This window comes from Streptomyces sp. NPDC005263 (assembly GCF_042872365.1).
In the GTDB taxonomy this organism is placed as follows: domain Bacteria; phylum Actinomycetota; class Actinomycetes; order Streptomycetales; family Streptomycetaceae; genus Streptomyces.
This window is the reverse complement of sequence record NZ_JBIAKJ010000006.1, coordinates 57,672-115,342: the sequence shown is the minus strand read 5'-3', so window position 1 is coordinate 115,342 and position 57,671 is coordinate 57,672. Positions and strand designations below refer to the sequence as shown.

Genomic DNA, 57,671 nt, shown 5'->3' with positions numbered 1-57,671 from the left:
GTCGCGAGGTCGCGTACGGGGATCCGCGGGGCTATGTCGATGATGCGGTCAGCGAGGTGTCCCAACGCCGCCTTGGCGCGGCTGCCGCTCTTGCGGACGCCTTCCCGGGCCTTGTCCCGGATCTCCGCGGCCCGCCGCCGTGCGACGGGCGCGGGAATCTCCACCGGCGCCGGGAAGTCGGGCCGGTCGGTTGTCGGTTCGAGCGAGGCCGATCCCCTTTCGGATGAGCCCCGCTCGTCGTCACGCGCGCCGTGCCGTCCATCGGACGGCACCGAGTCCGCTCCCCACGGGAGGAAGCGGCGCTTCCGGGGAGGGGTCGAGCCAGTCACGGCCGACCCGTCCTCAGTCGCAGTCGCGGCAGATCGGCTGACCGTTCTTCTCCCGGGCCAACTGGCTGCGGTGGTGGACCAGGAAGCAGCTCATGCAGGTGAACTCGTCCTGCTGCTTCGGCAGCACCCGGACTGCCAGCTCCTCGTTGGAAAGGTCCGCGCCGGGCAGTTCAAGTCCCTCGGCGGCCTCGAATTCGTCGACGTCCACGGCCGAGGTCGACTTGTCGTTCCGGCGGGCCTTCAGTTCTTCAAGGCTGTCCGAGTCGACGTCGTCGTCGGTCTTGCGTGGGGTGTCGTAGTCGGTTGCCATGTCGCTCTCCCCCTCTGGGTGTCTGCGGTGTCTCCAGCGCACGTAACGCGTGAGAGGCCGGACTTGTGCCCGACCTGAGGCGGAGATTTTGCCTCACATCAAGGTCTGTTACTCAATCGACACCCAACCGGACTCCTGTTGAGTGATCGGGTTGGATGGCGATCGGGACCGTACACGGTCCGAATCCCGCACTACAAAGGCGTCTCACCGTGTACTTCCCGTGATCAAGGCCCCAGAAAACCCGGATTTTCCCGACTTTCCGCCCGTATTCGTGATCACGGAGAGTAGATAGCCAGAAAATCGCCTTTGTGATCGATCACACACTGGAGTACTCGATCAGCGCCGTGAAAATTCCGCGCAAAGCGAACATCCCCGTCTCTCGGTCCAGGTGCGGGGGTCATGATCTCAGACGGGAAGGGTCACCCGCATCACGAGCCCACCTCCTTCGCGTGGCCGAGCCGAGATGTGCCCGCCATGCGCCCGGGCCACCGACCGGACGATGGACAGTCCCAGGCCCACACCCTTGTCGCTGCCCGTTCGTTCCGTACGCAATCGCCGGAAGGGCTCGAAGAGATTGTCGATCTCGTACGCCGGCACCACCGGGCCCGTGTTGGACACCACCAGCAGCGCCTGACCGTGCTGCACCTCTGTGGTCACCTCGACCCAGCCGCCCTCGGGCACGTTGTACCGCACGGCGTTCTGCACCAGGTTCAGGGCGATCCGCTCCAGCAGTACGCCGTTGCCCTGGACGACCGCGGTCTTCTGCTCCCCACGGATCACCACGCCCTTGGCCTCGGCCTCGCCGTGCACCTGGTCGACGGCCTGCTCGGCGACCTCCGCGAGGTCCACCGGCTTGCGCTCGACGATCTGGTTGTCGCTGCGGGCCAGCAGCAGCAGGCCCTCGACGAGCTGCTCGCTGCGCTCGTTGGTGGCCAGCAGCGTCTTGCCGAGCTGCTGGAGCTCGACCGGTGCGCCCGGATCGGACAGGTGCACCTCGAGGAGGGTGCGGTTGATCGCGAGCGGGGTCCTCAGCTCGTGCGAGGCGTTGCCGACGAAGCGCTGCTGGGCCGTGAACGCCCGTTGCAGTCGCTCCAGCATGTCGTCGAAGGTGTCGGCGAGCTCCTTGAGCTCGTCGTCCGGGCCGTCCAGCTCGATACGGCGGGACAGGTCCGAGCCCGCCACCGCGCGCGCGGTGCGGGTGATCCGGCCCAGCGGCGACAGGACCCGGCCGGCCATCGCGTAACCGAAGGCGAAGGCGATGATCGCGAGGCCGAGCAGGGCCAGGAGCGAGCGGCTGAGCAGGTTGTCCAGGGCGACCTGGCGCTGGTGGTCGATGCACTCGCTGATCGCGTCGTTGAACGTGTCGAGGGGGACCTTGTTCACACCGTTGACCGCGGGGCAGTCCGCACTGGTGACGCCGATGTTCGAACCGTCGACGATCTTGAACAGCGGCGCGTTGCCCGTGTTCACGGCCTGCGCCGCCAGCAGGTAGATGATCGACAGCAGCAGGATGCCGGCGATCAGGAACATCCCGCCGTACAGCAGCGTGAGCCTTATGCGGATGGTCGGGCGCAGCCACGGGAAGGGCGGCTCCGGCCTGCGGGGGTCCCAGGTGGGCTTCGGGGGCGCCTGGGGAGGCGCCGGGGTCGCGGCCACGGGCGATCAGATCCGGTAGCCGGAGCCGGGGACGGTCACGATGACGGGAGGTTCGCCCAGCTTGCGGCGCAGGGTCATGACGGTGACGCGCACGACGTTGGTGAAGGGGTCCGTGTTCTCGTCCCAGGCCTTCTCCAGGAGCTGCTCCGCGGAGACCACCGCGCCCTCGCTGCGCATCAGCACCTCCAGCACGGCGAACTCCTTGGGCGCGAGCTGCACCTCCTTGCCGTCCCGGAAGACCTCCCGGCGGTTCGGGTCGAGCTTGATGCCGGAGCGCTCCAGGACCGGTGGCAGCGGCACACTGGTGCGCCGGCCGAGGGCTCGCACGCGTGCCGTCAGCTCGCTGAAGGCGAAGGGCTTGGGGAGGTAGTCGTCGGCGCCGATCTCCAGCCCCTCGACGCGGTCGCTGACATCGCCGGACGCCGTGAGCATCAGCACGCGGGTGGGCATGCCGAGTTCGACGATCTTGCGGCAGACGTCGTCGCCGTGCACGAGCGGCAGGTCCCGGTCGAGAACCACCACGTCGTAGTCGTTGACGCCGATGCGCTCCAGGGCGGCCGCCCCGTCGTACACGACGTCGACGGCCATGGCCTCCCGGCGCAGTCCGGTGGCCACGGCATCGGCGAGCAGCTGCTCGTCCTCGACGACGAGTACGCGCACGTCGCTTGTCCTTCCTGTGTCCACCCGCGTAGCTTCTCGGCCCGCGCGGGCAGGGGTTTCGGTTGAGTGTGTTGGCCTCCATCCTGCCCTTTTCGGCCATAAGTCGGCTGTAAGACGGGTGAGAGCCGCCTGAAGAACGGGTGCGAGGCTCGGGAATGGGAGATTTTCTCGCCGGGTTGAGGTTTCCGTGGAGGGGAGCGGGGGGAGGACGGCTTTACACCCCGCGATCACGCTCTGTTTGTGCCGTACCACCATGCGGCACCCCGCGTTCCATTTGCGCAGAGTGGGCGTGGGTGTCCGGCACCGTCGCCGCCCGGCAGGGCATGGCGCTGGGCATCTACTGGAGACGTGATCGCCCCTTCCCAACGGCACACCCCCGTGCCACCGACCCACGACCCTGGACGAGGGGGCGCAGCATGGACGCATTCACCGCAGGACTTCTGCAGCGCATAAAGGCGACCGAGTCCGACCTGACGCGGGCTCGCGACGAGGGCGACGACTTCCTCGTCGAGGTTGAGCAGGCCGAGCTCGACGACCTGCGCCGCCTCGCCGCCGACCACGGTGTGGAGGTCGGCGCGTCGCGCGTCTGATCAGCTCGCACAGCACGACAGCGGGGCCCCGGCGAATCCAGCGCCGGGGCCCCGCTTCACTGCCGGCCCCTTCAGTCGTGCCAGGCGCCGAAGTCCTCCAGGAGCCGCTGGAGGGGCTCGAAGACGCCTGGGGTGCCCGCGACCGTGAGGGCGTGTGCGGGGCGCTCTCCTGGGCGTCCACCGGTCAGGGCGCCCGCCTCACGGGCGATGAGGTCTCCCGCCGCGAGGTCCCAGGGGTGCAGGCCGCGTTCGTAGTAGCCGTCGAGGCGCCCCGCGGCGAGATCGCACAGGTCGACCGCCGCCGAGCCACCGCGCCGGATGTCGCGCAGCAACGGGATCAGCTTCCGGGCGACCTCGGCCTGGTGGACGCGGACCTCGGTGACGTAGTTGAAGCCGGTCGACACCAGGGCCTGCTCCAGGGGCGGGGCCGGGCGGCAGGCCAGTTCCCGCTCGCCGTCCCAGCCGCCGGTGGCCCAGGCTCCCGAGCCCCGTACCGCGTGGAACGTCTCGCCGCGCATCGGTGCCGCGACGACGCCGACGACGGTCTCGCCGTCCTGTTCTGCGGCGATGGAGACGGACCAGGTCGGCAGCCCGTACAGGTAGTTGACCGTGCCGTCGAGCGGGTCGATCACCCAGCGGATCCCACTGGTGCCCTCGGTGGAGGCCCCTTCCTCACCGAGGAACCCGTCGTCAGGGCGGTGCCGGCTGATCAGGTCGGTGATCAGCTTCTCCGCCGCGATGTCCATCTCGGTGACCACGTCGATCGGACTCGACTTGGTCGCGGCGACCGCGAGGTCGGCCGGGCGGCCGTCCCGCAGCAGGGCGCCGGCGCGGCTTGCGGCCTCCTGGGCGAGGGCGAGCAGTTCCGAGTGCAGGGGGTCGGTCACGGGGCTCCTCACGCGTAGGGGCTGTCGGCGCCCGCGGCAGCGGGACGGGGGGCGCGGGCCGGGCAGCAGCCGATGGGGCACAGGTTGTGGTCGGCGCCGAGCGTCCCCAGCGCGCACGGCGTGACCTCCTGCCCGCGCTCGACGGCGGCGCGCTCCAGGACGAGGTCGCGGATCGCTGCGGCGAACCGGGGGTCGGCGCCGACGGTGGCCGAGCGGCGGACCGGCAGGCCCAGCTCCTCGGCCTTGGCCGTCGCCTCCGTGTCGAGGTCGTACATGACCTCCATGTGGTCGGAGACGAAACCGATGGGCGCCATGACGACCGCCGGTACCCCGGCCGCGTGCCGCTCCTGAAGGTGGTCGCAGATGTCGGGCTCCAGCCACGGGATGTGCGGGGCGCCGGAGCGGGACTGGTAGACGAGCTGCCAGGGGTGGTCGACGCCGGTGCGCTCACGGACGGCGTCGGCGACGAGCTGGGCCACGTCCAGGTGCTGCTTGACGTACGCGCCGCCGTCGCCGTGTCCTTCGACCGGGCCCGAGGTGTCCGCGGAGGCGATCGGGATCGAATGGGTCGTGAAGGCGATGTGCGCGCCGTCACGGACGTCCTCGGGAAGGTCGGCGAGGGAGTCGAGCACGCCGTCGATCATGGGCTCCAGGAAGCCCGGGTGATTGAAGTAGTGCCGCAGCTTGTCGACCTTCGGCGGCTCCAGACCCTCGGCCCGAAGGGCGGCCAGCGACTCGGCGAGGTTCTCCCGGTACTGGCGGCATCCCGAGTAGGAGGCGTAGGCACTGGTGGCGAGGACCAGGACGCGGCGGCGGCCGTCGCCGGCCATCTCGCGCAGGGCGTCCGTCAGATAGGGAGCCCAGTTGCGGTTGCCCCAGTAGACCGGCAGGTCCAGGCCGTGGCCGGCGAAGTCCTTGCGCAGGGCGTCCAGCAGGGCGCGGTTCTGGTCGTTGATGGGGCTGACCCCGCCGAACAGGAAGTAGTGCTGCCCGACTTCCTTGAGGCGTTCCTTGGGGATTCCGCGCCCGCGCGTCACGTTCTCCAGGAACGGGACGACGTCCTCCGGCCCCTCCGGGCCGCCGAACGAGAGCAGGAGCAGGGCGTCGTAGGGGGTGGCTTCGAGCGCGTCTGGCATGGGATCGATCCTGTCATCAGGTACTGACAGCCGGGAAACGGCGGGGTGACCACCCTGGTTCCCACCACGTCCATCCACGTCCATCCACGTGCGTCAGGCGCGCCTGACTCGTAAGCTGTATCAGCGGTTTCGCGCCTTACCGAGCCCGCCTCGCCGAGCCCCTCACCGAGCCGCCCCGCTCCCGCCCGTCCGGAGACCCCGTGCCCAGTCCCTACCGCGCCCTGTTCGCCGCCCCCGGCTCCAGGCGTTTCTCCGCCGCGGGACTTCTCGGCCGGATGCCGCTGTCGATGATGGGCATCGGCGTGGTCACGATGATCTCCCAGCTCACCGGCCGCTACGGTCTGGCCGGCGCGCTGTCGGCGACCATCGCGCTGGCCGCCGCCGTGGCGGGCCCGCAGGTCTCACGGCTGGTTGACCGCCACGGCCAGCGTCGGGTGCTGCGCCCGGCGACCCTGATCTCGCTCGTCTCGGCCACCGGGCTGCTGATCGCCGCTCACTACCGGTGGCCGGACTGGACGCTGTTCGTGTTCGGCGCCGGCGTCGGCTGTGTGCCGAGCGTCGGCGCGATGATCCGGGCCCGCTGGGCGGCGCTCTACCGGGGCACCCCGCAGTTGCACACCGCGTACTCCTTCGAATCGGTGATCGACGAGGTCTGCTTCATCTTCGGGCCGATCATCTCCATCGGACTGTCCACGGCCTGGTTCCCGGAGGCCGGCCCGCTGCTCGCCGCGGCTTTCCTCGCGGTCGGCGTCTTCTGGCTGACCGCCCAGCGGGCCACCGAGCCCGCCCCGCATCCGCGCACGCAGCAGGAGACCGGTACGGCCCTGCGCTCCCCCGGTCTCCAGGTCCTGGTGGCGACCTTCGTGGCGACCGGCGCGATCTTCGGGGCGGTGGACGTGGTCACCGTCGCCTTCGCCGAGGAGCAGGGGCACAAGAGCGCCGCGAGCCTGGTCCTCGCGCTCTACGCGGCGGGCTCGTGCACGGCGGGAATCGTGTTCGGGCTGCTGCACGTCAAGGGGACGGCCGAACCCCGCTGGCTGATGGGCGTGTGTGCGATGGCCGTGAGTATGATCCCCCTCCTACTGGTCGGAAACTTGCCGTTTCTGGCCGTGGCGCTGTTCGTTGCGGGTCTGTCCATCGCTCCCACGATGATCACGACGATGTCCCTGATCGAGCAGCACGTACCACGCGCGCAACTGACCGAGGGCATGACCTGGGTGAGCACCGGCCTGGCGGTCGGGGTCGCGCTCGGCTCCTCCGTGTCCGGCTGGGTGATCGACGCCGCCGGCGCGCGGGCCGGGTACGGGGTTCCGGCGGTGTCCGGAGCCGTCGCGGTCGCGGTCGGTTTCCTCGGGTACCGCCGGCTCAGCAGGCCGGCTCCGCGTCGGGGAGGCACCGTTGAGCAGCACAGCGAGCGGGAAGAACGGCACGTGGCGTAACTGGGGCGGCAACGTCACAGCCCGTCCCGCGCGGGAGGTCACTCCCGCCTCGGTCGACGAGCTGGCGGACGCCGTACGGAAGGCCGCCGAGGACGGGCTGAAGGTGAAGGCCGTCGGAACCGGGCACTCCTTCACGTCCATCGCCGCCACCGACGGTGTGTTGATACGCCCGCACCTGTTGACCGGCATCCGCACCATCGACCGTGCCGCCGGCGAGGTCACGGTCGAGGCGGGCACCCCGCTCAAGCGGCTCAACGTGGCCCTGGCCCGCGAAGGTCTGTCGCTGACCAACATGGGCGACATCATGGAGCAGACCGTCTCCGGGGCCACCAGCACCGGCACCCACGGCACGGGCCGCGAGTCGGGCTCGATCGCCGCGCAGATCACCGGCCTGGAACTGGTCACGGCCGACGGCTCGCTCCTCACCTGCTCGCAGAAGGAGAACCCGGAGGTGTTCGCGGCCGCCCGAACAGGTCTGGGCGCCCTCGGCATCGTCACCGCGATCACCTTCGCCGTGGAGCCGATCTTCCTGCTCACGGCCCGTGAGGAACCGATGCCCTTCGACCGTGTCCTTGCCGAGTTCGACCAACTGTGGGCCGAGAACGAGCACTTCGAGTTCTACTGGTTCCCGCACACCGGCAGCACCAACACCAAGCGCAACAACCGCAGCGCGGGTCCGGAACAGCCGGTGGGGCAGCTGGCGGGCTGGTTCGAGGACGAGTTCCTCTCCAACGGCGTCTTCCAGGTGGCGCAGTGGGTGGGACGTGCGGCGCCCGCCACGATCCCCACGATCGCCCGGGTCTCCAGCAAGGCCCTGTCCGCCCGGACCTACACCGACATCCCGTTCAAGGTCTTCACCTCACCGCGCCGGGTGCGCTTCGTGGAGATGGAGTACGCCGTTCCGCGCGCCGCGGTGACCGAGGCGCTGCGCGAGCTGCGGACGATGGTCGAGCGCTCCGGCCTGCGGATCAGCTTCCCGGTCGAGGTGCGGACTGCCCCGGCCGACGACATCACGTTGTCCACGGCGTCCGGCCGGGACAGCGCGTACATCGCCGTCCACTTGGTCAAGGGGGCGCCCTACCACGCGTACTTCACCGCCGCCGAGCGCATCTTCACGGCGTACGAGGGCCGGCCGCACTGGGGCAAGGTGCACACGCGCGACGCCGAGTACCTGGACGGGGTCTACCCGCGGTTCGGCGAGTTCACGGCGCTGCGGGACCGGCTCGACCCGGACCGCCGTTTCCAGAACGCCTATCTGCGGCGGGTGTTGGGGGCGTAGGCACGCGAAGTCGTTGGTTCCGTTTCCGGTGATCGCGTGAAGGACGCCACCTCCGAGGTCCCGGAATCCGCTGCGGGGCACCCAGACGCCGTCCGACCGGAGAAGTCGGGCGGCGCGCCCATCCACGCAGGTGGCTCGAATGGAGTACTGTTGCGAGCCCTGGGTTCGGTCTCCCGCCAGGGCGTCCGCGACCTTCAAGGACCGCCGGGAGGGGGCTAGTTGCACAGGGTGACGGACTATGTCACTTAGCGTTGCGAATAGGTAACCGTGCCATAACGGCGATCCAGGGCCCGTGCCCGACACGCCGGGCAACTCGGCAAGGTTGTGACAGGCTGCACCCGGGCAGGTCACACTCGACTAGCGGAAGCAGCGACGCACGTGACGTCGGCAGGCACCACCCGGGAGGTCCCCATGCCCGAACTGCGTGTCGTGGCCGTCTCCAATGACGGCACACGGCTGGTGCTGAAGGCTGCCGACGCAACGGAGTACACGCTTCCGATCGACGAACGCCTGCGCGCTGCCGTGCGCGGCGACCGTCCCCGCCTCGGCCAGATCGAGATCGAGGTGGAGAGCCATCTCCGCCCCCGTGACATCCAGGCGCGTATACGCGCCGGCGCGACCGCGGAAGAGGTCGCGCAGATGGCCGGGATCCCCGTGGACCGGGTACGCCGCTTCGAGGGTCCGGTGCTGGCCGAACGCGCCTTCATGGCCGAGCGGGCCCGGAAGACCCCGGTGCGCCGCCCCGGCGAGAACACGGGACCGCAGCTGGGCGAGGCCGTCCAGGAGCGGCTGACCCTGCGCGGCGCCGAGAAGGACACCGTGCAGTGGGACTCGTGGCGCCGCGACGACGGCACCTGGGAGGTCCTGCTGGTCTATCTGGTCGCGGGCGAACCCCACTCGGCGAGCTGGACGTACGACCCGCCCCGGCGGCTCGTGCAGGCCGTCGACGCGGAGGCACGCTCGCTGATCGGTGAGTCCGAGGACCTCGCGGCCGCGCCGGAGCCCAGCTTTCCCTTCGTACCGCGCATCGCACGACTGCCGCGTGACCGTCCGCTGGACCGCACCCTTGACCGGCCGAGCCTGCCCGCGCCGGCTCTCGAACCGGCCGACGAGACCGCGAGCGCGAGTGCGGGCGAACGGGACTCGCTGACCAGCCTGCTGGAGGCGGTGCCGAGCTTCCGGGGCGACCTGGTGGTTCCGGAGAGTCCGTCCGAGGAGGCCCCCGAGGAGGAGGAACCCGCCTTGGAGTCCGAGGCCGAGGAGCCCCCCGCTCCCGCGGCCTCGGCCGGTTCGGCCTACGCGGACGTCCTCATGCCGCGTTCCGTCGGCGGCCATCGCGACCGCCTCGTCGGCTCCACCGACCGCCAGGCCGAGGCGGACGGCGTCCGTCCGGGACGTCGGGCGGCGGTCCCGAGCTGGGACGAGATCGTGTTCGGCACGAGACGGAAGAAACAGGAGTAGCCCTCGTACAGCACACGCCGCACGAGGGCGGTACGCAACGACCGAAGGGCCCGCGCCGGTCGGCGCGGGCCCTTCGGTCGTCCCTCTACTGGGGGTCGGGCCCGACGGCGACCGGACGCGACGGGTCCGAGGACCACTCCGACCAGGAACCGACGTACAGCGCGGCCGGGACGCCCGCCACCGCCAGGGCCAGCACCTCGTGAGCGCCGGAGACGCCGGAACCGCAGTAGACACCGACCGCCGAGTCGCCGGACACGCCCAGCTCCTTGAAGCGGGCGGCCAGTTCCTCCGCCGGGAGGAAGCGGCCGTCCACCGCCACGTTCTCGGTGGTGGGTGCGGAGACGGCGCCCGGGATGTGGCCGCCGACCCGGTCGATCGGCTCCACCTCGCCCCGGTAGCGCTCCCCCGCCCGGGCGTCCAGCAGCACCCCGGAGCGGGCCAGCGCCGCGGCCGCGTCCGCGTCGAGGAAGCCCGCCGCGTCCGGCCTCGGCCGGAAATCGCCCACTGCCGGTTGGGGCGTGTCCGTCGACAGTGCGCCCCGCCAGGACGGCAACCCGCCGTCGAGGACTCGCACGTTCGGGTGACCCGTCCAGCGCAGCAGCCACCAGGCGCGGGCGGCCGCCCAGCCCTGCCCGCCGTCGTACACGACCACCGGCGTGCCTGAGGAGACACCCTCGGCGCGCATGGCGGCGCCGAACTCCGTGAGGTCGGGCAGTGGGTGCCGGCCGCCGGTGCCGGGGGGCCCGGCGAGCTCCCGGTCCAGGTCCACGAAGACGGCCCCCGGGATGTGCCCGGCGGCGTACTCGGCCCGCCCGTCGAAGGGCGGCTCCCCGGCGGCCTTGGCCACGCTCAGCTGCCAGCGGACGTCGAGCAGGACCGGCGGGTTGTCGCCCGTCAGGCCGTCGGCGAGTTCGGATGCGGAGATGATGGCGTTCATGGCCACCATCCTCGCGCACCGGGTGGCCGCGTCGTCCAGGTCCGGGGCCACCTGCTCGGCCTAGCGTTGCTCGATCGCCGTTCGTACGGGATCGGGCACATGCTGTACAGCCGATCGCCACCCGGCGGACATCGCACGGTAACGGCCCGGGCGGCGTACGACGGACATTCTGCGGCCACGGGGCACCGCACGGCGGCGCGCCCGGGGCGCGCGTACGCGCGGGTGGTGCGAGCATCGGCAGGGGTCCCCGCGCAAGGGAACCGCGGCCGCGGGCTCCGGACCGCTCGGACCGCGCACGCACGGCTCCGCCGACGCGGGGCAGGTCCGGACGGACCGCGTCGGCACGGGGCACGTACGCACCGGTCCCGGCAGAGCGGAAGTGAAGCGACACGGCCGCCGCGAGAGGCCGAGAAGAGAGTGACGATGACCGAACCGAGGCGGTCGGCCGGCCCGCACGACAGGAAGCACAAACGGCCGGTGCCCGGCACACCCTGCTGGGTGAGCCTGATGGTGCACGGGATGGCGACGACCCAGGACTTCTACGGTTCGCTGTTCGGCTGGGAGTTCCGACCGGGGCCGCAGCAGCTCGGTCCCTACGTCCGGGCCCTGCTCGACGGGCACGAGGTGGCCGGCATAGGCCAGCTGCCGCCCGACCGCCACCTTCCCCTGGCCTGGACGCCCTACCTCGCCTCGGACGACGTGGACCTGACCGCTGAAACGGTACGGCTGTGCGGTGGCACGGTCGGGGTGGGGCCGCTCGACGCGGACGACGCCGGGCGGCTGGTGATCGGCTCGGACCCCTCGGGTGCGGTCTTCGGCGTGTGGCAGGCGGCGGGGCACCTCGGTACGTCCCTGGACGGGGCGCCCGGCGCACCCGCCTGGCACGAACTGCTCACCTTCGAGACCGCGAGCGTCGCCAAGTTCTACGAGACGGTGTTCGGTTACGAGGAGGAGCCGGCGGGCGCCGCCGACACCGACCATGTGACCCTGCGCCTCGGCGACCGCCCCGTGGCCGGCCTCCACGGCGTGGGCCAGGCCCAGCTCCGCGACCTGGGGCCGCACTGGATGACGTACTTCGAAGTCCTGGACACGGACGAGGCGGCCGCCCGCCTCGTCGCCCTCGGCGGCCGCCTCCTGAAGCCGCCGCACGACACCCCGCACGGCCGCGCGGCGACGGTCGCGGATCCCGAGGGTGCCCGGTTCTCGCTCATCCGCAGCGCACGTTGACGGAGCCCTCGTGGCGCCAGGTCCCTGACCGAGGAGTCAAGTCTGTCAGCCGGAGGCGACCGGCAGGACGTCGGGCGAGAGCGCGCCGGCGTGGGCGGAGGCGCTGGTCACCCGGCGGCGGTGGTGACGTCGGCACAGCACCTCGTAACCGACCTCCGCGGCGGAGCCGTTCACGTCGCCGACGACGACCTGCTCGCCCTCGACGACCATCTCGCCGTCCACGGTGCGGGCGTTGTGCGTGGCACGCGCCCCGCACCAGCACATCGCCTCGACCTGGAGGGTCTCGATCCGGTCCGCCAGCTCGATCAGCCGTTGCGAGCCGGGGAACAGCTTCGTCCGGAAGTCGGTGGTGATACCGAAGGCGAAGACGTCCAGACCCAGGTCGTCCACGACGCGTGCCAACTGGTCGATCTGCTGCGGGGCGAGGAACTGCGCCTCGTCCACGATCACGTAGTCGACCCTGCCGCCCTTCGACAACTGGTCCACCAGGTAGGCGTGCAGATCCATGTCCGGAGCCGCCTCGACCGCTTCCGTCACCAGGCCCAGCCGGGAGGAGAGCTTCCCCTCCCCCGCCCGGTCGTCCCGCGTGAAGATCACGCCCTGAAGCCCCCTGGCTGAGCGGTTGTGTCCGATCTGGAGCGCCAGAGTGCTCTTCCCGCAGTCCATCGTTCCGGAGAAGAACACCAGCTCGGGCATGGCGGGTCGAACACCTTTCGGTCGCGGAGGGAGGTGGGCCTGAAGACTTCAGCAGGGTCCTGAAGACCTCAGGAGCGTACTTCGAGCAACGGGACCAGTTGCTCGGCAGGGGTCATCGAACCGTGGTTGCCGACCATCGCTGACTCCTTGGGCTCCCGCTCCGAGGCGATGATCAGGACGTCGTCACGGGCGGCGGCCACCACGTCGCCGAGACGGTCGTGGACACGTCGCTCGATCTGCTCCGGCGGCCCGAACCAGCCCGCGGCGATCGCCTCGTCCCGTGAGGCCACCCAGAACTGTTCGCCGAGCACCTCGCGCCAGCAGGTCAGGACGTCGTTCTCGGCGCCCCGGACCGCGTAGACATGGCGGGCGCGGCCCTCGCCGCCCAGCAGGGCGACCCCGGCGCGCAGTTCCCAGTCCTCGTCGAAGTCGATGCGGTGCTGCTCGTCGAAGGGGACGTCGATCATGCCGTGGTCGGCGGTGACGTACAGCGCGGTACGCGGCGGCAGTTGCTCGGCCAGTCGCTGGACCAGCCGGTCGACGTACATCAGCCGGCCGCGCCAGGTGTCGGAGTCGACGCCGAAACGGTGGCCGGCGCCGTCGACCTCGGCGTAGTACGTGTAGACCAGGGAGCGGTCACCCGCGGCCAGTTGCTCGGCCGCGAGGTCCATCCGCTCCTCGCCCGTCACCCGGCCGTGGAACGTACCGCCGCTGAGCGCGACCTTGGTCAGCGGGGTGCTCTCGAAGGTGGGGGACGAGACCTGGGCCGCGTGCACCCCTGCCCGCTCGGCCAGTTGGAAGACCGTGGGGTGCGGCTGCCAGACCGCCGGCGCCGTCCACGGCTGCCAGCGCAGCTGGTTCATCAGCTCACCGGTGGCCGGATTGCGCACCGTGTAGCCGGGCAGGCCGTGCGCGCCGGGCGGCAGTCCGGTGCCGACGGAGGCGAGGGAGGTGGCGGTGGTCGCCGGGAAGCCGGTGGTGAGCGGCCGGCCGGTGCCGCCGCGCGAGCTGCCGAGGAGCGAGGTCATGAAGGGCGCCTCGTCCGGATGCGCCCTCAACTGCTCCCAGCCGAGCCCGTCGATCAGGAACACGCAGTTCCGGTCGGCGGGGGCAAGCTCGGAGAGGGTCGCGGTCGTCCCCGGTACGGCCATACCCGCGGCCAGGGTGGGCAGCAGGTCGGCGAGGGATCCGCTGCCGTACGCGGGGACGGGCGCCGAGTCGAGGGCGAGTGGTTCCGGATGGTGGTCCCAGGCGGAGGCGGGATGCGCCATCAGCGGGTGGCGTCCGCGGTCGCCTCGGAGATGGCCTGAGCGAAGACGAGCGCCTGGCGCACCGTCTCCGGACCGTCCCCGGCCTCGCTGACCCGCAGGCTCAGGTCGTCCGCCGTGGAACTTCCGGTGTAGCCGTGGTCGGCCTCGCAGTTGGGGTCGCCGCAGGCGGCGGGCTCCAGGTCGATACGGGAGACCGCGCCCCAGCCGATGGTCAGGACCACCTCACGGGGCAGAGTGCCGGGCTGGTACTGCTCAGGGTTGGCGACCACCCGGCTGACCACGACCGACGAGACCCGGTCGATCTTCACGGACTCGGTGGAGGTGGTGGCGTACGGCGTCGGGGAGGTGCCGTCGGCGGCCTGCTCGTCGGTGTGGCTGACGATGAAGCGGTTGCCGGTGAGGACCAGCACCGTCACGTGCCGCCGCACCTCGTTCTGGTCGAACGTCGTCTCCTGGTGGACCAGGTACGACCGGATGGGATCGCCGCCCACCGCGGCCTCCACCGCCTCGGCCACGAGGGCCGGGTAGTAGCCGCTGCGCTCGATCGCCGTTCGCAGCCCCTGGGTCGTCGTACTGGTCTTGGCCATGACGTCCATCCTACGGTGGCCCGCTGACTGCCCGGCACGCTCCGGGCGGTCTCAGTACGCGGGGAGTGTACGCGGGCCGAGGTCGTCCCGGGCGGGCGGTGGCGCCAGTCGTACGGACGCGCCGAGAACGCTCAGGCCACGCTGGGCGACGACGACCGGTTCCAGGGTGATCGCGACGACCTCGGGGTGGTCGTCGACCAGCCGCGACACCCGCAGCAGCAACTCCTCCAGCGCGGGGGTGTCGACGGGCGTGGAGCCGCGCCAGCCGAACAGGAGGGGCGCCGTCCGGATGGACCGGACCAGTGAGGCGGCCTCCCGGTCGGTGACCGGGACGAGCCGGTGCGCCATGTCTCCGAGCAGCTGGGAGGCGGCGCCGGCGAGTCCGAACGACAGCACGGCGCCCGCCGCCGGGTCGATCACGGCCCTGATGACGGTGTCGACGCCCCGCGGTGCCATGCCCTGCACCACCGGCCGCAGCTCCTGTGGCGTCCCGAACATCTCGGTCAGCTCGGCGTACGCGCGCCGCAGTTGGTCCTCGTCGGCGAGATCGAGCCGTACGCCGCCCAGGTCGGCGCGGTGCCTGAGGTGCGGGGCGGTCGCCTTGAGGGCCACCGGGTAGCCGAGGGTGCCGGCGGCCCGGACGGCGTCGTCGGGGGTGGGGGCGTTCAGGGCCCGGTGCACCCGCACGCCGTACTTCCCGAGCAGGTCGCAGGTCTCCTCGGTGCCGAGGGTGAGCCCCTGGCCGTCGGCGAGGAGTCCGCCGATCAGCGTGGCGGCCCCCTTCTCGTCGATGTCCTCGTACTCGGGAACCCTGCCGGGCTCGGCGGTGTCCCGCCGCCACTGCGCGTACCGGACCACCTCGGAGAGCGCCCGGACGGCACGTTCGGCGGCCGGGTAGGCGGGGATGAGGCGGGCGCCGGTCCGGGGCGCGGGCACCTCGCTCGTCGCCGGCACGGCCAGTCGGTCCAGCGGACGGAACGGGTGGGCGCGCAGGACGCCTCCCGGTGTCGCCGAACCCGCCTGCGGTGCGGTGCTCGCCGCGGCCGACAACGCTTCCGCGAGTCCGCCGAGTTCCACGTGGACCACCAGCACCGGCTTGCCGGGGACGCGCTCCGCGGCGGACCTCAGGGCCTCGGCCAGCGCGGCGTCCCCGACCGTCCCCTCCCCCAGTGCCGGTATCGCCGTGACCACGACCGCGTCGCAGGCGTCGTCAGCCAACGCCCGGGACAACGCCTCGTGGAAGTCCCCCGGCGACGCGCCGGTCGTCAGGTCCAGAGGCGGCAGCGGCCGCAGTCCCTCGGAGAGGCACGCGTCGTACGTCAGCAGCCCCAGCGACTCGGAGTTGCCGAGGATCGCCACCCGGGCACCGGTCGGCAGCGGCTGCCGCGCGAGCAGCAGTCCCGTGTCCACCAGTTCCGTGATCGTCTCCACCCGGATCACCCCGGCCTGGCGCAGCAGCGCGGACACCGTGGCATGCGGCAGCCGCGTCGCCCGTACCGCGTGGCCCTGCGGCGCGGAACCCGCGCCCTGGACCACGACCAGGGGCTTCGCCGCCGCCGTCCGGCGCGCGAGCCGGGTGAACTTGCGCGGGTTGCCGATGGACTCCAGGTACATCAGCGCCACGTCGGTGTCCGGGTCGTCGTACCAGTACTGAAGGACGTCGTTGCCGGACACGTCCGCGCGGTTGCCGGACGACACGAAGGTCGAGACGCCGCTCACCCCGGTGACCCCGCCGCCGCGCCGGTGCAGGCGGGAGAGCAGGGCGATGCCGATGGCGCCGGACTGGGCGAACAGTCCGATCCGTCCCGGCCGGGGCATCTGCGGGGCGAGGGAGGCGTTCAGCCGCACGTCCGGCGAGGTGTTGATGATCCCGAACGCGTTCGGCCCGATGATCCGCATGCCGTACGCGCGCGCGTGCCGGACCAGTTCCCGCTGCCGTTCGCGCCCCTCGGGCCCGCTCTCGGCGTAACCGGCGGAGAGCACGACGAGCCCCTGCACGCCGTGCCGGCCGCACTCCTCGACGGCTTCGGGGACCTGCTCGGCGGGCACCGCGACGATCGCCAGGTCGACCGGCCCGTCGATGTCCCGCACCGACCGGTGCGCGGGCACCCCGTCGACGTCCTTCTGTCCCTCGGGAAGGGCCTTGTTCACGGCGTGCAGCCGACCGGTGAACCCGGCGTCCCTGATGTTGTGGAGGACGCTGCGGCCCACCCCGCCGGGTGCACGGCCGGTCCCGATGACGGCGACGGAGCCGGGGGTGAGCAGCCGCTGCACGGAGCGTCCTTCGGCGCGCTGTTCGCGCGCGTACTGCACGGCGAGCGAGCGGTCCGTCGGCTCCAGGTCGAACTCCAGGCGTACGACGCCGTCCTCGAAGCTGCGCTTCTGGGTGTACCCGGCGTCCGTGAACACCTTGATCATCTTGATGTTGGCGGGCAGCACCTCGGCGGCGAAGCGGCGGATACCGCGCTCGCGGGCGACGGCGCCGATGTGTTCGAGGAGGGCGGAGGCCACTCCGCGTCCCTGGTGGGCGTCCTGGACGAGGAAGGCCACCTCGGCCTCGTCGGCCGGGGCCGAGGCGGGCATGCCGTCGGTGCCGATGCGGTCGTAGCGTACGGTGGCGATGAACTCGCCGCCGATGGTGGCCGCGAGTCCCACCCGGTCCACAAAGTCGTGGTGCGTGAAGCGGTGGACGTCCTTGGCGGACAGGCGAGGGTAGGGCGCGAAGAAGCGGTAGTACTTCGACTCGTCCGAGACCTGCTCGTAGAAGCTGACGAGGCGATCGGCGTCATCGACGGTGATGGGCCGGACGCGCGCGGTGCCACCGTCGCGCAGCACCACGTCGGCCTCCCAGTGGGCGGGATACTCATGCCGGTCCGACGAGGTCTGCATGGGCCCCAGAGTACGGCTCGCGCAGGACAACGGCGCGAGGCAGTCTGTGGTGGACGACGTCGGACCGAGGCCGCGGTCCGACGTCGCGAAGGGGCGGGACAGGACCGCTCCGGGCAAGCTTCACGTATGGGAAACTGGTCTAGACAACCCTGAACACCGAAGGGCAGCATCACATGGCTGAGCGCCGCGTCAACGTCGGCTGGGCCGAGGGTCTCCACGCCCGCCCCGCTTCCATCTTCGTCCGGGCCGCCACGGCCGCAGGTATCCCGGTGACGATCTCCAAGGCCGACGGCAACCCCGTCAACGCGGCCTCCATGCTGGCCGTCCTCGGCCTGGGCGCGCAGGGCGGCGAGGAGATCGTCCTCGCCTCCGACGCCGACGGGGCGGACGCCGCCCTCGACCGCCTCGCGAAGCTGGTCGCCGAGGGTCTCGAGGAACTCCCCGAGACCGTCTGAGGACAGACGTCGCAGCGCAACCCCGAAGGGCTCGTCCGAATTATCGGACGAGCCCTTCGCATTTCCCGATCGCGACCCGATTTCACTGTTCACGGGCAGCAGAAATAATCCCCCGCGAATTATCCCCTCTTTGTATACGGCTGAAGTGTTAATGCCGCAGGCTCGTCATGTTTACGGGATGTTGCGAGTTCCTCACACGATCCGGGCGGTCCTGCTGGGACGGAAAGCGCAGCCGGTGCGCGGCCAGGGCGCGCTCGGTGTGCAATGCCGTGACCGCTCGCGCGCGCTCGCCGTCCCCGCGCGCCACCGCGTCCACGATCGCGCCGTGCTCCGCCCAGGACTCGACCGGGTCGGCGGGCGCGTCCACCGCGTACATCCAGGCGATCTTGTGACGCAACTGGGTCAGCATGGAGGTCATCGCCGGGCTGCCGGAGGCCTGGGCGAGGGTCTCGTGGAACCAGCTCCCCAGGGAGCGCAGGTCATCGCTGGTCCCCCTGCGGGCCCGCTCCTGGCCCAGCCTCACCAGTCCGCGCAGCACCTTGAGGTGGGCCTCGGTGCGTCGCTGGGCGGCCCGGGAGGCACCGAGCGGCTCCAGCAGCACCCGCATCTCCAGGAGGTCGGCGCCCTCCTGCTCGGTGGGTTCCGCGACGTGCGCGCCCGCGTGCCGCCGGGTCACCACGAAGCCCTCCGCCTCCAGCGTGCGCAGGGCCTCGCGGACGGGGACGCGCGAGACGCCGTAGCGGCGGGCGAGCAGTTCCTCGGTGAGCCGGCCGCCGCGCTCGTAGACACCCGCCACGATGTCGTCACGGATCGCCGTGCATACCGAGTGCGCCGGAATACGCATGACCGACCTCCGCCTTAATCCCCGTGAAACGTCGACGATTGACGTGTGTTCGGTGACTCTATTGCAATGAGCCGGGATTTCCGATGGCGGGTCGGAATCCGTGGATATTTTTTGGACAGCCGGGCTTCAGAAACGCCGAAAGCCCCGGCTCGGTGAGCCGGGGCGGCGCTCGCGTCGGGGTGTCCTGCCGTCCGTCGTCAGACGTTCACGCCGTGCGAACGGAGATAGGAGACGGGGTCGATGTCCGAGCCGTACTCGGCGCTGGTGCGGGCCTCGAAGTGGAGGTGGGGTCCGGTGACGTTGCCGGTCGCTCCGGAGAGGCCGATCTGCGCGCCCGGGGTGACGGTCTGCCCCACCGAGACACCGATCGACGACAGGTGGCCGTACTGGGTGTACGTCCCGTCGTTCATCTTGATCACGATCTGGTTGCCGTACGACCCGCCCCAGCCGGTCTCGACCACGGTGCCGGAGCCGACCGCGTGGACGGTGGTGCCGGTCGAGGCGTGGAAGTCGATGCCGGTGTGGCTGCCGGAGGACCACAGGGAGCTGCTGGCCTGGTAACCGGTCGACACGTACGAGCCGGAGATCGGGGCGACGTAGGCATTGAGGCGCTTGCGCTCTGCCTCGCGGGCGGCGCGCTCCTTCTGCTCACGCTCCGCACGGGCCTTCTTGGCCTCCGCGATCGCCTTCTTGCGCGCGGCCTCCTCGGCCTTGCGCTGCGCCTCGGCCTCCTCGGCGGCCTGCTTCTGGGCGGCCGCCTGGGCGTCGATCTGGTCCGCGACGGTGTCACCGATGGTGATGACGGGGGTGAGGCCGGTCTGCTCGACCGCGGGCTCGGCGGCGAGCGCCGGGGCGGCCAGGGTGCCGATGACGCCGGTGGTGGTGAGTGCCGCGACACTCGCCGCACGGGCGGTGGAGCGCTTCATCCGGCTGGGACGACGGTGCTTCCCGGCGGCGCACATGAACGCCATGTGGTGGCTGGTCCTTTCCTTCCTTCTCGCCTACCGGGTTAGCTGACGGGTTCGGAGCAGGAAGGTCTCCTACGGACCCCCTCGCGGTGCGCGCGGGCGTCCGATTCACCCCAGGGACTTCACAAGTGGGTCCCCGGCTCCCCTGGCTCGCGCCATGCGGGGACTCGGCGATGACTGCCCGGTGCCGCGGGTGCGGCGCGGTGCCTGACGGACAGCCCGGACGACGCTAAGCGGGGCAACTTTCAATCCCCAAACCGATCACGGGTTTTGTAGTGCATGCCACAGGGCAGACAGGCAACCTCTCCCTCAATTCGGACATCGAGGGGCCCTGGTGACTTTCAGGTCACCAGGGCCCCGGGCACTTCTGTGGCTCCCGCGGTGTCGCTACCCGCCGCTACTCCGCGGAGACGACGGAGACCGCGCCGATGCCGAGGGCCTCGACGGGCTCCTTGATCTGCGCGGCGTCACCGACGAGGACGGTCACCATGCGGTCGATGGGGAAGGCGTTCACGGCCGCCGCGGTGGCCTCCACGGTGCCGGTCGAGGCGAGCTGCTGGTACAGCGTCGCCTGGAAGTCGTCGGGCAGGTGCTGCTCGACCTGGTCGGCCAGTGTGCCCGCGACCGCCGCCGCGGTCTCGTACTTCAGCGGCGCCACCCCGACGAGGTTCTGGACGGCGACATCCCGCTCGGCGTCGGTCAGGCCCTCGGCCGCGAGCGTGCGCAGCACCGTCCACAGGTCGTCCAGGGCGGGGCCGGTGTTCGGCGTGTCGACGGAACCGCTGATGGCGAGCATCGCGGCACCCGACCCGTCCGGGGTCGAGCGCAGGACCTGCCCGAACGCCCGCACCCCGTAGGTGTAGCCCTTCTCCTCCCGCAGGACGCGGTCCAGACGGGAGGTGAGGGTGCCGCCCAGGCAGTACGTGCCGAGCACCTGGGCGGGCCACACGCGCGCGTGCCGGTCGGGGCCGACGCGGCCGATCAGCAGCTGCGTCTGGACGGCGCCGGGGCGGTCCACGATGACGACCCGGCCGGTGTCGTCGGCGGTCACGGGCGGCACGGGACGCGGCTGGGCCGAGGAGCCGGTCCAGGCGCCGAGGGTGTCACCGAGCAGCGCGTCGAGCTCGACGCCGGTGAGGTCGCCGACGACCACGACGGTGGCGGTGGCCGGGCGGACGTGCTTCTCGTAGAAGCTCCGGACGGCCGCCGAGTCGATGGACTCGACCGTCTCCTCGGTGCCCTGGCGCGGGCGTGACATCCGCGAGGTCGCCGGGAACAGCTCCCTGGAGAGCTCCTTGGCGGCGCGCCGGGAGGGGTTGGCCAGCTCGTGCGGGATCTCGTCGAGGCGGTTGCGGACGAGCCGCTCGACCTCGCTGTCCGCGAACGCGGGCGCCCTGAGGGCGTCCGCGAGCAGGACCAGGGCCTTGGCCAGGCGGGAGGCGGGGACTTCGAGGGAGATCCGTACGCCGGGGTGGTCGGCGTGCGCGTCGAGGGTGGCGCCGCAGCGCTCCAGCTCGGCGGCGAACTCCTCGGCCGAGTGCTTGTCGGTGCCCTCGGAGAACGCCCGCGCCATGATCGTGGCGACGCCGTCCAAGCCGGCCGGTTCGGCGTCCAGGGGCGCGTCCAGCAGCACCTCGACGGCGACGACCTGCTGGCCGGGGCGGTGGCAGCGCAGGACGGTCAGGCCGTTGTCGAGCGTTCCGCGCTCGGGGGCCGGGAACGCCCAGGGCCTGGCCTCGCCCGCCTGGGGCTGGGGGTGGAACTGCATCGCGGCGAGCTCGCTCACTGGGCCGCCTCCTCGTCGTTCTCGTCGGTGGCTTCGGCGTCTTCGGCTTCGGTGCTGGTCGGCTCGTAGACGAGCACCGCGCGGTTGTCGGGACGCAGGCAGGCCTTGGCGACCTCCTGGACTTCCTCGGCGCTCACGTCGAGAACGCGCCCGACCGCGGTGAGGGCGAGCTGCGGGTCACCGAACAGCACGGCGTACCGGCACAGTTCGTCGGCGCGGCCCGCGACCGTACCGAGCCGGTCCAGCCACTCGCGCTCCAACTGGGCCTGGGCGCGTTCCATTTCCTCGGCCGTGGGGCCCTCCGCGGCGAACCGGGCGAGCTCCTCGTCGATGGCGGTCTCGATGACCGGCACCTCCACGTCGCCGGAGGTCTTCACGTCCAGCCAGCCCAGGGAGGGCGCCCCGGCCAGCCGCAGCAGGCCGAAGCCGGCGGCGACGGCCGTACGGTCACGCCGTACCAGCCGGTTGTAGAGACGGGAGGACTCGCCGCCGCCGAGGACGGTGAGCGCCAGGTCGGCCGCGTCGCACGCGCGGGTGCCGTCGTGTGGCAGCCGGTAGGCGGCCATCAGGGCGCGGGCCGGGACCTCCTCCTCGACGACCTCGCGCAGCTGCTCGCCGATGACCTCGGGCAGCGCGCCGTCACGCGGGGCGGGCTTGCCGTCGTGCCCCGGAATGGACCCGAAGTACTTCTCGACCCAGGCGAGCGTCTGCTCCGGGTCGATGTCGCCGACCACCGACAGGACGGCGTTGTTGGGCGCGTAGTACGTGCGGAAGAACGCGCGGGCGTCCTCCAGGGTGGCCGCGTCCAGGTCGGCCATCGAGCCGATCGGGGTGTGGTGGTAGGGGTGGCCCTCCGGGTAGGCGAGCGCGGTGAGCTTCTCGAACGCGGTGCCGTAGGGGACGTTGTCGTAGCGCTGCCGTCGTTCGTTCTTGACGACGTCCCGCTGGTTCTCCATCGATTCTTCGTCGAGGGCGGTCAGCAGGGAGCCCATCCGGTCGGCCTCCAGCCAGAGGGCGAGCTCCAGCTGGTGGGTCGGCATGGTCTCGAAGTAGTTGGTGCGCTCGAAGCTGGTGGTGCCGTTGAGCGAGCCGCCCGCGCCCTGGACGAGCTCGAAGTGGCCGTTGCCCTTGACCTGCCCGGAGCCCTGGAACATCAGGTGCTCGAAAAGGTGAGCCAGGCCGGTACGGCCCTTGACCTCGTGGCGCGAACCGACGTCGTACCAGAGGCACACCGCCGCGACCGGGGTCAGGTGGTCCTCGGAGAGCACCACGCGCAGGCCGTTGGCCAGGCGGTGCTCGGTCGCTGTCAGGCCCCCGGAGCCTGCCTGGGCTGTGGCCGTGTGACCCATGGGCATGTACGTCCCTTCGATCGCGGTCGCGGTCGTGGAAACCGCGGTTTTCCTGCCGGTCCTGCCACTGTATGCAAGCGCGTGAGGCCTCCGCGAAGTTCCCGGGGGACGTACGCCGACAGCGGATCGCGTAGCCTGCGGACAGTCGTGGGGGAGGCGTCTCCCCGCACCGGGCCGAGCAGCCGAGGCCGGGGCATGGTCCGCGTTGTCAGTGCCGCGGTCCACAATGGTCCGCGTCAGATGCCGTTCACGCTTCAGCAAGCGAGCGCCCAGTACGCGAGCGACCAGTAAACAGGAGGAGCCGGCAGCGATGGCCCGCCGCAGCACGAAGACCCCGCCGCCCGACGACTCGTACGAGGAGCGGATCCTCGACATCGACGTCGTGGACGAGATGAAGGGCTCGTACCTCGAGTACGCGTACTCGGTCATCTACTCCCGCGCCCTTCCGGACGCCCGGGACGGGTTGAAGCCGGTACATCGCCGCATCGTGTACCAGATGAACGAGATGGGCCTGCGCCCCGACCGCGGCTATGTGAAGTGCGCCCGGGTCGTCGGCGAGGTCATGGGCAAGTTGCACCCGCACGGCGACGCGTCGATCTACGACGCCCTCGTGCGTATGGCCCAGTCCTTCTCGATGCGTGTCCCCCTCGTCGACGGGCACGGCAACTTCGGCTCCCTGGGCAACGACGACCCGCCGGCCGCGATGCGGTACACCGAGTGCCGGATGGCCCAGGCGGCGAGCCTGATGACGGAGTCCATCGACGAGGACACGGTCGACTTCGCCCCCAACTACGACGGCCAGGAACAGGAACCGGGGGCCCTGCCCGCCGCGTTCCCGAACCTCCTGGTGAACGGCGCCTCGGGCATCGCGGTCGGCATGGCCACCAACATGCCGCCGCACAACCTGTCCGAGGTGATCGCGGCCGCCCGTCATCTGATCCGCTACCCGAACGCGGATCTGGACGCCCTGATGAAGTACGTCCCGGGCCCCGACCTTCCCACCGGCGGCCGCATCGTGGGCCTGACCGGCATCCGCGACGCGTACCAGACGGGCCGCGGCACCTTCAAGATCCGCGCGACGGTCTCGGTGGAGAACGTGACCGCGCGTCGCAAGGGGCTCGTCGTCACCGAGCTGCCCTTCGCGGTCGGTCCGGAGAAGGTGATCGCCAAGATCAAGGACCTGGTCGGCTCGAAGAAGCTGCAGGGCATCGCGGACGTCAAGGACCTCACCGACCGCGCCCACGGTCTGCGTCTGGTCATCGAGATCAAGAACGGTTTCGTGCCCGAGGCCGTCCTGGAGCAGCTCTACAAGCTGACGCCGATGGAGGAGTCCTTCGGCGTCAACAACGTGGCCCTGGTCGACGGCCAGCCGCTCACCCTGGGCCTCAAGGAGCTCCTCGAGGTCTACCTCGACCACCGCTTCGAGGTGGTGCGCCGCCGCAGCGAGTTCCGCCGCACCAAGCGACGCGACCGGTTGCACCTGGTCGAGGGTCTGCTCACCGCGCTGATCGACATCGACGAGGTGATCCGCCTCATCCGCTCCAGCGACAACTCAGCGCAGGCGAAGGAACGCCTGATGGAGACGTTCTCGCTGTCGGAGATCCAGACCCAGTACATCCTCGACACGCCCCTGCGCCGGCTCACCCGGTACGACCGCATCGAGCTGGAGGCGGAGAAGGAGCGCCTCAACGAGGAGATCGCGGAGCTGACCCGGATCCTGGAGTCGGACGCCGAGCTGCGCAAGCTGGTATCCGCGGAACTGGCCGCGGTGGCCAAGAAGTTCGGCACCGAGCGACGTACGGTCCTGCTGTCGTCGGCCGGTAACCCGACGGCGGCCGTGCCGCTCCAGGTGGCCGACGACCCGTGCCGGGTGCTGCTGTCCTCGACGGGGCTGCTGGCCCGTACGGCGAACGGCGAGCCGTTCCCGGCGGACGAGGACGCCGCACGAGCCAAGCACGACGTGATCGTCTCGGCGGTGCCGGCCACCGCGCGCGGCGAGATCGGCGTGGTGACGTCCACCGGGCGCCTGCTGCGGCTGAACGTGGTCGACCTGCCGCAGCTCCCGGACACCGTGGCGACGCCGAACCTCTCCGGCGGCGCCCCGCTGTCGGAGTTCGTCTCCCTGGAGGGGGACGAGACGGTGGTCTGTCTGAGCACGCTCGACGAGTCGTCCCCCGGTCTGGCGATCGGCACCGAACAGGGCGTGGTCAAGCGGGTGGTCCCGGACTATCCGACCAACAAGGGGGAGCTGGAGGTCATCTCCCTCAGGGAGGGTGACCGGATCGTCGGCGCGATCGAGCTGCGCACCGGTGAGGAGGACCTGGTCTTCATCACGGACGACGCCCAGCTGCTGCGTTTCCAGGCCGCGCAGGTCCGTCCGCAGGGCCGCGCGGCGGGCGGTATGGCCGGCATCAAGCTGGTGGAGGGCGCGAAGGTCATCTCCTTCACGGCCGTCGACCCGGCCGCCGACGCGGTCGTCTTCACGGTCGCCGGTTCGCGCGGCACGCTCGACGACTCCGTGCAGACCACGGCCAAGCTGACGCCGTTCGACCAGTACCCGCGCAAGGGCCGGGCCACCGGCGGGGTCCGCTGCCAGCGGTTCCTCAAGGGCGAGGACTGTCTGTCCCTGGCCTGGGCGGGCGCCACTCCGGCCAAGGCGGCCCAGAAGAACGGCACCCCGGCCGACCTCCCGGAGATGGACCCGCGTCGGGACGGCTCGGGCGTGTCACTCGGGAAGACGGTGGCCGTCGTGGCGGGACCGATCTAGGAACCCGCCCCGCGGGTCAGTACTCCTCGGCTCCTGGAGGGTTGTCTTCCTCCGGATCGGTCACATAGCGCAGAACGCCCCACATGCCGTGCTCATCGGCGTGTGGGGCGTCGCTCTTGCACGCCTCCAGCTCCTTGCCGAGGGCGCCCGCGTCGATGTCGGAGCCGATGAGGACGAGTTGGGTGAGGCGGTCGTCGGCGGCAGCCCAGGGCTCCGGGTAGAACCGGAGGAACCGCCCGACGGCGTGCAGCGAGTAGCGGTTGCGGAGGTCGTACGGCCCGAAGTCGACGTACCCCTTGATCCGGTACAGCCCCTCGGGCCGGCTGTCGAGGAACTGCATCAGGCGGCGTGGGTCGAGGGGCACCTCGGAGCCGAAGGACACGCTGTCGTAGCCGGAGTGCAGGTGCGAGCCGTGGTCGTGGCCCTCCGTCCGGTCGCTGAGATCGTCGAAGGACAGCTGCCCGACGCGCTCCTCGCTCGGCCGGCAGTCGAAGAGGAACTCGGGGTCGACACGGCCGTGGGTGGCGGGCACGACGGCGGCCCGGTCGACGAGGGAGCGGACCAGCCCGAGGACGCGTTCACCGTCGTCGGCCCGGTCGAGCTTGTTGACGACGACCAGGTCGGCGAGGGCGAGGTGCCGGTCGATCTCGGGGTGCCTGGCGCGGGTGTCGTCGAACTCGGCGGCGTCGACGACCTCGACGAGGCCCCCGTACACGATCCCGGGGTGTTCACTGGCGAGCACCATGCGGACCAGTTCCTGGGGCTCGGCGAGCCCGCTGGCCTCGATCACGATGACGTCGACACCGGTGGCGGGCCGGGCGAGTCTCTCCAGGTAGACATCGAGTTCGCTGGCGTCGACGGCACAGCACAGGCAGCCGTTGCCGAGGGAGACGGTGGAGTCGCCGAGCGCGCCCGCCACGGCCATCGCGTCGATCTCGATGGCGCCGAAGTCGTTGACGAGGGCGCCGATCCGGCTTCCGCCACTGTGGTGGAGGAGGTGGTTGAGGAGGGTGGTCTTGCCGGAGCCGAGGAATCCGGCGAGGACGACAACCGGGATCTGCCGCGGGATCCGACTCAACGCGCTACCTCTCTCACGCCACCGCGTGCGCCGGATCGTCCCCCTGCGCACGTACCAGGATTGAATGCCCACCCAGGATACGAGCCGGAAGAATGACCGCTGGGTGAACGATTGTTAGCAGTGCTCGCGGGGCAGACGTTGGGCAAGGCGCCGGTTCGTGCGACCCTCCCATCCCTCCGTGCGCCCCTCTCCGCCTCCCCCGCCGATCAGAGCCGCTCGGCACCCTGGGAGACGGCAAGCGCCGCCCACCGCTCGCCGGTCCCCTTCAGTCGACCCGCACCCCGACGACCGGCGGACGGCCGCCTGATTCGGGGGTTGACATGGCCACACAGAAGTCCTCTGCGGGAAGGCTGGGTTCCGCCGCGCTCACTCTCCTGGCCGCCACCGCCACGGCGACGGTGGCGGTGCGTCAGTGGCGGCTGGAGCAGGCGCGTCTGCATGACAGGCAGCTGGAACTCGAGGAGCTGGCGATCCGGCGCAAGGCGCTGGCCCATCAGCAGCGCATGCAGTGGGAGTTGCTGGTCAGGGCGATGGACGATCCCTCCCTCGCGGAAGTGATCGACACGTACGACAAGAGCATCCCGGCGGAGCGGCGACGCCAGTTCTTCTACGCCAACGCCTGGTATGTCCACCTCTACCACCTGCACCGGGCGGGAAGCCTGGACCGGGAGGAGCTCTACCGCCATCTGCGGGAGTTCTTCCAGAGTCCGGTGTTCCGCGAGTACTGGGAGGCGTCGAGGCATATGCGGGCCACCCTGAACGAGTCGTCCGTGGAGGCCCGGTTGGGACACATGGTCGACGGACTCGTCAGGGACCTCGACGAAGCCGACACCGACGAGTGGTGGGTCGTCGGCGACCCACCGACGGACTGACCGATCGACGGACCGAACTCACCGAAGCCGCTCTGTCCACCGACCGACTGACCTGACGTCCGCCCCCGTCAAGCCGGTCAACACAAAAACGGCACAGACACGCCTGAGTGACTTTTGGCCATCCAGCCACAAGGGCCTCACGAACACCGCTAGCGTGCTCACCACCACTATGCCCAGGCTTTCTGTTCGTAAGGACCGGTACCTTTGAAGATCGTGCGCCGCATCGGTGTGCCCCCGAGCGCCCGAGGCAGTAACTCGGGAGCCACCTGCCCGGACGTGTTCGAGCTGAGTGACGGCAACTTCGCCGTCATCGGCACCGAGGCCACCGAGGCGCTTGAGCGCGAACTCCCCGCCGACGCCGCCCGCGCCGACTACGAGCGCATCGTCATCGTCAGCCGGGAGACCCTGATTCGCGCCAAAGCGGACATCCCCGACGCCTGACCCTGCGAGCACGTGTCCACCCCAGACCCGTCCCGTACAGCCACCCCGGACGCACAGAACCGCTGAGCGCCCCCGGGCACCCACCCCGCGAGCAGCCCGTCACCCCGTCCCTGCTCGATCACCACCGATGAGGCCTGGCGCCCGAACGGCACCAGGCCACACGCGTGTCAGGCGGCCCCCGGCACCTCGACCGGCGCCCCCGGCCCCACATACCGCGCCACCGGCCTGATGATCTTCGAGTCGGCCGCCTGTTCCAGGATGTTGGCGCTCCAGCCCACCACGCGTCCCGCCGCGAAGGTGGGCGTGAACATCTCGCGCGGCAGACCGCACAGCTCCATGACCACTCCGGCGTAGAACTCGACGTTGGTGTGGAGCTCCCGGCCGGGCTTCAGTTCGGCGAGGATCCGTTCCACGTGCCGCTCGACCTCGACGGCGAAGTCGACTCGCGGACCGCCGAACCGCAGGGCGATCTCACGGAGCATGTGGGAACGAGGGTCCTGTGTGCGGTAGATGGCGTGGCCGAAGCCCATGATGCGTTCGCCGGCCAGGACGCGCTCGCGGATCCAGGGGTCGACGCGGTCCGGCGTACCGATCGCGTCGAGCGTGTCCAGCGCGCGGCTGGGGGCACCGCCGTGCAGCGGCCCGGACAACGCCCCCACCGCTCCCACGAGGCACGCCGACACGTCCGCCCCCGTGGACGCGATGACCCGGGCCGTGAACGTTGATGCATTGAATCCGTGGTCAATGGTCGAGATCAAGTACTGCTCGATCGCTCGGGCCCGCCGCGGCTGAGGCTCCGAACCCGTCACCATGTAGAGGTAGTTGGCCGCGTACGAGAGGTCCTCGCGCGGCTCCACGGGGTCGAGTCCCTGACCCAGTCGGTGCAGTGCGGCAAGCAGCGTCGGTACGGCCGCGGTCGCGACGAGGGTGTCCTCGCGACGCCGGTCCGCGTCGAGGTCGTACACCGGGCGAAAGCCCTTCGCGGCGCCCAGCAGCGACAACGCGGCGCGCATCCCGGCCAGCGGTCCGGCATCCCTGCTCGTCGCGGCGACGGCGGGCAGCGCGGTCCAGACCTCGGGGGGCAGCCGACGCAGCTCGGCGGTCTCGACGGCGAAGGCCGCGGAGCGGGCGGGGTCCGGCAGTTCACCGTGGACCAGGAGATGCCATACGTCCTCGAACCCACGGGACCGCGCGAGGTCGACGGCGGAGTACTGGCGGTAGTGATAGAAGCCCTCGGCTCCCCGGACGTCCCCGATCTCGGTGTCGGTGACGACGACTCCCGCGAGCCCGCGCGGTACCTCGACGAGAGCGGCTGCCGAACTGTTGACGGACATGATTCCTCCCTGGACTTGCTTCAACTGTCCATGGTTGACTAAATCCATGTCAACATTGATTGAATCAATGTATGCGATCAACTCACCTGACTGCGGATACGGTGATGTCTTATGCGCGATCACGAACCCCACCCCGGCCCGACTGGACAACGGCTGAGCACCAAAGAGACCGCCGAGCTGCTGGGCGTGAAACCCGAGACCGTGTACGCGTACGTGAGCCGTGGGCAGCTCAGCAGCAGACGGGTGCCCGGCGGCCGGGGCAGCACCTTCGACGCCAAGGAGGTGGAGGGGCTCGCCCGGCGCAACCGACGGGAGAGCAGCGCCACGTCCGGCACCGGGGGCGAACTGTCCGTGCGCACCCGCATCACGCTCATCGACACCGACCGCTACTACTTCCGCGGCGTGGACGCGACCGAACTGGCCGCGCGCCACTCCTACGAAGAGGTGGCCGAGTGGCTGTGGACCGGGCAACTGCGCCCCGGTGCCACCTTCACGGCACCTGAGGCCACCGTCACGGCCGCCCGACGCGCGGTCGACGCGATGCCCCAACACACCGCCCCGACCGACCGGTTGCGGGTCGCCGCCATCGCCGCCGCAGCCGCGGACCCGCTGCGCTTCGACCTCTCGGAAGAAGCCGTGCTCGGTACGGCGCGCAGCCTGATCCCGACCCTGGTCGCCGCCCTGCCCCTCGCCCGGCACGATCATCGGGACGACGGCCCGCTGGCTCACCGGCTGTGGGCCCGCCTCAGCAAACGGACGGCCGACGATTCGTCCCTGCGTGCGCTGGACACGGCACTCGCCCTGCTCATCGACCACGACCTCGCCGCCTCCACCCTCGCGGTACGCGTCGCCGCGTCGGCCCGCGCGCACGCCTACGCCGCCGTCTCCGCCGGGCTCGGCGTGATCGAGGGACCGCTGCACGGCGCGGCCGGCGGGCTCGCCCACAAACTGCTGCTCGAGGTGATCGACCAGGGCGACGCGGCCCCCGTGATCGCCGACGAGCTGCGGGCCGGCCGGCGGATCCCCGGGCTCGGCCATCGCCTCTACTCCGGCGAGGACCCGCGCGCGCGTGCCCTCTTCGACCTCCTGGAGGACATCCCCGGGGCCGCACCGGCCCTGGCCGCGGCCCGCGACATCGTGGCCACCACCGCTCGTCACGCTCCGCTGCACGCCAACGTCGACCTGGCCCTGGGCGTGCTCACCGCCTCCTCCGGCATGCCCGCCACGGCCAGCGAGACGATCTTCGCGGTGGCCCGCACGGCGGGCTGGATCGCGCACGCCCTGGAGGAGTACGAGGAACGTCCGCTGCGTATGCGCCCGAGCGGCCACTATGTGGGCCCACGGCCGCCGCGCCCCCTGCCGGAGTAGGCCGCACGCCACCCGGCTGCCACTCCACTCCAAGTCAGGTTAGGCTCACCTCTGTGAGTACGTGCTCAACCGTCTCCCGGGATCTCGACGAGCCGATGTCCGGAACGGCGGCCACGGCGACGACCTGGCTGCTCCTGGAACAGGCCGGCCCCTGGGGTGCCAAGGCGCTCACTTCGAGCCACCTGGATCCCGCGCTGGGCCGTGCCCTGGAGGCGGCCGCGAAGGGCACCGGCGTACGCGTCGCGCTCATCCGCCGCCCCGGCCGGCACGCCGACAGCGGCCCGTCGACCGCACGCCAGGTGTACGCGGCCCACACCGTGCCCGGCGGGGTGTGGGTGCGCTCCGCCACCACCGACGACCCGAGTCGGCTGCTCGACATCGACTTCGCCGCGCTCGGCCGTGGGGAGCACCGCACCTTCGACTCCGCGCTCGACGGCCGGCCCCACACCGGGGATCCGCTCGCGCTGGTGTGCACCAACGGCAAGCGTGACCGCTGCTGCGCCCTCCTCGGCCGGCCTCTCGCGGCCGAACTGGCGGCCTCCGGCGTCGAAGGTGTCTGGGAGGTCACCCACCTGGGCGGTCATCGGTTCTCCCCGACGCTGCTCGTGCTGCCGTACGGCTATGTCTACGGCAGGGCCGAGGCCCACGCCGTCAAGGAGGTCCTGCACGGTACGCGGGAGGGGCGGATCGTGGTGGAGGGCTGCCGGGGGAACTCGGCCTGGGAGCGTCCCGGCCAGGCGGCCGAGCTGGCCGTGCGTACGGCCGTGGGCGAGTACGCGGCGCAGACTCTGGCCGTGATCCGCACGGAGGGGACCGCGCCCCGCTGGGAGGTGACCGTCGCACACACCGACGGACGTCGGTGGCGCGTCGTCGTCGCCCAGGGCGCTTCGCTGCCGGCCCGCCCGGAGAGCTGCGGAGCGTCGGTGCTCGGCGCACCCGCCCGGATGGACGTGGTGGAGGTCCGCGAGCTGACGACCACCAGGGCGCTCGCGAGCTGACCGGTAATCCACGCCACACCCCTACGGCAGCTCCGGCACCTCCACGTACCGTCATGGGTATGAGCCCCACTCCCCCCGCCCGCCGCCTGCGCCTCGGACTGCCGAGGCGCATGTTCTCGCAGGTACTGCTGATGCAGTTGGCGATCGCCGCGGGAGTGGCGGTGCTCGCGACCGGGCTGTTCCTCGCGCCGCTCAGCGCTCAGCTGGACGACCAGGCGATGCGCCGCGCGCTCGCCATCGCGCAGACCACGGCCGCCGAGCCGGGTATCGCCGACGAGGTCAGGACCACACCTCCGACGGCCGACGGGCCCGTCCAGAAGACCGCGGAACGGATCCGCAAGGCCACCCACGCCGAATACATCGTGGTGATGGACCGGCGGGGCGTGCGCTGGTCCCACCCGACTCCCGGCGAGGTGGGCAGGACCGTCTCGACCGACCCCCACCTGGCGCTGGCCGGCAAGGAGGTCATGGAGATCGACAGCGGCACCCTGGGCCGCTCCGCGCGCGGCAAGGTGCCGCTGCGCGACAGCCACGGCGACATCGTCGGCGCGGTCTCGGTGGGGATCGCGTACGACAGTGTGCGGGCCAGGCTCATCCACGCGATCCCAGGGCTCTTCGCGTACGCCGGAGGCGCCCTGGCCGTCGGCGCGCTGGCCGCCTGGCTCATCTCCCGCCGGGTCCAGCGGCAGACCCGTGACCTCGCCTTCTCGGACATCTCGGGGCTGCTCGCGGAGCGCGAGGCGATGCTGCACGGCATCCGGGAGGGCGTCGTCGCCCTTGACCGCGCGGGCCGCGTCCGCCTGCTCAACGACGAGGCACAGCGGCTGCTGGGCATCGGGGACGAGTCCGTCGGCCGCTCCCCCGACGAAGCGCTCGGCGAGGGCCGTACGGCGGACGTCCTGGCGGGCCGGGTGACGGGCACCGACCTGCTCACCGTCCGCGGTCAGCGGGTGCTGGTCGCCAACCGCATGCCCACCGATGACGGCGGCGCCGTGGCCACCCTGCGCGACCGCACCGAACTGGAGCAGCTCGGCCGGGAACTCGACTCCACGCGCGGCCTGATCGACGCGCTGCGCGCCCAGGACCACGAGCACGCCAATCGCATGCACACTCTGCTCGGGCTGCTGGAACTGGAGATGTACGAGGACGCCGTGGAGTTCGTCGGTGAGGTCGTCGGCGACCACCGCGTCACCGCCGAACAGGTGACCGAGAAGATCCATGACCCGCTGCTCGCCGCACTTTTGGTCGGCAAGGCGACCGTGGCGGCCGAACGTGCAGTGGCCCTGTGGGTCTCGGACCACACCCGGCTGCCGGACCGGCTGGTCGACCCCCGTGGGCTGGTCACGGTGGTGGGCAACCTGGTGGACAACGCGCTGGACGCCGTCGCGGGCACCCTGCACGCCCGCGTGGAGGTCGAGCTGCGGGCGGAGGGACGTACCGTCATCCTCCGGGTCCGTGACACGGGGCCCGGAATCCCGGCGGAACAGCGTGAGTTGATCTTCATGGACGGATGGTCCACGAAGACGCCTCCGGCACATCGGAAGCGCGGAATCGGACTGTCCCTGGTGCGCAGGCTCGCCGAACGGCAGGGTGGCAGCGCTACGGTCGGTGCGGCGGGCGACGGGGGCGCGGAGTTCACCGTCGTCCTGCCCGAGGCACTGGCCGCGCCGGACCGGGAACCGGCGCTCAGCACGCCGGCCGTACCGCAGTCCGCCCCCGAGGAGGAGTCGTGATGATCGAGGTCCTGGTGGTGGACGACGACACCCGGGTGGCGCGTGTCAACGCCGCCTACGTGGAGAAGGTCCCGGGCTTCCATGTGGCCGGTGTCGCGCACAACGCGGCACAGGCGCTGAGCCGGCTGGAGGGGCCCGACCGTCTGGACCTGGTTCTGCTGGACCACTATCTGCCGGACCAGACGGGGCTGGAGGTCGTCCAGGAGATGCGTCGGCGCGGCCATCAGACCGACGTGATCATGGTCACGGCGGCCCGGGACGTGACGACCGTGCAGGCGGCGATGCGGCATGGTGCCCTGCAGTACCTGGTCAAGCCGTTCGCCTTCGCGGGGCTGCGCGCCAAACTGGAGGCCTACGCGCAGCTGCGGCGCACCCTGGACGGTGGCGGCGAGGCGGAACAGGCCGAGGTGGACCGCATCTTCGGCGCCCTGTCGACACCGTCCGAGCCCGGGCTGCCCAAGGGGCACTCCCCTACCACCGCGGAGCTCGTACGGCAGTCCCTGATGAACGCCGAGGGCCCCCTGTCGGCCCATGAGATCGCCGAGCGCACAGGGGTGAGCCGCCAGACCGCCCAGCGCTATCTGAAGCTGCTGGAGCGCACGGGGCGGGCCAGACTCACCCTCAAGTACGGCGACGCCGGCCGCCCGGAACACCGTTACGTATGGGCGACCCGCCCCTGAGGCGCGGCCTGCTCCGCCCCGCTCGCTCACTACGGCGCTGAAGGCGCGGTCTCCTACACGGCCCCCGCCCCCGTCAGCGAGCGCACCTCGGTCTCCGCGTGCTTGGCCTCGTCCGGCAGTTCCGCCGAGGTGACCGCGCCGAGCCAGCCGGCGAGGAAGCCCAACGGGATCGAGACGATGCCGGGGTTCTGCAACGGGAAGTACTGGAAGTCGACGTCGGGGAAGAGTGACTCCGGGCTGCCGGACACCACCGGTGACAGCACCACGAGGGCCATCGCCGGGATCAGGCCGCCGTAGACGGACCACACGGCACCACGAGTGGTGAAGCCGCGCCAGAACAGTGAGTAGAGCAGCACCGGCAGGTTGGCGGACGCGGCCACCGCGAAGGCGAGGCCCACCAGGAACGCCACATTGAGATCCCGCGCCAACAGGCCGAGAGCGATCGCGACCACTCCGACCCCGACCGCGGCGGTCCGTGCGACGGCCACCTCGCTGCGCGGCTTGGCCCCCGGACGACGCAGCGACGCGTACAGGTCGTGGGCGACGGACGCCGAAGAGGCCAGCGTGATCCCGGCGACCACCGCGAGGATCGTGGCGAACGCGATCGCGGCGACGATCGCGAAGAAGACCGTGCCGCCCGTGGAGTCCGGCCCGCCGCCCAGATCAAGGGCGAGAAGCGGCACGGCCGTGTTCCCGGACGCGTTCGATCCACGGACGGCGTCCGGGCCGACGATCGCCGCCGCGCCGAAACCGAGGACGATCGTCATCAGATAGAAGCCGCCGATGAGCCCGATCGACCAGACGACGGAACGCCGTGCGGCCCGCGCGGTGGGCACGGTGTAGAAGCGGGACAGGATGTGCGGCAGCCCGGCCGTGCCCAGCACCAACGCGAGACCCAGACTGATGAAGTCGAGGCGGGCCGTCCAGTCCCCGCCGTACCTCAGGCCGGGCGCCAGGAACGCCTTGCCATGACCACTGCGCTCCGCCGCCGTGAGCAGCAACTGGTCGAAGTCACCGCGGAACCTCACAAGGACGAGAACGGTCAGGGTGATGGTGCCGCCGAGCAGCAGCACCGCCTTGACGATCTGGATCCAGGTGGTGGCCCGCATCCCTCCGAAGGACACGTAGATCACCATGAGCGCGCCGACTCCGATGACCGTCCAGGACTGTGCCGCTCCGCTGGTTCCGCCGAGCAGCAGCGCGACCAGACTGCCCGCGCCCACCATCTGCGCCACCAGATACAGAACCGACACGGTGACCGAGGAGGCCCCGGCCGCGATCCGGACGGGACGCTCGCTCATCCGGGACACGACCACGTCGGCGAGCGTGAACCGCCCGCAGTTACGGACCAGTTCGGCGACCAGGAACAGCACCACGAGCCAGGCCACGAGGAATCCGACCGAGTACAGCAGCCCGTCGTACCCGAAGAGGGCGATCAGCCCGGAGATCCCGAGGAAGGACGCGGCCGACATGTAGTCGCCCGCGATGGCAAAACCATTCTCCATCGGGGAGAAGAGACGGCCGCCCGCGTAGAACTCCTCCGCCGAACCCTGCCGATGCCTGCTCACCCACGTCGTGATCCCCAGAGTGACCGCGACGAACGCGCTGAACAGCAGCAAGGCCAGCGTCTGATGGTCGACCGTCACGATGAACCTCCCCGCAGCCCGCGCGTCAGTTCCTGGGTGTCCCAGCGCAGTTCCAGCGCGGTCCGATCGCGGCGAAGCCTCGCGTGCCGGGCGTACGCCCAGGTGAGCAGGAAGGTCGTGAGGAACTGTCCGAGCCCTGCCACCATCGCCACGTTCACGGCGCCCGCCACGGGCTGTGCCATCAGTCCCGGCGCGGTCGTGGCGGTCACCACGTAGGCCAGGTACCAGACGAAGAACCCCGCCGCCGCCGGGACCACGAACCTCCGGTAGCGACTGCGCACCTCCTGGAAGGCCTCACTGCGCTGGACCTCCAGGTACACGTCGGCCGCGGCGGCAGCCGGGGCCTCGTACTCCCGGCGTCCGGACGAGTGCACGGGCACAGGCACAGGCACACCGGCGGCGCCCGACTCGCCCCATCCGGATGCGAGGGCGTCGTACCAGGGGTCGTCGTACCTCATGTCTCCGGCCGCATCCGTGGAAGCGAGATCATGGACGTCGTGGTGGTCGACCGAACTCTCGTCGCCCCTGCCGACTCCGCAGGGGCGACCGTTGCTTGACTGCATGCCCAAGGATGGACAGAAGGGATAGATCCCCGACTCTTCTTCTCCGCGCTCTTCACCCCATCAGGTGACTCAATTCGCGGGCGGCTTCGCCAGGCCCCTCGCGTATGCGTAACGCACGGCCTGCGCACGGTCCTTGAGCCCCGCCTTGGCGAAGAGATTGTTGATGTGGGTCTTCACGGTCGCCGTGGAGACATGCAGCTTGTGGGCGATCTCCTGGTTGCTGAGGCCCTCGGCGATCAGCGCCAGCACTTCCGTCTCGCGCGTGGTGAGTCCGTCCGGCACCTCCGCGAACGCCGCGGGCTGCGGCTCAGGAGCCGACAGGCGTTCCAGCAGACGCCGTTGGATGCTCGGCGACAGGCCCGCGTCCCCGGACAGCACACTCCGCACGGCCCGCACGATCTCGTCACCCCCCGCGTCCTTGGTGAGATAGCCCCGCGCTCCCGCTCTCAACGCGGGGAACAGCGACTCGTCGTCCGCAAAGGTCGTGAGAACCACGACCTGCGTCCCTGGATGCTCCGCCCGGATACGACGGGTCGCCTCCACCCCGTCGCAGCGGGGCATGCGCAAGTCCATCAGCACCACGTCCGGGGCGAGTTCGCCGACGAGCTGCACCGCCTCGTTGCCGTCCCCCGCGGATCCCACGACCTCGATGCCGGGAAGCAGCCCCAGCAGCATCACGATCCCCTCGCGGACCACGGTCTGGTCGTCCACGACCACCACCCGCGCCGGCCGCTGCCCCTCATCCGTCATACGGGCACCTTCAGCGACACCACGAACCCCTCCTCGTCCGGCCCGGCCTCCAGTGAACCGCCCAGCAGCTCAGCACGCTCCCGCATACCCAGAAGACCGTACCCGGCGCCCGCCCCGGCGAGGTCGCCCGGCGGCCCACCCGAGTCCCGTACGACCAGCGTCACGTGGTGCTCGCCGTACTCCAGCCACAGCCGTACCTTGGCCCCCGTGGCGTGCTTGCGGACGTTGGTCAGGGCTTCCTGGGCCACTCTTCGTACGGCCTGGGACGCCTCCGCCGGCAAGGGGCCGCGCTCACCCGTGATGGTGGCTTCCGCGTTGTCGGTCGTACTGACCAACTGGGTCAGGAAGTCCTCCAGCGGAGTCAGCTCGCCGCGCAGGGCCGACAGCGAGTGCCGGGTCTCGGCAAGACCGTCTCGAGCCATTCCCCGCGCTGCCACCACTCGTTCGAGGATCTGCTCCCGGTCGGCCCCGCGCTCGATCAGCAACCGAGCCGCCTCCAGGTGCACGAGCTGCGCCGAGAGGCTGTGCGCCAGCACGTCGTGGATGTCCCGTGCGATGCGGGCTCTCTCCGCCAGCGCCGCCGAGTCCGCCTCGGCCGCCCGCGCCGCTCGCTCCTGGACGAGCAGCCGCTGGGCGTTGCCACGCGCCTCGGCGTCCAGCCGCAGCGCGTAACCGGCGAGGGCGAGTCCGCCCGTCGTCACCGCTGTGGTGAGCCACGCGTCGTCATTGACCGCCGCGTACGACGCGAGGGCGACCGTCGCCACCGGCACAGCGGCCGCGACCGGCAGCCGCTCCAGAGCGGTGACCGCGCACCCGCACCAGATGACGAGGGCGGGGACCCCGAAGCCCACGGTCTGGGCGGCGACCGCGACTGCCAGCAGCGCTGTCATGAGTGCCAGCGAGGGCAGGAGTCGGTGGGCGAGGGTGGTGCGATAGAGCGCCCAGGAGAGAAACGCGGCCAACAGGACGCCCGCTGCCGCTCCGATCGCATCCCAACCCCGGACGTGACCGCCGGTGAAGACGCCCCAGAGCAGCATGCCGAGTACCAGGCCGCGCACGACCCGGCCGAGCGAACGACGGGCACCGGAGGATTCGGCGGGCCCGAGTGCTTCCCGGGAGGGCCAGCGTGTCCAGGCGTTCTCGGTCACACACGTTCCTTCCACGTGGGCCGGGACATGCTGTCACCGTACGCCGGTCCCGCGGCGACATCCGGACGCAGGGACTGGGCTCGCAGGGACTGGGCTCGCAGGGGCTGGGCTCGCAGGGGCTGAGCTCGCAGGGGCTGAGCTCGCAGGGCGAGGATCCCGGCGCGTACGAGGAGCGTGGCCGCCAGGGCGAGCAGCAGCGCGGACGAGTCCTGCTGAAGCCCGGCTGCCGCGCCCAGCGCGTAGAGGCCGACACGCAGTCCGATGCCGACGGCCCAGACTCCCCCGCTCGCTCTGGTGCTCCTGCTCCACACCGCCCCGTCCGGCTCCGCCCATATCCGGGTCGTCCAGGCCCAGGCGGCTCCGGTGGCGAGGCCGGTGAGCAGCTCGGCGGCGAGCAGGACGACCGACGCCGTCCGGTGATGGGCGTCGATCATGTGCGGCTCGCGGAGCGCGACCACGGCCAGGATCACGGGTACGAGCCACCACCGCCTGCCGGCGTCGATGCGGCGCGGGCGAAACTGCCGGGCCACCACCAAGACGACCACGGCCACGATCACCAGCGCGTTGACGAGCCCGGGCATCAGAGCCTCCGTAGCGAGGAAGGGATGCCGGCAGTGAGCACTGCCGACGCCTTCGACGCTACGGAAATCCGCAGGTCGGCAAATCGGAGCCGGGGTGGATCATGGGTGGATCTCCCGTCCCGGCGGCCTCCACCCGTGGGTGGAGGCCGCCGGACCACCGGTCGCCCCAGGCCGTACCCGCAGCGTGCCCCAGTTGCCGGCTCCGCCGCAGGGACAAATCCCGTCGGCTACGCGTCGATACGCGACCGATCCAGCGTGGCCGCCGAGCCCGAGATGAACTCCTTGCGGGGTGCCACATCGTTGCCCATCAGCAGATCGAAGACCTGCTCCGCGGCCTCCAGATCAGCGAGGTTGATCCGGCGCAGCGTGCGGTGCCGCGGATCCATCGTCGTCTCGGCCAACTGGTCGGCATCCATCTCGCCGAGGCCCTTGTAGCGCTGGATGGAGTCCTTGTACCGGACGCCCTTGCTCTGGAACTCCAGGAGTTTGTCGCGCAGCTCACGGTCCGAGTACGTGTAGACGTACTTGTCCTGGCCCTTCTTCGGCTGGACCAGCTCGATGCGGTGCAGCGGCGGCACCGCGGCGAACACCCGGCCCGCCTCGACCATGGGCCGCATGTAGCGCTGGAACAGCGTCAGGAGCAGACATCGGATGTGCGAGCCGTCGACATCGGCGTCGGTCATCATGATGATCTTGCCGTAGCGGGCCGTGTCGATGTCGAAGGTGCGGCCTGAGCCGGCTCCTATGACCTGGATGATCGCGCCGCACTCGACGTTCTTCAGCATGTCGGTGACGGACGACTTCTGAACGTTGAGGATCTTGCCCCGAATCGGCAGCAGTGCCTGGAACTCGGAGTTCCTGGCGAGCTTCGCCGTGCCGAGCGCGGAGTCTCCCTCGACGATGAACAACTCGCTGCGGTCCACGTCGTCACTGCGGCAGTCCGCGAGCTTGGCGGGCAGTGACGAGGACTCCAGAGCCGTCTTACGCCGCTGGGCGTCCTTGTGCTGGCGGGCGGCGATGCGGGTCCGGGCCGCGGCGACCGCCTTCTCCATGACCACTCGGGCCTGGGCGGCGGCATCGCGCTTCGTGGACGTCAGGAACGCCTTGAGCTCCTTGGAGATCACGGTGTTCACGATGCGGCGGGCCGCGGACGTGCCGAGGACCTCCTTGGTCTGCCCCTCGAACTGCGGCTCGGCCAGGCGGACGGTGACGACCGCGGTGAGGCCCTCCAGGGCGTCGTCCTTGACGATGTCGTCCTCGGCGACGCGCAACAGCTTCTTGCCGCGCAACACCTCGTTCATCGTCTTTACGATCGCCTGCTCGAAGCCGGCGACATGGGTGCCGCCCTTGGGCGTGGCGATGATGTTGACGAACGACCTGAGGGTCGTGTCGTAGCCGGTGCCCCAGCGCATCGCGACGTCCACACCGAGCTCACGGGTGACCTCGGTGGGCGTCATCTGGCCATGGTCGTCGAGGACCGGGACGGTCTCCTTGAAGGAGCCCTGGCCGGAGAAGCGGAGGACGTCGCAGACCGGCTTATCGGTAGCGAGGTACTCACAGAACTCACTGATGCCGCCGTCGAAGCGGAACGACTCCTCGCCCTTGCTGCCGCCCTCGCCGAGACCGTACTCGTCGCGGACGACGATGGTCAGGCCCGGGACCAGGAACGCGGTCTGTCGGGCACGCTGGTGCAGGTTCTCCAGGGAGAGCTTGGCGTCCTTCAGGAAGATCTGACGGTCGGCCCAGTACCGCACGCGCGTGCCAGTACGGGTCCTGGGAATCTTCTTGGCCTTGCGCAGGCCGCTCGCGGCGTCGAACTTGGCGTCCGGCCCCATCGAGGCGAACGCTCCGGGGACGCCTCGGCGGAAACTGATGGCGTGCGTGTGACCGCCCCGGTCCACCTCGATGTCCAGTCGCGCGGACAGGGCGTTCACCACGGAGGCGCCCACGCCGTGCAGACCGCCGGAGGCCGCGTACGAGCCGCCGCCGAACTTGCCGCCGGCGTGCAGCTTGGTCATGACGACCTCGACGCCGGAGAGTCCGGTCTTGGGCTCGACGTCGACCGGGATGCCCCGGCCGTTGTCCCGGACCTCGACGGAGCCGTCGTCCTGGAGGATCACCTCGATGTGGTCACAGTATCCGCCCAGGGCCTCATCGACGGAGTTGTCGATGATCTCCCACAGGCAGTGCATCAGGCCCCGGCTGTCCGTGGACCCGATGTACATGCCCGGGCGCTTGCGCACGGCTTCAAGCCCTTCAAGGACGAGCAGGTGCCGCGCGGTGTAGTTGGAACCGTCCCGGTCTGCTCCTGCCAGCAGCGCTGTGGACGGCACGGACGTCTCGGCGGTCACGCGGTTCGCTCCTCGCTGAATTTCAGGTGAGGCCCTTCTGGGTAAGGGCGCGGCTTCGGTTGCCGCTCAGAGGGTACCGAGGCCTGGTAGAGCCGATGTAACGCCACCCTCGTCTGACCTCACACTAGTCCAGACTCGCATACACGTTCGATCCCTCGATTGAGTGAAGTACACATCACGTTCCCTTCCAGGCATGAACCATTTAGGCTCCGGGCACGTCCTCATGAACAACCGGCAACCCAGCCGGCGGACCGACCCCCCGACCGACAGCGCGAACCCGTAAGACACAAAGACACGCAATACGGCACATTCGCCGCCAACCGGCAACAGACAGCCGCCCGGAGAGATTTTTTCCAGGAAAAGCCACGAGCGGGAACGTTTTCGGGCTGGTTGGATGTTGACCCTGGTACGACAGCTCGTCGAGCTAGAGAAGAGGCGACGTGACTACTGTTCTGACCCCCGCGAGCCCACTGACGGCCGCCGATCGCTGCGACCGCTGCGGCGCCCAGGCATACCTGCGCGTCGTCCTGCTGAGCGGCGGAGAACTGCTCTTCTGCGCCCACCACGGCCGCAAGTTCGAGCCGGAACTCAAGAAGATCGCCGCTGAGATACAGGACGAGACCGAGCGCCTGACGGCCGCTCCCGCAGCAGCCGCCGAAGAAGAGCGCTGACACTCGCGTTCCACGACGAGCCAGCACCGGCACAGGCCGGATAACGGGCGGGCGCCCCTGCTCCCAGGGGCGCCCGCCCGTGCTCATACCCGCACAGTGGCCGTCAGGTCCCGCCAGACGCCGCCACAGGGCTTCCCACCCGGGCGGCCCAGTCGGGCGTCCGCAAGACCTCGGACACCCGCGTGTAGACGCCAGGACTGCCCGCGCGGCCACAGCCGCTGCCCCAGGACACCAGCCCTACGAGCTTCCCCCGGGCGACGAGCGGCCCACCGCTGTCTCCCTGACAGGCGTCGCGGCCACCTTCCTCCTGCCCGGCGCACAGCATCGTGTCCGCGAGGTACGTCCCGTCGGCGTTGCCGGGATACGCCCGCTCGCACTGCGCGTCGGGCAGCACACGCACGCGTGCGGCCCGCAGGGTGTGCGCATAGTCACCGCCACCCGTGATGTCTCCCCAGCCGTACACCGCGGCCTCTGTTCCCGGCTCGTACGCCGGGTCCCCGGTCGGCGCCATGGCGATCACCGAGTCCTGCGGCAACGGCTCGGCGAGGGTGAGCACAGCGAAGTCCCCGGAGTTGGTCGCACTGTCGTGGTCCGGGTTCACCCAGGTGTCGCGTACGGGAATTTCCTGCCCCTGGTCGGAGAGGAGATCCGTACGCCCCGCGATGACCTTGAGGTCGCGCACCCTGTCCGGTGGGCCACCCAGGACGTCCTCGCCGAGACAGTGAGCCGCGGTGAGCACCGTGGAACGGCCGACGGCCACCCCGCCGCAGAACTGGCCCGCGCGGGTACCCCCGAACCGGTCACGGCTGGACAGTGCCACCGTCCACGGGCTCTCGGACACGTCGACCGGGAAACCCCCGACGACGATGCTGTCGGCAGCCACAGGGGCGGCGGACACCAGCGGTATGGCAGCTGCGACGGCCGCCAGAGTCAGCGGTCGGGCCAGTGCCCGGGCAATGCGAGATCGCATGCACGCTCCTCACTCCGGGTTGATGGTCTGACACCCAGCGTCATGCAGAGCGCTGCCGGTCGCAGCACGAGAGCCCGTCGCCGGGGGCAGCACGAAGGCCCGGCACCACTCGGAGACCGGGCCTTCGACGTCGTACGACCGCAACCTAGTCGAGGTAGTCGCGCAACACCTGCGAACGCGACGGGTGGCGCAGCTTCGACATGGTCTTCGACTCGATCTGGCGAATGCGCTCGCGCGTGACGCCGTACACCTTGCCGATCTCGTCGAGGGTCTTCGGCTGGCCGTCGGTGAGACCGAAGCGCATGGAGACGACGCCCGCCTCACGCTCGGACAGGGTGTCCAGGACCGAGTGCAGCTGCTCCTGGAGCAGTGTGAAGCTGACCGCGTCGGCCGGGACGACCGCCTCGGAGTCCTCGATGAGGTCACCGAACTCGCTGTCGCCGTCCTCGCCCAGGGGCGTGTGCAGCGAGATGGGCTCACGGCCGTACTTCTGGACCTCGATGACCTTCTCGGGGGTCATGTCGAGTTCCTTGGCCAGCTCCTCCGGGGTGGGCTCGCGGCCCAGGTCCTGGAGCATCTGCCGCTGCACGCGCGCGAGCTTGTTGATGACCTCGACCATGTGCACCGGGATACGGATGGTGCGGGCCTGGTCGGCCATCGCGCGGGTGATCGCCTGACGGATCCACCAGGTGGCGTACGTGGAGAACTTGTAGCCCTTGGTGTAGTCGAACTTCTCGACCGCGCGAATCAGACCGAGGTTGCCCTCCTGGATGAGGTCCAGGAAGAGCATGCCGCGACCGGTGTAGCGCTTGGCCAGGGAGACCACCAGACGGAGGTTGGCCTCCAGAAGGTGGTTCTTGGCGCGGCGGCCGTCCTCGGCGATGATCTCCAGCTCACGCTTGAGCTTCGGCGCCAGCTTGTCGGCGTTGGCCAGCTTGTCCTCGGCGAACAGACCGGCCTCGATACGCTTGGCGAGTTCCACCTCCTGCTCGGCGTTGAGCAGCGGGACCTTGCCGATCTGCTTGAGGTAGTCCTTGACGGGGTCGGCGGTGGCACCGGCGACGGCGACCTGCTGCGCGGGCGCGTCGTCCTCGTCGTCGTCGGAGAGGACGAAGCCCTTGTTCTCGCCCCCCTCCTCTTCCTCTTCGCCGGGCTTGACGTCCTCGAGGACCTCATCCTCGACGGCCTCGGCGTCATCCTTGCCGGCGGTCGCCTTCTTGGCCGTCGTCGCCTTCTTGGCGACGGTCTTCTTCGCGGCCGCCTTCTTGGCGGTCGGCGCCTTCTTTGCTACTGCCTTCTTGGCGGGCGCGTCGTCCTCGACGGAGGCCTCGACTGCGGGCGCCGCCGGCGTGGCGGTGGCGGTGGCCTTCTTCGTGGTCACCGTCTTCGCTGCGACCGTCTTGGTGGCGGTGCGCTTGGCCGGGCTCTTCGCTGCGACGCTCTTTCGGGTGCGCTTGGGCTCCGCGGCACTGACCATCAGCGTCACACCCTCTTCCTCGAGGATCTGGTTGAGGCTGCGCAGTACGTTCTTCCACTGAGTGGCCGGAATCTGGTCAGCTTCGAAGGCCCGACGCACGTCATCGCCGGCGATCTGCCCCTCAGCCTTTCCCCGCTCAATGAGCGCCATGACAGAGACGGACTCGGCGATCTCCGGCGGGAGCGTACGGGATGTGCTGGCCGACACGAACAACCTCTCGGAACGTTGGAAAACGGCTTCCGGCCCCGTCCATGATGGACAGGAGCCGACCACCGGCCTGGGGATTGGCCGACGGCGCGGGCGTGGGCCGGGAAGATGCACAGCGCCTTGAACGGCGTCCGTATTCCCTCCGCGGCAGTCACCTCTTAGGTCATCGCGCTGCTCCCACGAGCGTTACGCCCATTCCGCGTGGCCCGAGTCACACCCCGTAAACACTCAAAAATCGTCATACACGGACATAGGTGGTTAGTCGTGGCCTGGAAGCGGTCGCTTTGGCGGGCCCGCACCTCGTCGCACCGTCGGACCCCGCACAATCCCTGGGGATTCCGCGGGGTCCGACGGGAGGCGGCATATGGGCCGCGGGGCACCACCGGAGGGGTGGAGGCCGTCCCGCCCGTGTCGCCCGGGGTGCGAGGTCAGTGCTCGCGCGGCGCGGGCACCACCCGCTCCACCTCGGGGTGGACGGTGAGCAGTTGCCGCATGGCCGTTTCGGCCGCCGCTCCGTCACCGGCGGCCAGCGCGTCGACGATCCGGCCGTGGTGCGCCAGAGAGGCCTCGTTCGGCCGGTCACACCCCGTGACGGGACTGCCGGAGACCTGAAGGGCGGCCGACACGATCCCTGAAAGGTGCTCCAGCATGCGATTGCCGGCGATCTGGATGAGCAGGGAGTGGAACTCCGCGTCCGCACGGGAGAACGTGAGCGCGTCGCCCTGCGCCATGGAGTGGCCCATGATCTCGATCATGTCGGTGAGCCGTTGCTGGACGTCCTCGCGCCCATGCCCCGCGGCCAGCCGGGCGGCGAGCGGTTCGATCGTCCAACGCAGTTCGCTCAGCTCACGGCGCTGGTCGTCGCGCTGCGGCCCGAAGGCCCGCCATTCGATGATGTCCGGATCGAGGAGGTTCCAGTCGCTGACGGGGCGCACGCGGGTGCCGACGTTCGGACGCGCACTGACCAGGCCCTTGGCCTCCAGGACGCGGAGCGACTCACGGACGACGGTGCGGGACACCTCGAAACGCTGACCGATCTCCTCGGGCACGAGCGGACGGTCGGCGCCCAGATCGCCGGAGACGATCATCTGGCCGAGCTGCTGAACAAGTTGGCCGTGCAGTCCGCGTCCGCGGCTGCCGGCGGCACGTCGGCCCACCCGGCCCAGCTCCGGTTCCGCGCTGTCCCACGAGGGGATTCCGACGCGGCCGGCGGTGGCGGCCTCCGCGTAGGGATAGCGGTCGAGTTCGCCCGGGCCGGCGAGGCCGGAGTCTGCGGAGCGGGCGGCGGTCATCATGGTGTGCGCAAGGGTACTCACGGATCCTTTGTCGGCTCCGCTTCCAACTCCCTTGAGGTCTTTGGTGAAAAGCACACGAAAGGGTGATCGCTCACCCCGTCGCAATTGACGCCTTATCGGAAAGAAACGGGCCTTCCCGGGAAGTTGTGCGCAGGGCCGAACCGCAAAGGCACGGACGGTCGTCAGCGAACCCTCCCGCGCAGGGTCGTGAGCAGATACGCGCAGAGCAGGGCGGTGAGTGACAACGTCAGTGCGCTGCCGACGGGTTGGACGATCACGCGCGCGGCGACCTCCAGGTAGCGCTCTCCACCGAAGGGCCACTGCATCAGGAACACTTGGCGCAGCCGGACGGGAAACCCTGCCGCGGCACGCACGGACGGTCCCCCGAAGGCCTTTTGTACGAGCGGCACCACGACGACGGGGACGGCCACCAGCGCGGCGAGCCCGGCCGTGGTGGAGCGGAAAATCCCCGCGGCCAGCACGCCCGCCCAGCCGCAGCCGATCACGAGCCCGATCCAACTTGCGCTCAGGGCGGGCCAGTCGGCGGGAACCTCGGCCAGTTCCGGTCCGTAGACGAGATAGAGCACTTCGGCGTCGCAGCCCACTGTGAGGAAGGCCAGCACCAGCGCGGTGGCCGCGGTGACGACGAGTTTGGCGGCCAGCAGCCCGATTCGGCGGGGCACGGAGCCGCGATCCGCCGCCAGGGCAGGGTGGCGGAACTCATCACCGAAGGCGAGCGATCCGAGCAGGCCCGCGCCGAGGGCCGCGGGCGGCAGGGGGAATTCCCGGGGCCACGCGGCCAGCAGGCGTGACTGAGGGGTGTGTCCGACACGGGCAAGGAAGACAGCGATGAGGGCGGAGGTGACGAGGACGGCGGCCGCGGTGAGGAACCCGGTGCTCACTCCGGCGGCGCGTCGCAGCTCGTAGCGCAGCGGACGGAGGGGACTGCGCGCGGAGCGGACCGAGATGGGAGGTGGCGGGGGAGACAGCGGATGGGCGGACCGGAGCGCCTTGACGGGGCGTGCGCTCTCCCGAACTCGCCGTTCTCCCTCGATGGAGCCGACGGGCGGCTCGACGTCGCGGGGATCGTCAGGTTCGGCGGTTTCCGTCACCGGGGAAGGTGGCTGCGTCCGCGCGGACCCCTCCTCGGTCTCCGAGGGGCGCAGCGCCGCCCCTGGCCCCATGTCGCCGACCTCGTCGGCGAGTTGGTGGACGAGGACACCGTGACGGAACGCGGTCTCGCCGACGTCGGCGCAGGTACTGCCGTACACGTAGAGGCGATTGCCTTCCTCCCGAACGACCTCGACGGAGCGCTGTTCGGTGCGGGCCTCCTTGGCGATCAGTGCCGCGAGACGGGCGGCGTGCGGGGTGCGGACGGCGACGCGGGGGCGTAGTCGCGTGCGGGCGAAATCGGTCACGTCCTGGTCGGCGGCGAGCCTGCCCTTGTCCAGGGTGACCACGCGGTCGGCGGCGCGCGCGGCTTCCTTGGGGTCAGCCGTGGTGAGCAGGACCGTGCCGCCCCGGGCCGCGTGGGCTCGCAGCATGCCTCGGAGCCATTGACACTCGCGGGAGGAGAGCCCGCGGGCAGGCTCGTCGAGCAGGAGCGTGTGCGGTTCCGGAAGCAGCGCGCAGGCCAGTCCGAGGCGGCGGTCCATGCCGCGCGACAGGGTACTCAGGCGTTCGTCGCGCAGACTGACGAGGCCCACCGCTTCGAGGACTTCGTCAGCGCGCCGCACCGGTACGCCCGCCGCGGCGCACAGCATGCGCAGATGTCCGCGTACGGTACGGGCGGGGTGACCTGGCACATCGCCCAGCAACACACCGACCTCGCGCGACGGGTGGGCGATGCGGTGCAGAGGCCGGCCTCTGAAGTAGGTGATGCCACGGCCCGGTTGTAGTTCGAGCATCAGCCTGAGCGCGGTCGTCTTGCCCGCGCCCGGGGCTCCGAGGAGTGCGGTGACACGGCCTGCGCGCGCCTCGAAGGAGAGGTCGTCGAGAGCGGGCGGGAGGCCCCTGCGGGTGTGGCTGGTCAGTCCGAAGGCCTGGATCACCCGAATCAAGATAGCGCGCTATGTCCGTTTTACCGGGTACCGCAGGGCCCATTCAGCAGCGAGAACAGCGGCGTCGGTTCCCTGTACGCCGTTCGTCACGGAGGGCGTTTCAGCGATCGGGCGGGAACCAGTCGGCCTCCCGTCCCGCGTGCGCCGGAGTCACACCTCGGGGCGCAGCATCGGAGGGTTGAGGAGGGTGGCTCCGCCGGCGCGGAAGAGTTGGGCGGGGCGTCCGCCCTGACGGGTGGTGGTGCCCCCGGTGGGCACAAGGAAGCCGGGTGTGCCGGTCACCTTGCGGTGGAAGTTGCGCGGGTCGAGCGCCACTCCCCACACCGCCTCGTAGACGCGACGCAGTTCCCCCACAGTGAACTCGGGTGTACAGAATGCGGTGGCCAGCGACGAGTACTCGATCTTTGAACGGGCCCGTTCCACACCATCGGCCAGGATCTGGGCGTGGTCGAAGGCGAGGGGGGCGATCGGTTCGCCGTCGCGGCCGTAACCGCTTTGCTGCAACAGTTCCTCGACGGGTGCCCAACGCGCGTTGCTGGCGTCGCCGCCCGCCCGAGGAGCGGGCAGGTCGGGAGCGAGGGCGAGGTGGGCGACACTGACCACGCGCATCCGGGGGTCGCGCTTGGGGTCGCCATAGGTCGCGAGTTGTTCCAGATGGGCACCGTTGTCCTGAACGGGGACGGACGGGTCGTGGGCGTGCAGTCCGGTCTCCTCCGCCAGCTCGCGTGCCGCTGCCTGTGCCAGGTCCTCGTCGGCCCGTACGAAACCGCCGGGGAGGGCCCAACGCCCCTGGAACGGCGACTCGCCCCTACGCACCGCCAGCGCGCACAGAGCGTGACGGCGCACGGTCAGCACGACCAGGTCCACGGTGACGGCGAAGGGCGGGAAGGCTGACGGGTCGTAGGGCATGCCGCGATCATAGTCGTCTGCTTGACGATAAACACTCCTTTCGTGAGTCGGAGCGGGGGCTGATCCACTTCGGTCCGTCAAGGCTCACAGTCCCCTCCCCGCCACCACTCGATGGTGTGTCGTCCCAGGTCACACCCCCAGTTGTAATCCCTCGGCCGCCTCCTCGACCATGGCGAGCCCGAGCCGGCTGACACGTACCGAGAAGGGGGCGCCCGCGACCCTCAGTCCGGTCAGTCCGATCTCGCCGAGTGGCGCGCTGGGCACCGGACGCAGCGTGACCGTGCCGGCTGGGGTGTCCGGGCGGATGCCCGCGAGGGTCGTCAGCAGCAGAACGCCGGCGGCCGCCGCCGTGGCCGAGGGCCGGCAGGCCGCGGGATGGGGAAGCGGGGTGCTGCCGTCGGTGCGCTGCTCCCCCGCGTACATCTCGGGCAGCCGGTGACCGAAGGTCTCGGCGGCCGCCAGGACCCCTCTCAGCAGCGACGTGGTCTCTTTCTCGTAGCCCGCCGCGGCCAGGCCCGCCACGGCGGTCGCCGTCTCCTGAACCCGGACGGCACCGGCACGATGCCCGAACGGGTTGTAACCCCGCTCCTTCACGCCGAGTCCACGCAGTCCCCAGCCGGAGTCCAGCGGTGGGCTTCCCAGCAGCCGGGCGAGTTGTTCGGTCTGCGCCCGGTCGAGCAACCCCGGCGCATAACGGCCTCCTCCCAGCAGTCCGGTGTCGAGAAGGTGAGCTGCCGCGGCACCGAACTGCGTCACCAAACGCCCGTCCGGAGCACGGGCTGCCGCGGGTCGGCCGCCGCCGCGGTCCTCGGCCCAGAAGTCCTCGCGGAAGGCCGCCCGCAGCCGCTCCGCCCACTGACGCAGCCCGTCGCCGCCAGGGTGGTCGTACGCGTCGAGCAGGTCGGCGCCGAGGAGTGCCGCACGGTGGGCGTAGGCCTGTGTCTCGCAGCGGACGTGGCCTGAGTGGTGCGGATCGCTCAGATACGTTCCGTCGCCCACCCTGGTGCGCAGCCAGGCAAGACAGCGCTCCGCGGCCGGCAGCAGTTCCGCGATCGTGTGCTCCGAAAGTCCCCAGCGGCGCGCTTCCGCGAGCAGCACCGGGAAGAGCAGGGTTGCCTCCGTGCCCGTACAGCTCGGCGGCAGCAGGGGCCCGGCATCCCGACGAGGGCCGGGGATCATGCCCGCCCCTGGCCCGGGGACCAGAAGCTGCGTTCGCGCGAGAGCACGCAGCGTGCCGACCGCGAGCCCGGTACCCAGCGGCAGCGCCATCCGAGCGGCGGCGAGCGCCTCAGCCGGAGCCATGCCGCAGCGCCAGGGCACTCCGGCTGCCAGGTAGGTGTCGGACGGGTTTGCCGGGTCACGCAACAGCAGGGCCTGGAGGTCCTCGATGCTCGTGTGCAGCAGCGCCTGGACGCCGGGGTGATCTCCGATCGCGCGTGCTGGTGCCAGCGGACTCGTCGCCGCGCGGCCCACGGCCCGAACGGGCCCTGCGCCCTCCAGCTGTACGCGCAGTTCCACGGTCACGGTGCCGCCTGGCGGTACCTCCAACTCCCAGCGCAGCAGTCCTGCGGAGGCCAGGGCGTCGGCGGGCGGCGGATCGGCCGTGACCTTGGCGCTGGCCCCGTCGGCGGACCATCGCAGACCCGAGTCATGGACACTGGCCGGCAGTTCGGGCCCCGCGCGGCCGGACGCGATCGTCCCAAGGTCCGCCAGGTCCGTGCCCAGGGCGACCTCCACCGGCAGTCGCAGTGGGCGCGTGGCCGCGCTGTGCAGGGTGATGCGTTCCGTGCCGTCCGCATGGCGGATGCGTTCGACCACGACGTCCGGGTCCGGGCCGGCACCGGGCATCGCGCGCAGGGCTCCCACGAAACGTGCACGATCCGCTGCGACGGTGCCGCCCTGGACCGCGATCGGTTCGCGTCCGGCGACGAGGATCTGGCAGCGCGAGAGCACGCGTCGGCCCGCGCGGTAGAACCCCTCCAGCCCCTGACCGGTCAGCTGCCCCTGTTCTGTGGAGATGGCGAGGCCTGGGAGCGCGACGCAGATGACCGCGGTGTGGGCGGGGGGCAGGTCGGGCGAGCGGCGCGGAACCGGGGTCGGTATCGATGCCGGGTGGCCTGGTGAGGACGACGGGGGCTTGGGGCGGCCCGTGGTGACGGAAGAAGCCCGGACCGGGGCCTCCGACAACCGGCCCAGGGACGTCGGCGGGGTGGGACGGAGGGGCTGATTCGAGCCCGGGAGCTGCTCCTGTCCCGCGGATGCGGACCTGCGCCGTCCGGAGCGATTCCAGGGCGCGGGGCGCTGGGCCCGCGCCGGCGGGGAGCCCTCGTACTCCGCGCGCTGTTCGGCCTGCTCGGCCCGCGATCGCTTCATCTGAGAGGTCGGGCAGGAGAGATCGTCCGGTGGCGGGATGATGTCTCCTTTCCCGGTCGGTGTGGGCGCACCGAAGGACGGGCGGTCGTCGTCGGTGGCGGAGGGCGGAGTCGGCTGATGCAAGGGTGGCTTCCTCTGCACTCTGTGTGCCTCTGGCGTGTTCGGCGCCGGTTGCGGGGCTCCTGAGGGACAAGGACGGTAAGGCGGCGCCACCGGGCCAGGCGTACCGCCACTCAGGTGAACGGGACGAGCCTCTTCGGAGTCACGCCCGCGGTCGCGGAAGCCGACCGGACGGCGGCGGGGCGGGCAGCTGCGGGAGAGCGTCCCGCGGCTGCCCACGGTCCGCCGGAGTGTGTCCGCCGTCCGCCGCAGTCGGTCGCCCAACCTCGGGAAGAGGCCGCTCCTGGGCCGACGGTGCCTCATGGCGTCCCCTCGGGGGCGTCACCTCCCGGCCGCACGCCTTCGGAGCGGGCCTCGTGTCCCCGCACGTTCTCCCTCTCCGAATGGCGTGACTGCGGGCTGCCCTTCCGCGTGGGTCGAGGGCGCACCCCTCCCTTTCGCGGCGCGCCGGGGCGCGTACCGGCGGCCGGCCGGGTGCGGCCGCGGGAGTCGTCCGCTCCCGTGGGCCGTCCTCCCGTTTCTGAGGGGCAAGGGTGGCTGTCAGGACGAGCTGCGGCACGTGTCCGTCGTCGGCGTCGGGGAGACGCGTCGGGTGAGGGGAGCTCGTCGGGTGTGGGGGACTCGTCGGGCGACGGGGAAGAGGGCTCCGCGCCGAGGTCGCCGCTTTCCTGGTGAGTCGGTACGTCCGCCCATGACTGTGCTCCGGCTCCTGGCGGCGCACTCACGCTGCGCGTCTCGCGTTCCGCGCGGAGGCAACGCCGGATGGACTCCGGGTCCAGGCCCTCGTTGCATGCCTGGTGCAGCAGCCGGGCGAAGAGGTAATCAGGGTCGGCACCCAGCGCCATGGCCAAGGCTTCCCTGGCCTCGATCTCGTCACCGGTCGACCATGCGACCCAGCCGACGAGGGTGAGCGGCGCCGCAGCGTGTTCACCGTACGGTCCGACGCAGCGGCGGGCCAGGGCACGCCACAGGCGTAGCGCCGGCCCGGCCTCGTCGCCTTCCATCCACTCGGCGACCCGATCACGGGTCGCACGGTCCTGGAGGCCGAGGATCAGCGTGGCCGCCTCCTCGTGTCCGAGCAGGGCGTCGTCGCGCAGATCCGCGTCGAGAGTGCCGGAGACGTGTGGCGCCTCGGTGAATCGGGTCATGATCTGCTCGGCGAGCTCCACCGTCTCCTCGGCCACGGCCGCTCGACCGGCTTCGTCGAACATCCTGGGGACCTGCGCCATGCTGGTGGTGTCCAGGCAGACCTCCTGCTCCAAGGCCGCTGAGGTCTCCCACGGCACCAGCCTGCCCCGCAGCTCCCGCAGTGTCCCGCGCACCTGCAGTCCGGCGTAGGTCGCCGCGGCCGCGAGCACGGATGTGCCGGGCAGTCCCATCGGCAGTCCCTCGACCGGACAGCACCCTTCGCTCGGACAGCAGTACGACCAGAACCGCCCGTCGGAGATGCACAGCGCCTCGATCACGGGGACGTCCAGCCGTCCGCACTCCGTGCGCAGCAGCCCGGCGAGTCGGGCCAGCCGCTGCATCACCCGCTGCCCGGACTCACCCTTTGCCGGTTCCTGACAGAGGTAGGCGACCATCTGCTCCGGCTTGGCACCCCGCCTCTCGCTTCCCGTGATCAAGCCATGGGCCAGCTGTCGGGCCGCGGAGTCCCAGTCGTCCTCGTTCGTGGGAATGCCGAGCCGGGCCCGCCCTCCGAACCGGCCGCGTCCCCCGCGGTCGTGAAGGGCGACCAGGACGATGCTGTCCTCGGGGCGGTATCCGAGGAGATAGGGCAGGGCATCGGCGAGTTCGCCCGGTGTACGCAGGGTCACCTGGTGATCGCTCCCGTGGGCGTCATACGTGACGCACTCGACGTGCTGCTCGCCGCCTCCGGTTTCCTCGCCGCCCGCGCCTCGCCCTCCGTGCGCGTTGTATCCGTCTCGTCCGCCGATGTCGCCGTTACCAGCGGATCCAGTCGTTTCGCTGTGATTCGTCATGCGCAGACGATCTCGCGGATCGCCAACTCCCGCTTGCGCCTGTGGATAAGTCCGAGCAGGGACACATCAATGGACACCTGCGGCTCTGTCTGTCCACATGCGTCAGACCGCCTGTCGGAACGGTTCTGTTGTATGGACGCCTGACGCAGGCGCGCCCGTGGCCGCCCTGCTCGCGGGCACACGCGGCACGGGTCGGCCGCCGCTGGGAGCAGCGGGAGTCGTTTACCCGGCCAGGGCAAGGGTGAGTGGGAGTACCTGGTCGGCTCCGGTCCGGCGCAGGAGGCGGGCGCCTACGGCCAGGGTCCAGCCGGAGTCGGTGTAGTCGTCGACGAGCAAGACCGGGCCGGGGGTGGCGGCCAGGGCGGCGGCAAGGTCGTCGGGCACGGTGAACGAGGCGGCGAGGGCGTGCAGCCGCTGGGCGGAGTTGCTGCGGTGCGCGGCGTACTCGCCGGCCTGCGGCGTGTAGGCGAGGCTGCCCAGCAGCGGGAGCCGACCCACCTCGGCCAGGCCCCCGGCCAGGGAGCCCACCAGTTGCGGACGGGTACGGGAGGGCATGGCGATGATCCCCACCGGGCGTGCGACCGCGTCGGGGGCTCCGCTGGCCCAGCCGCCCGGCGAGCGGGCCCAGTCGGCCACCACCCGCACGACAGCGGCCAGCACATCGTCCGGGACCGGCCCGTCCTCCGCTTGCGCCGACAGGAGTGGACGCAGGCGGTTGCCCCAGCCGATGTCCGACAATCTGCCCAACGCGCGCCCGATGGCCGCCTGCTGGTCCACGGGGATACGGCCCTTCAGGTCCATGCCTACCGCGGCCAGACCGGTCGGCCACATCTTGCGGGGCTCGACCTCGACCCCCGGACGATCCAGCTCGCCTGTCGCCGCCGCGAGGGCTCCGGGAGAGACGGCCGGGTCGAGCCAGGGCCCGACGCAGTTGTCGCAGCGACCGCACGGGACCGCCTTCTCGTCGTCCAGCTGCCGCTGCAAGAACTCCATCCGGCACCCCGTGGTCGCCACGTAGTCCCGCATGGCCTGCTGTTCAGCCTCGCGCTGCCGGGCCACCCAGGCATACCGCTCCGCGTCATACGCCCACGGCTGTCCGGTGGCGGTCCAGCCCCCCTTCACCCGCTTGACCGCCCCGTCCACGTCCAGGACCTTCAGCATGGTCTCCAGGCGCGAGCGCCGAAGATCCACCAGCGGCTCCAACGCCGGCAGAGACAACGGACGGCCCGCCTCCTCCAGTACCGCCAGGGTGTGCCGGACCTGTTCCTCGGGCGGGAAACCCACCGAAGCGAAGTACGCCCAGATCGCCTCGTCCTCCCGGCCCGGCAGCAGCAGCACATCCGCATGGTCAACACCGCGCCCCGCACGCCCCACCTGCTGGTAGTAGGCGATCGGCGAGGAAGGCGACCCCAGATGCACCACGAACCCCAGATCCGGCTTGTCAAAGCCCATGCCCAGAGCCGAGGTCGCCACCAGCGCCTTCACCCGGTTCGCCAGCAGATCCTCCTCCGCCTGCAAACGATCGGCGTTCTCCGTCTTCCCTGTGTAGGAAGCCACCGGATAACCCCGCTGCCGCAGGAACGCGGCGACTTCCTCCGCCGCCGCCACCGTCAGCGTGTAGATGATCCCCGAACCCGGCAGATCACCCAGCCGGTCCCCGAGCCACGCCAGCCGATGCGCCGCATCCGGCAACGCCAGCACTCCCAAGCGCAGGCTCTCCCGGTCCAGCGGCCCCCGTAGCACCAGAGCGTCCCCACCCCCCGTGCCCAATTGATCAGCCACATCCGCGGTCACCCGCGCGTTCGCGGTCGCCGTCGTGGCCAGCACGGGCACCCCCTCCGGCAACTCCGCCAGCATCGTGCGCAGCCGACGGTAGTCCGGGCGAAAGTCGTGACCCCAGTCGGAAATGCAATGCGCCTCATCGACCACCAGCAGGCCGGTCGTGGCCGCGAGCTTGGGCAGCACCTGATCGCGAAAGTCCACGGAATTGAGACGTTCCGGGCTCACCAGGAGAACGTCGGTCTCGCCGCGCTCCACCTCGCCGTAGATGGTGTCCCACTCCTCCGGATTGGCCGAGTTGATCGTGCGCGCCTGGATCCCGGCCCGCGCCGCCGAATCGACCTGGTTGCGCATCAGCGCCAGCAACGGCGAGATGATCACCGTCGGGCCGGAGCCACACCTGCGCAGCAAAGCGGTGGCCACGAAGTACACGGCCGACTTGCCCCAGCCGGTGCGCTGCACTACCAGCGCCCGTCGGCGTTCCTCCACCAGGGCCGCCACCGCCTGCCACTGGTCCTCCCGCAACCGCGCCGAGCCCACAGAGGCACCGACGAGCTCAGCAAGGACGGCATCGGCTTCAGCACGGAGTTCCAGGTTGTCCATGTCTCCATGCAACCCGATAGCACTGACAATCAGCGAACTCGCCGGACGTAACTCCACCCCTTCCCGACACAACCCCTGGTCCTGGCTGTGCGGCGCTGGCTCCGCGCCACCGCCTCCCCGCCCCTCAGCAGACCCTCGCCCCAGGAGCTCGTTTCGCCGCACAAGCGTGTCGTGCTCGAACGTCTCAAGCGTCCCCCTCCGACGCGCTGGGTAGGGATATAAATCGCAAACCGCTAAATAAGGTTCGGTAGGCCCAATTGCTCGTTGCCGCAACCAAGTTCGACAGGAAGAATTGAGGTCCGCTCCCCGCACGGCTCACCCGTTGTCCGGTAGGGCTTTGCTGCGGTGCGCACTCCCCCGAATCCGACCCCGCCCGCAGTGTGGGCGCGTAGCCGAAGGGAGGACCGTGACCTTCGGATTCGCTCCGTCCTCCGCGGCGTCGACGTCGTCATCTGCCGATCTGTCCGCCGCACCCGCCAACCCTCTGACCCGCATGCTGGAACCCGCGGAGTGGGCCGCCGCAGGAATTCCCCTGCTGCGCAATCCTCGCGAGGTCGTCAGCGGGCTGCACACACGGCATCACCCGAAACCGGCGACCGCGATCGTGGCGGTCCTGGATCCCGACGAGCGGCTGGCCGCGAGCGCCTCGTTCACCCGCCGCTCGACGCCGGCGGACGGCTGGATGTTCCGCAACGTGCTGCTCGCCCAATTGCGCCGGGTGATCCCGCACGATCTGCGGCGGCGCACGCCCGTGCGCACTGCCGTGCTGCTCTACTGCCGTGAGGGCGACGCGCGCTGGACGGAGGAGGACGGTGCGTGGATGTGGGGGCTGCGCGACGCCTGCACCCTGCACGGACTGCGCTGCGGGGCGTACATCACGCTGACCCGGGACGGTTGGCAGGTTCTGGGCGAAGGCCGAGGCGGACGCCGGCCGAACACGAACTCCGTGCCGGAGCCCTTCGGCCTGTCGGAGGCACCGCCTCCCCTACCGCGTACGGGTGGCGCCGCCTCTGAGGTACTGCGCCGCGCGGCCGCCCGCTGAGCCCGGCAGCGCCGGTTTCCGGGCACCTGCCCGTTTCGTACGCGTGCTCCACGCCCTGAGCGCGCCCGCGGACGGGCGCCTGCGAGAGCGCGGCCCACTGGGGGTAGTACAGACTGGGCGGGCGCCGGCGGTACGCAGGGAGCTCATGCGCGCGACGCCTGAGCTCTGGCGCTCAGTGTCCGCAGCGGGCCCCGCCCTCACCGACACGAACCTCGCGGCTGTGCGTCCTCACGGACCCGGCCGGGGTCCGGCGGTGGGCAGCCAGAACTGCCCTCCGGTCTTCCGTGCAGGCGAAAGCCTCCAGGGGCGAGGGGCACTGAGCGAGACGCCCACGTGCAGGTGCCGCCGCGGCGGCACCTGCGTCACCCCGACTCCCCCGGGACGTGCCTAAGTCCGGTCAGATGCTCGCAGCAAGGACCGAGTTGATCAGCTGCGGGTCACCGCAGACGATCAACAGGGCACCGGCCCGGGCACGCGCCAGCGGCAGCGCATCGGCCGTAGCGGTCTCGAGGCCACCGTTGACGGCGACCACGACCACGGGGCGGGTGGCGGCGCGGGAGGCGACGGCGGCGTCCATGTAGAAGACGTCGTCGCCCGCGTCGTGCTGCGCCCAGTAGGAGGCTTCACCGAAGGACAGTTCGTGGGCGGCCCACGGGTGCTGAGCGCCGGTGGTGATCACCAGCACGTCACCGGGGGCGCGTCCCGACTCCAGGAGGAGGTCGACGGCTTCTTCGGCAGCATCGAGCGCACCCTCGGCGGACGCCGGGATCAGCTGGATCTGCGGGGCAGCCGCCGCGGGAGCAGCCGCGACAGGGACCGCGACCGGGGCGGCTGGGCCCGACGGTCCGGGCTTGGCCACGGCCACGTCACGCGGCGTGTGTTGCACCGGGGGCGCCGGCCGCAGCGGGCCGGGCCGACCGGGGCGCGGATGCGCCGCGGGGCGGGGACCAGGTACAGGACGGGGGGTCGGCACGGTACGGCCACTGGCCGGAGTCGCGCGGGGACCCTGGGCACTCTCGTGAATCTGAGGCTCCTCGGGAATGAGAGGCATGAGCTGATTTTTATCAAACATTAGTGCGGCTCGCGTCGGCCGGTGGCACATGAGTGCGAGCGGAAT

The 57,671-nt window shown here is 70.7% G+C and carries 47 protein-coding genes and 1 riboswitch (1 of these 48 only partly in view); of the genes, 15 read left to right on the top strand and 32 right to left on the bottom strand.

Going from position 1 to position 57,671, the window contains the following annotated elements:
- From ACFYRY_RS26595 to ACFYRY_RS26580, 4 genes are all read right to left on the bottom strand, one after another.
- On the bottom strand, positions 1-329 hold the beginning of the coding sequence (locus ACFYRY_RS26595; RefSeq protein ID WP_389150561.1) for a hypothetical protein. The gene continues 580 nt to the left of window position 1, outside the view; only the first 329 of its 909 coding nucleotides appear in the window; the start codon lies at positions 327-329; its stop codon lies beyond the left edge, outside the window.
- 13 nt (positions 330-342) lie between these two features.
- Complete coding sequence (locus tag ACFYRY_RS26590) at positions 343-639, bottom strand: DUF4193 domain-containing protein (protein WP_005481602.1); 297 nt, start codon at positions 637-639, stop codon at positions 343-345.
- A gap of 405 nt (positions 640-1,044) precedes the next feature.
- On the bottom strand, positions 1,045-2,295 hold the full coding sequence (locus ACFYRY_RS26585) for a sensor histidine kinase (protein ID WP_389150559.1): 1,251 nt from the start codon (positions 2,293-2,295) through the stop codon (positions 1,045-1,047).
- A 6-nt stretch (positions 2,296-2,301) separates the two neighbouring features.
- Positions 2,302-2,955, bottom strand: coding sequence for a response regulator transcription factor (locus tag ACFYRY_RS26580; RefSeq protein ID WP_356762691.1), 654 nt, complete (start codon positions 2,953-2,955; stop codon positions 2,302-2,304).
- A gap of 416 nt (positions 2,956-3,371) precedes the next feature.
- Here ACFYRY_RS26580 and ACFYRY_RS26575 point away from each other — a divergent pair, with 416 nt between their 5' ends.
- Positions 3,372-3,545, top strand: a complete 174-nt coding sequence (locus ACFYRY_RS26575) for a hypothetical protein (RefSeq protein WP_166662679.1) — start codon at positions 3,372-3,374, stop codon at positions 3,543-3,545.
- Between the two features lie 71 nt (positions 3,546-3,616).
- On the opposite strand, the gene ACFYRY_RS26570 is transcribed toward ACFYRY_RS26575, so the two are convergent.
- Both ACFYRY_RS26570 and ACFYRY_RS26565 read right to left on the bottom strand, forming a co-directional pair.
- On the bottom strand, positions 3,617-4,432 hold the full coding sequence (locus ACFYRY_RS26570; protein ID WP_389150555.1) for an inositol monophosphatase family protein: 816 nt from the start codon (positions 4,430-4,432) through the stop codon (positions 3,617-3,619).
- Positions 4,433-4,440: 8 nt separating this feature from the next.
- Complete coding sequence (locus ACFYRY_RS26565) at positions 4,441-5,568, bottom strand: ferrochelatase (protein WP_389150552.1); 1,128 nt, start codon at positions 5,566-5,568, stop codon at positions 4,441-4,443.
- 200 nt (positions 5,569-5,768) lie between these two features.
- On the opposite strand from ACFYRY_RS26565, the gene ACFYRY_RS26560 reads away from it, so the two are divergent.
- The 3 genes from ACFYRY_RS26560 (at position 5,769) to sepH (ending at position 9,747) form a co-directional block, all read left to right on the top strand.
- Positions 5,769-7,007 carry an MFS transporter gene (locus tag ACFYRY_RS26560; protein WP_389150549.1) on the top strand — a complete coding sequence of 413 codons (1,239 nt, stop codon included), beginning with the start codon at positions 5,769-5,771 and terminating at the stop codon, positions 7,005-7,007.
- On the top strand, positions 6,967-8,286 hold the full coding sequence (locus ACFYRY_RS26555; protein ID WP_389150546.1) for a D-arabinono-1,4-lactone oxidase: 1,320 nt from the start codon (positions 6,967-6,969) through the stop codon (positions 8,284-8,286). Before ACFYRY_RS26560 ends, ACFYRY_RS26555 begins: the two co-directional genes overlap by 41 nt.
- A 411-nt stretch (positions 8,287-8,697) precedes the next feature.
- Positions 8,698-9,747, top strand: coding sequence for a septation protein SepH (gene sepH, locus ACFYRY_RS26550; protein WP_389150544.1), 1,050 nt, complete (start codon positions 8,698-8,700; stop codon positions 9,745-9,747).
- An 85-nt stretch (positions 9,748-9,832) separates the two neighbouring features.
- Here sepH and ACFYRY_RS26545 read toward each other — a convergent pair whose 3' ends face one another.
- Positions 9,833-10,684: a sulfurtransferase gene (locus ACFYRY_RS26545; protein ID WP_389150541.1), complete on the bottom strand. Its 852-nt coding sequence runs from the start codon at positions 10,682-10,684 to the stop codon at positions 9,833-9,835.
- A 423-nt stretch (positions 10,685-11,107) separates the two neighbouring features.
- On the opposite strand from ACFYRY_RS26545, the gene ACFYRY_RS26540 reads away from it, so the two are divergent.
- The gene (locus ACFYRY_RS26540) at positions 11,108-11,911 is read left to right on the top strand and encodes a VOC family protein (RefSeq protein WP_389150539.1); all 804 of its coding nucleotides are present in this window, start codon (positions 11,108-11,110) and stop codon (positions 11,909-11,911) included.
- A gap of 45 nt (positions 11,912-11,956) precedes the next feature.
- Here ACFYRY_RS26540 and ACFYRY_RS26535 read toward each other — a convergent pair whose 3' ends face one another.
- The 4 genes from ACFYRY_RS26535 to ACFYRY_RS26520 form a co-directional block, all read right to left on the bottom strand.
- The gene (locus ACFYRY_RS26535; protein WP_389150536.1) at positions 11,957-12,607 is read right to left on the bottom strand and encodes a thymidine kinase; all 651 of its coding nucleotides are present in this window, start codon (positions 12,605-12,607) and stop codon (positions 11,957-11,959) included.
- Positions 12,608-12,675: 68 nt separating this feature from the next.
- Positions 12,676-13,878, bottom strand: a complete 1,203-nt coding sequence (locus ACFYRY_RS26530; RefSeq protein WP_389150533.1) for an alkaline phosphatase family protein — start codon at positions 13,876-13,878, stop codon at positions 12,676-12,678.
- On the bottom strand, positions 13,878-14,474 hold the full coding sequence (locus tag ACFYRY_RS26525) for a DUF5998 family protein (RefSeq protein WP_389150531.1): 597 nt from the start codon (positions 14,472-14,474) through the stop codon (positions 13,878-13,880). The genes ACFYRY_RS26530 and ACFYRY_RS26525 overlap by 1 nt, the downstream gene beginning before the upstream one ends.
- A 42-nt stretch (positions 14,475-14,516) precedes the next feature.
- On the bottom strand, positions 14,517-17,354 hold the full coding sequence (locus tag ACFYRY_RS26520) for a GNAT family N-acetyltransferase (protein WP_389150528.1): 2,838 nt from the start codon (positions 17,352-17,354) through the stop codon (positions 14,517-14,519).
- A gap of 173 nt (positions 17,355-17,527) precedes the next feature.
- Here ACFYRY_RS26520 and ACFYRY_RS26515 point away from each other — a divergent pair, with 173 nt between their 5' ends.
- Positions 17,528-17,809, top strand: a complete 282-nt coding sequence (locus ACFYRY_RS26515) for an HPr family phosphocarrier protein (RefSeq protein WP_389150526.1) — start codon at positions 17,528-17,530, stop codon at positions 17,807-17,809.
- A gap of 148 nt (positions 17,810-17,957) precedes the next feature.
- Here the strand turns inward: ACFYRY_RS26515 and ACFYRY_RS26510 are convergent, their stop codons facing one another.
- The 4 genes from ACFYRY_RS26510 to ACFYRY_RS26495 all read right to left on the bottom strand — a co-directional run bounded on the left by ACFYRY_RS26510 (position 17,958) and on the right by ACFYRY_RS26495 (position 22,756).
- On the bottom strand, positions 17,958-18,653 hold the full coding sequence (locus ACFYRY_RS26510; RefSeq protein WP_389150524.1) for a GntR family transcriptional regulator: 696 nt from the start codon (positions 18,651-18,653) through the stop codon (positions 17,958-17,960).
- Between the two features lie 197 nt (positions 18,654-18,850).
- A complete protein-coding gene (locus ACFYRY_RS26505; RefSeq protein WP_389150521.1) occupies positions 18,851-19,624 on the bottom strand; it encodes a M23 family metallopeptidase in 774 nt (257 codons plus the stop codon).
- Between the two features lie 13 nt (positions 19,625-19,637).
- Positions 19,638-19,804, bottom strand: a riboswitch (cyclic di-AMP (ydaO/yuaA leader).
- Positions 19,805-20,018: 214 nt separating this feature from the next.
- The gene (locus ACFYRY_RS26500; RefSeq protein WP_389150518.1) at positions 20,019-21,407 is read right to left on the bottom strand and encodes a M16 family metallopeptidase; all 1,389 of its coding nucleotides are present in this window, start codon (positions 21,405-21,407) and stop codon (positions 20,019-20,021) included.
- Positions 21,404-22,756, bottom strand: a complete 1,353-nt coding sequence (locus tag ACFYRY_RS26495) for a M16 family metallopeptidase (RefSeq protein WP_389151631.1) — start codon at positions 22,754-22,756, stop codon at positions 21,404-21,406. Before ACFYRY_RS26495 ends, ACFYRY_RS26500 begins: the two co-directional genes overlap by 4 nt.
- Positions 22,757-23,066: 310 nt before the next feature.
- On the opposite strand from ACFYRY_RS26495, the gene ACFYRY_RS26490 reads away from it, so the two are divergent.
- Positions 23,067-25,523, top strand: coding sequence for a DNA topoisomerase (ATP-hydrolyzing) subunit A (locus ACFYRY_RS26490; RefSeq protein ID WP_389150515.1), 2,457 nt, complete (start codon positions 23,067-23,069; stop codon positions 25,521-25,523).
- Positions 25,524-25,539: 16 nt separating this feature from the next.
- Here the strand turns inward: ACFYRY_RS26490 and ACFYRY_RS26485 are convergent, their stop codons facing one another.
- Positions 25,540-26,601 carry a CobW family GTP-binding protein gene (locus tag ACFYRY_RS26485; protein ID WP_389150512.1) on the bottom strand — a complete coding sequence of 354 codons (1,062 nt, stop codon included), beginning with the start codon at positions 26,599-26,601 and terminating at the stop codon, positions 25,540-25,542.
- 320 nt (positions 26,602-26,921) lie between these two features.
- Between ACFYRY_RS26485 and ACFYRY_RS26480 the strand changes: the two genes are divergently transcribed.
- Together ACFYRY_RS26480 and ACFYRY_RS26475 are read left to right on the top strand one after the other, a co-directional pair.
- The gene (locus tag ACFYRY_RS26480) at positions 26,922-27,473 is read left to right on the top strand and encodes a DUF6082 family protein (RefSeq protein WP_389150509.1); all 552 of its coding nucleotides are present in this window, start codon (positions 26,922-26,924) and stop codon (positions 27,471-27,473) included.
- A gap of 204 nt (positions 27,474-27,677) precedes the next feature.
- The gene (locus ACFYRY_RS26475) at positions 27,678-27,914 is read left to right on the top strand and encodes a hypothetical protein (protein ID WP_356762644.1); all 237 of its coding nucleotides are present in this window, start codon (positions 27,678-27,680) and stop codon (positions 27,912-27,914) included.
- 167 nt (positions 27,915-28,081) lie between these two features.
- Here ACFYRY_RS26475 and ACFYRY_RS26470 read toward each other — a convergent pair whose 3' ends face one another.
- Positions 28,082-29,248, bottom strand: coding sequence for a citrate synthase (locus tag ACFYRY_RS26470; RefSeq protein ID WP_389150505.1), 1,167 nt, complete (start codon positions 29,246-29,248; stop codon positions 28,082-28,084).
- Between the two features lie 111 nt (positions 29,249-29,359).
- Here ACFYRY_RS26470 and ACFYRY_RS26465 point away from each other — a divergent pair, with 111 nt between their 5' ends.
- From ACFYRY_RS26465 to ACFYRY_RS26450, 4 genes are read left to right on the top strand one after another with little or no spacing between them, the layout of a single operon-like run.
- Positions 29,360-30,616 (top strand): citrate synthase, encoded by a 1,257-nt coding sequence (locus ACFYRY_RS26465; RefSeq protein WP_389150503.1) that lies wholly within the window; start codon positions 29,360-29,362, stop codon positions 30,614-30,616.
- Between the two features lie 53 nt (positions 30,617-30,669).
- A complete protein-coding gene (locus tag ACFYRY_RS26460) occupies positions 30,670-31,614 on the top strand; it encodes a sucrase ferredoxin (protein WP_389150500.1) in 945 nt (314 codons plus the stop codon).
- Positions 31,615-31,673: 59 nt separating this feature from the next.
- A complete protein-coding gene (locus ACFYRY_RS26455; protein WP_389150498.1) occupies positions 31,674-33,347 on the top strand; it encodes an ATP-binding protein in 1,674 nt (557 codons plus the stop codon).
- The gene (locus ACFYRY_RS26450) at positions 33,347-34,027 is read left to right on the top strand and encodes a response regulator (protein ID WP_389151628.1); all 681 of its coding nucleotides are present in this window, start codon (positions 33,347-33,349) and stop codon (positions 34,025-34,027) included. Before ACFYRY_RS26455 ends, ACFYRY_RS26450 begins: the two co-directional genes overlap by 1 nt.
- A gap of 53 nt (positions 34,028-34,080) precedes the next feature.
- Here ACFYRY_RS26450 and ACFYRY_RS26445 read toward each other — a convergent pair whose 3' ends face one another.
- The 6 genes from ACFYRY_RS26445 to ACFYRY_RS26420 all read right to left on the bottom strand — a co-directional run bounded on the left by ACFYRY_RS26445 (position 34,081) and on the right by ACFYRY_RS26420 (position 41,066).
- Positions 34,081-35,673 carry a cation acetate symporter gene (locus ACFYRY_RS26445; RefSeq protein WP_389150495.1) on the bottom strand — a complete coding sequence of 531 codons (1,593 nt, stop codon included), beginning with the start codon at positions 35,671-35,673 and terminating at the stop codon, positions 34,081-34,083.
- Complete coding sequence (locus ACFYRY_RS26440) at positions 35,670-36,236, bottom strand: DUF485 domain-containing protein (protein ID WP_389150493.1); 567 nt, start codon at positions 36,234-36,236, stop codon at positions 35,670-35,672. The genes ACFYRY_RS26445 and ACFYRY_RS26440 overlap by 4 nt, the downstream gene beginning before the upstream one ends.
- Before the next feature lie 69 nt (positions 36,237-36,305).
- Positions 36,306-36,986: a response regulator gene (locus ACFYRY_RS26435; RefSeq protein WP_389150490.1), complete on the bottom strand. Its 681-nt coding sequence runs from the start codon at positions 36,984-36,986 to the stop codon at positions 36,306-36,308.
- On the bottom strand, positions 36,983-38,134 hold the full coding sequence (locus ACFYRY_RS26430; protein WP_389150487.1) for a sensor histidine kinase: 1,152 nt from the start codon (positions 38,132-38,134) through the stop codon (positions 36,983-36,985). The genes ACFYRY_RS26435 and ACFYRY_RS26430 overlap by 4 nt, the downstream gene beginning before the upstream one ends.
- Complete coding sequence (locus tag ACFYRY_RS26425; protein WP_389150484.1) at positions 38,131-38,715, bottom strand: DUF1453 domain-containing protein; 585 nt, start codon at positions 38,713-38,715, stop codon at positions 38,131-38,133. The genes ACFYRY_RS26430 and ACFYRY_RS26425 overlap by 4 nt, the downstream gene beginning before the upstream one ends.
- A 227-nt stretch (positions 38,716-38,942) precedes the next feature.
- The gene (locus ACFYRY_RS26420) at positions 38,943-41,066 is read right to left on the bottom strand and encodes a type IIA DNA topoisomerase subunit B (protein WP_389150481.1); all 2,124 of its coding nucleotides are present in this window, start codon (positions 41,064-41,066) and stop codon (positions 38,943-38,945) included.
- 440 nt (positions 41,067-41,506) lie between these two features.
- Between ACFYRY_RS26420 and ACFYRY_RS26415 the strand changes: the two genes are divergently transcribed.
- Positions 41,507-41,737, top strand: a complete 231-nt coding sequence (locus ACFYRY_RS26415) for a hypothetical protein (RefSeq protein ID WP_389150479.1) — start codon at positions 41,507-41,509, stop codon at positions 41,735-41,737.
- A 103-nt stretch (positions 41,738-41,840) separates the two neighbouring features.
- Here the strand turns inward: ACFYRY_RS26415 and ACFYRY_RS26410 are convergent, their stop codons facing one another.
- The 8 genes from ACFYRY_RS26410 to ACFYRY_RS26375 form a co-directional block, all read right to left on the bottom strand.
- Entirely contained in the window at positions 41,841-42,707 is an 867-nt protein-coding gene (locus ACFYRY_RS26410) for a serine protease (protein ID WP_389150476.1), read from the bottom strand.
- A 145-nt stretch (positions 42,708-42,852) separates the two neighbouring features.
- On the bottom strand, positions 42,853-44,391 hold the full coding sequence (locus tag ACFYRY_RS26405; RefSeq protein WP_389150473.1) for an RNA polymerase sigma factor: 1,539 nt from the start codon (positions 44,389-44,391) through the stop codon (positions 42,853-42,855).
- 428 nt (positions 44,392-44,819) lie between these two features.
- Positions 44,820-45,707 carry a FadR/GntR family transcriptional regulator gene (locus tag ACFYRY_RS26400; RefSeq protein ID WP_389150470.1) on the bottom strand — a complete coding sequence of 296 codons (888 nt, stop codon included), beginning with the start codon at positions 45,705-45,707 and terminating at the stop codon, positions 44,820-44,822.
- A gap of 161 nt (positions 45,708-45,868) precedes the next feature.
- Positions 45,869-47,737, bottom strand: coding sequence for an ATP-binding cassette domain-containing protein (locus ACFYRY_RS26395; RefSeq protein ID WP_389150467.1), 1,869 nt, complete (start codon positions 47,735-47,737; stop codon positions 45,869-45,871).
- Between the two features lie 159 nt (positions 47,738-47,896).
- Positions 47,897-48,655: an NUDIX domain-containing protein gene (locus tag ACFYRY_RS26390; RefSeq protein WP_389150465.1), complete on the bottom strand. Its 759-nt coding sequence runs from the start codon at positions 48,653-48,655 to the stop codon at positions 47,897-47,899.
- Between the two features lie 129 nt (positions 48,656-48,784).
- On the bottom strand, positions 48,785-51,151 hold the full coding sequence (locus ACFYRY_RS26385; RefSeq protein WP_389150462.1) for a glycogen debranching N-terminal domain-containing protein: 2,367 nt from the start codon (positions 51,149-51,151) through the stop codon (positions 48,785-48,787).
- Positions 51,152-51,447: 296 nt separating this feature from the next.
- A complete protein-coding gene (locus ACFYRY_RS26380) occupies positions 51,448-53,130 on the bottom strand; it encodes a DUF4192 domain-containing protein (RefSeq protein WP_389150460.1) in 1,683 nt (560 codons plus the stop codon).
- Positions 53,131-53,352: 222 nt separating this feature from the next.
- A complete protein-coding gene (locus tag ACFYRY_RS26375; protein WP_389150457.1) occupies positions 53,353-55,512 on the bottom strand; it encodes a RecQ family ATP-dependent DNA helicase in 2,160 nt (719 codons plus the stop codon).
- Between the two features lie 406 nt (positions 55,513-55,918).
- On the opposite strand from ACFYRY_RS26375, the gene ACFYRY_RS26370 reads away from it, so the two are divergent.
- Positions 55,919-56,554, top strand: coding sequence for a hypothetical protein (locus ACFYRY_RS26370; protein ID WP_389150454.1), 636 nt, complete (start codon positions 55,919-55,921; stop codon positions 56,552-56,554).
- Positions 56,555-56,951: 397 nt separating this feature from the next.
- Here the strand turns inward: ACFYRY_RS26370 and ACFYRY_RS26365 are convergent, their stop codons facing one another.
- A complete protein-coding gene (locus ACFYRY_RS26365) occupies positions 56,952-57,605 on the bottom strand; it encodes a hypothetical protein (protein ID WP_389150451.1) in 654 nt (217 codons plus the stop codon).
- Between the last annotated feature and the right edge of the window lie 66 nt (positions 57,606-57,671).

Bases quoted from the DNA above. Each gene is read 5' to 3' on its own strand.
- ACFYRY_RS26375 (WP_389150457.1), bottom strand. From the start codon at position 55,512: ATGGACAACCTGGAACTCCGTGCTGAAGCCGATGCCGTCCTTGCTGAG.
- ACFYRY_RS26470 (WP_389150505.1), bottom strand. From the start codon at position 29,248: ATGTCCGTCAACAGTTCGGCAGCCGCTCTCGTCGAGGTACCGCGCGGG.
- ACFYRY_RS26380 (WP_389150460.1), bottom strand. From the start codon at position 53,130: ATGACGAATCACAGCGAAACGACTGGATCCGCTGGTAACGGCGACATC.
- ACFYRY_RS26515 (WP_389150526.1), top strand. From the start codon at position 17,528: ATGGCTGAGCGCCGCGTCAACGTCGGCTGGGCCGAGGGTCTCCACGCC.
- ACFYRY_RS26490 (WP_389150515.1), top strand. From the start codon at position 23,067: ATGGCCCGCCGCAGCACGAAGACCCCGCCGCCCGACGACTCGTACGAG.
- ACFYRY_RS26530 (WP_389150533.1), bottom strand. From the start codon at position 13,878: ATGGCGCATCCCGCCTCCGCCTGGGACCACCATCCGGAACCACTCGCC.
- ACFYRY_RS26495 (WP_389151631.1), bottom strand. From the start codon at position 22,756: ATGGGTCACACGGCCACAGCCCAGGCAGGCTCCGGGGGCCTGACAGCG.
- ACFYRY_RS26505 (WP_389150521.1), bottom strand. From the start codon at position 19,624: ATGGCGTTCATGTGCGCCGCCGGGAAGCACCGTCGTCCCAGCCGGATG.
- ACFYRY_RS26455 (WP_389150498.1), top strand. From the start codon at position 31,674: ATGAGCCCCACTCCCCCCGCCCGCCGCCTGCGCCTCGGACTGCCGAGG.
- ACFYRY_RS26525 (WP_389150531.1), bottom strand. From the start codon at position 14,474: ATGGACGTCATGGCCAAGACCAGTACGACGACCCAGGGGCTGCGAACG.
- ACFYRY_RS26535 (WP_389150536.1), bottom strand. From the start codon at position 12,607: ATGCCCGAGCTGGTGTTCTTCTCCGGAACGATGGACTGCGGGAAGAGC.
- ACFYRY_RS26365 (WP_389150451.1), bottom strand. From the start codon at position 57,605: ATGCCTCTCATTCCCGAGGAGCCTCAGATTCACGAGAGTGCCCAGGGT.
- ACFYRY_RS26435 (WP_389150490.1), bottom strand. From the start codon at position 36,986: ATGACGGATGAGGGGCAGCGGCCGGCGCGGGTGGTGGTCGTGGACGAC.
- ACFYRY_RS26410 (WP_389150476.1), bottom strand. From the start codon at position 42,707: ATGCGATCTCGCATTGCCCGGGCACTGGCCCGACCGCTGACTCTGGCG.
- ACFYRY_RS26590 (WP_005481602.1), bottom strand. From the start codon at position 639: ATGGCAACCGACTACGACACCCCACGCAAGACCGACGACGACGTCGAC.
- ACFYRY_RS26425 (WP_389150484.1), bottom strand. From the start codon at position 38,715: ATGCCCGGGCTCGTCAACGCGCTGGTGATCGTGGCCGTGGTCGTCTTG.
- ACFYRY_RS26450 (WP_389151628.1), top strand. From the start codon at position 33,347: ATGATCGAGGTCCTGGTGGTGGACGACGACACCCGGGTGGCGCGTGTC.
- sepH (WP_389150544.1), top strand. From the start codon at position 8,698: ATGCCCGAACTGCGTGTCGTGGCCGTCTCCAATGACGGCACACGGCTG.
- ACFYRY_RS26465 (WP_389150503.1), top strand. From the start codon at position 29,360: ATGCGCGATCACGAACCCCACCCCGGCCCGACTGGACAACGGCTGAGC.
- ACFYRY_RS26575 (WP_166662679.1), top strand. From the start codon at position 3,372: ATGGACGCATTCACCGCAGGACTTCTGCAGCGCATAAAGGCGACCGAG.
- ACFYRY_RS26440 (WP_389150493.1), bottom strand. From the start codon at position 36,236: ATGCAGTCAAGCAACGGTCGCCCCTGCGGAGTCGGCAGGGGCGACGAG.
- ACFYRY_RS26540 (WP_389150539.1), top strand. From the start codon at position 11,108: ATGACCGAACCGAGGCGGTCGGCCGGCCCGCACGACAGGAAGCACAAA.
- ACFYRY_RS26510 (WP_389150524.1), bottom strand. From the start codon at position 18,653: ATGCGTATTCCGGCGCACTCGGTATGCACGGCGATCCGTGACGACATC.
- ACFYRY_RS26480 (WP_389150509.1), top strand. From the start codon at position 26,922: ATGGCCACACAGAAGTCCTCTGCGGGAAGGCTGGGTTCCGCCGCGCTC.
- ACFYRY_RS26390 (WP_389150465.1), bottom strand. From the start codon at position 48,655: ATGCCCTACGACCCGTCAGCCTTCCCGCCCTTCGCCGTCACCGTGGAC.
- ACFYRY_RS26520 (WP_389150528.1), bottom strand. From the start codon at position 17,354: ATGCAGACCTCGTCGGACCGGCATGAGTATCCCGCCCACTGGGAGGCC.
- ACFYRY_RS26545 (WP_389150541.1), bottom strand. From the start codon at position 10,684: ATGAACGCCATCATCTCCGCATCCGAACTCGCCGACGGCCTGACGGGC.
- ACFYRY_RS26565 (WP_389150552.1), bottom strand. From the start codon at position 5,568: ATGCCAGACGCGCTCGAAGCCACCCCCTACGACGCCCTGCTCCTGCTC.